The organism is Williamsia limnetica, from assembly GCF_003217475.1.
GTDB classification, from domain to species: domain Bacteria; phylum Actinomycetota; class Actinomycetes; order Mycobacteriales; family Mycobacteriaceae; genus Williamsia; species Williamsia limnetica.
Genome location: NZ_QJSP01000017.1, coordinates 1 through 57,671, shown reverse-complemented (window position 1 = coordinate 57,671; position 57,671 = coordinate 1). Strand labels below are relative to the sequence as shown.

At 64.7% G+C, this 57,671-nt stretch carries 53 protein-coding genes (1 of these 53 running past the window's edge); 40 read left to right on the top strand and 13 right to left on the bottom strand.

Translation table 11 applies throughout. From position 1 onward, the window contains the following. The 3 genes in view from DFR67_RS23990 to DFR67_RS23980 are tightly spaced (at most 55 nt apart) and all read left to right on the top strand, a layout consistent with a single transcriptional unit that may run on beyond the window. Window positions 1-617 carry the final stretch of a polyribonucleotide nucleotidyltransferase gene (locus DFR67_RS23990; RefSeq protein WP_110472060.1) on the top strand. It extends 1,669 nt beyond the left edge of the window, so the window shows 617 of its 2,286 coding nt (coding positions 1,670-2,286); its start codon lies beyond the left edge, outside the window; its stop codon occupies window positions 615-617. After that, window positions 614-1,951: a M16 family metallopeptidase gene (locus DFR67_RS23985; protein WP_211325153.1), complete on the top strand. Its 1,338-nt coding sequence runs from the start codon at window positions 614-616 to the stop codon at window positions 1,949-1,951. The genes DFR67_RS23990 and DFR67_RS23985 overlap by 4 nt, the downstream gene beginning before the upstream one ends. Before the next feature lie 55 nt (window positions 1,952-2,006). After that, a complete protein-coding gene (locus DFR67_RS23980; protein ID WP_425451333.1) occupies window positions 2,007-3,860 on the top strand; it encodes a putative nucleotidyltransferase substrate binding domain-containing protein in 1,854 nt (617 codons plus the stop codon). 75 nt (window positions 3,861-3,935) lie between these two features. On the opposite strand, the gene ald is transcribed toward DFR67_RS23980, so the two are convergent. Beyond that, complete coding sequence (ald, locus tag DFR67_RS23975) at window positions 3,936-5,048, bottom strand: alanine dehydrogenase (RefSeq protein WP_110471999.1); 1,113 nt, start codon at window positions 5,046-5,048, stop codon at window positions 3,936-3,938. A gap of 149 nt (window positions 5,049-5,197) precedes the next feature. Between ald and DFR67_RS23970 the strand changes: the two genes are divergently transcribed. Then, a complete protein-coding gene (locus DFR67_RS23970) occupies window positions 5,198-5,686 on the top strand; it encodes an Lrp/AsnC family transcriptional regulator (RefSeq protein ID WP_110471998.1) in 489 nt (162 codons plus the stop codon). Here DFR67_RS23970 and DFR67_RS23965 read toward each other — a convergent pair. Next, window positions 5,642-6,862 (bottom strand): NAD(P)/FAD-dependent oxidoreductase, encoded by a 1,221-nt coding sequence (locus tag DFR67_RS23965; RefSeq protein ID WP_110471997.1) that lies wholly within the window; start codon window positions 6,860-6,862, stop codon window positions 5,642-5,644. The genes DFR67_RS23970 and DFR67_RS23965 overlap by 45 nt on opposite strands. Continuing rightward, complete coding sequence (locus tag DFR67_RS23960) at window positions 6,859-7,209, bottom strand: bifunctional 3-phenylpropionate/cinnamic acid dioxygenase ferredoxin subunit (RefSeq protein ID WP_110471996.1); 351 nt, start codon at window positions 7,207-7,209, stop codon at window positions 6,859-6,861. The genes DFR67_RS23965 and DFR67_RS23960 overlap by 4 nt, the downstream gene beginning before the upstream one ends. A 194-nt stretch (window positions 7,210-7,403) precedes the next feature. Between DFR67_RS23960 and DFR67_RS23955 the strand changes: the two genes are divergently transcribed. From DFR67_RS23955 to DFR67_RS23875, 17 genes are all read left to right on the top strand, one after another. Further along, window positions 7,404-8,183, top strand: a complete 780-nt coding sequence (locus tag DFR67_RS23955) for an IclR family transcriptional regulator (RefSeq protein ID WP_110471995.1) — start codon at window positions 7,404-7,406, stop codon at window positions 8,181-8,183. Window positions 8,184-8,327: 144 nt separating this feature from the next. Next, window positions 8,328-10,799 carry a GcvT family protein gene (locus DFR67_RS23950; RefSeq protein WP_211325148.1) on the top strand — a complete coding sequence of 824 codons (2,472 nt, stop codon included), beginning with the start codon at window positions 8,328-8,330 and terminating at the stop codon, window positions 10,797-10,799. After that, window positions 10,796-11,938 carry an N-methyl-L-tryptophan oxidase gene (gene solA / locus DFR67_RS23945; protein WP_110471994.1) on the top strand — a complete coding sequence of 381 codons (1,143 nt, stop codon included), beginning with the start codon at window positions 10,796-10,798 and terminating at the stop codon, window positions 11,936-11,938. The genes DFR67_RS23950 and solA overlap by 4 nt, the downstream gene beginning before the upstream one ends. After that, the gene (locus DFR67_RS23940) at window positions 11,935-13,107 is read left to right on the top strand and encodes an aromatic ring-hydroxylating oxygenase subunit alpha (RefSeq protein ID WP_110471993.1); all 1,173 of its coding nucleotides are present in this window, start codon (window positions 11,935-11,937) and stop codon (window positions 13,105-13,107) included. Before solA ends, DFR67_RS23940 begins: the two co-directional genes overlap by 4 nt. 114 nt (window positions 13,108-13,221) lie before the next feature. Next, entirely contained in the window at window positions 13,222-14,721 is a 1,500-nt protein-coding gene (locus DFR67_RS23935) for an APC family permease (protein WP_245938135.1), read from the top strand. A gap of 10 nt (window positions 14,722-14,731) precedes the next feature. Next, the gene (dapB, locus tag DFR67_RS23930; RefSeq protein ID WP_245938123.1) at window positions 14,732-15,484 is read left to right on the top strand and encodes a 4-hydroxy-tetrahydrodipicolinate reductase; all 753 of its coding nucleotides are present in this window, start codon (window positions 14,732-14,734) and stop codon (window positions 15,482-15,484) included. Window positions 15,485-15,497: 13 nt separating this feature from the next. Further along, the gene (locus DFR67_RS23925) at window positions 15,498-15,977 is read left to right on the top strand and encodes a tetratricopeptide repeat protein (protein ID WP_110471990.1); all 480 of its coding nucleotides are present in this window, start codon (window positions 15,498-15,500) and stop codon (window positions 15,975-15,977) included. Window positions 15,978-15,987: 10 nt separating this feature from the next. After that, complete coding sequence (locus DFR67_RS23920; RefSeq protein ID WP_211325152.1) at window positions 15,988-16,434, top strand: flavodoxin family protein; 447 nt, start codon at window positions 15,988-15,990, stop codon at window positions 16,432-16,434. A 78-nt stretch (window positions 16,435-16,512) separates the two neighbouring features. Beyond that, on the top strand, window positions 16,513-18,663 hold the full coding sequence (helR, locus tag DFR67_RS23915; protein WP_245938122.1) for an RNA polymerase recycling motor ATPase HelR: 2,151 nt from the start codon (window positions 16,513-16,515) through the stop codon (window positions 18,661-18,663). Between the two features lie 99 nt (window positions 18,664-18,762). After that, complete coding sequence (locus DFR67_RS23910; RefSeq protein WP_110471988.1) at window positions 18,763-19,575, top strand: thymidylate synthase; 813 nt, start codon at window positions 18,763-18,765, stop codon at window positions 19,573-19,575. Window positions 19,576-19,585: 10 nt separating this feature from the next. Then, window positions 19,586-20,086, top strand: a complete 501-nt coding sequence (locus tag DFR67_RS23905) for a dihydrofolate reductase (RefSeq protein WP_110471987.1) — start codon at window positions 19,586-19,588, stop codon at window positions 20,084-20,086. Then, entirely contained in the window at window positions 20,086-21,339 is a 1,254-nt protein-coding gene (locus tag DFR67_RS23900; RefSeq protein ID WP_110471986.1) for a winged helix-turn-helix domain-containing protein, read from the top strand. The genes DFR67_RS23905 and DFR67_RS23900 overlap by 1 nt, the downstream gene beginning before the upstream one ends. A gap of 102 nt (window positions 21,340-21,441) precedes the next feature. After that, on the top strand, window positions 21,442-22,194 hold the full coding sequence (gene thyX, locus DFR67_RS23895; protein ID WP_110471985.1) for an FAD-dependent thymidylate synthase: 753 nt from the start codon (window positions 21,442-21,444) through the stop codon (window positions 22,192-22,194). An 81-nt stretch (window positions 22,195-22,275) separates the two neighbouring features. Further along, a complete protein-coding gene (gene dapA, locus DFR67_RS23890) occupies window positions 22,276-23,181 on the top strand; it encodes a 4-hydroxy-tetrahydrodipicolinate synthase (RefSeq protein WP_110471984.1) in 906 nt (301 codons plus the stop codon). After that, the gene (locus DFR67_RS23885) at window positions 23,178-25,136 is read left to right on the top strand and encodes a ribonuclease J (protein ID WP_110471983.1); all 1,959 of its coding nucleotides are present in this window, start codon (window positions 23,178-23,180) and stop codon (window positions 25,134-25,136) included. Before dapA ends, DFR67_RS23885 begins: the two co-directional genes overlap by 4 nt. A 38-nt stretch (window positions 25,137-25,174) precedes the next feature. Further along, window positions 25,175-25,795, top strand: a complete 621-nt coding sequence (locus DFR67_RS23880; RefSeq protein WP_110471982.1) for a TIGR03085 family metal-binding protein — start codon at window positions 25,175-25,177, stop codon at window positions 25,793-25,795. Between the two features lie 118 nt (window positions 25,796-25,913). Further along, window positions 25,914-28,757, top strand: coding sequence for an FtsK/SpoIIIE family DNA translocase (locus DFR67_RS23875; protein WP_245938121.1), 2,844 nt, complete (start codon window positions 25,914-25,916; stop codon window positions 28,755-28,757). Between the two features lie 53 nt (window positions 28,758-28,810). Here the strand turns inward: DFR67_RS23875 and DFR67_RS23870 are convergent, their stop codons facing one another. Then, complete coding sequence (locus DFR67_RS23870) at window positions 28,811-29,527, bottom strand: alpha/beta fold hydrolase (protein ID WP_110471981.1); 717 nt, start codon at window positions 29,525-29,527, stop codon at window positions 28,811-28,813. 71 nt (window positions 29,528-29,598) lie between these two features. Here DFR67_RS23870 and DFR67_RS23865 point away from each other — a divergent pair, with 71 nt between their 5' ends. Then, window positions 29,599-30,603 (top strand): TerC family protein, encoded by a 1,005-nt coding sequence (locus DFR67_RS23865; RefSeq protein ID WP_110471980.1) that lies wholly within the window; start codon window positions 29,599-29,601, stop codon window positions 30,601-30,603. A 12-nt stretch (window positions 30,604-30,615) separates the two neighbouring features. Here DFR67_RS23865 and DFR67_RS23860 read toward each other — a convergent pair whose 3' ends face one another. Next, entirely contained in the window at window positions 30,616-30,900 is a 285-nt protein-coding gene (locus DFR67_RS23860; RefSeq protein WP_110471979.1) for a YciI family protein, read from the bottom strand. A gap of 23 nt (window positions 30,901-30,923) precedes the next feature. Then, window positions 30,924-31,466, bottom strand: a complete 543-nt coding sequence (locus DFR67_RS23855) for an amino-acid N-acetyltransferase (protein ID WP_110471978.1) — start codon at window positions 31,464-31,466, stop codon at window positions 30,924-30,926. 113 nt (window positions 31,467-31,579) lie between these two features. On the opposite strand from DFR67_RS23855, the gene pgsA reads away from it, so the two are divergent. The 8 genes from pgsA (at window position 31,580) to DFR67_RS23815 (ending at window position 37,417) form a co-directional block, all read left to right on the top strand. Then, window positions 31,580-32,245: a CDP-diacylglycerol--glycerol-3-phosphate 3-phosphatidyltransferase gene (gene pgsA, locus DFR67_RS23850; RefSeq protein ID WP_110472055.1), complete on the top strand. Its 666-nt coding sequence runs from the start codon at window positions 31,580-31,582 to the stop codon at window positions 32,243-32,245. Window positions 32,246-32,441: 196 nt separating this feature from the next. After that, the gene (locus DFR67_RS23845) at window positions 32,442-32,768 is read left to right on the top strand and encodes a helix-turn-helix domain-containing protein (RefSeq protein WP_110471977.1); all 327 of its coding nucleotides are present in this window, start codon (window positions 32,442-32,444) and stop codon (window positions 32,766-32,768) included. A gap of 107 nt (window positions 32,769-32,875) precedes the next feature. Further along, window positions 32,876-33,688 (top strand): PspA/IM30 family protein, encoded by an 813-nt coding sequence (locus tag DFR67_RS23840; RefSeq protein ID WP_110471976.1) that lies wholly within the window; start codon window positions 32,876-32,878, stop codon window positions 33,686-33,688. Between the two features lie 67 nt (window positions 33,689-33,755). Further along, window positions 33,756-33,998, top strand: coding sequence for a hypothetical protein (locus DFR67_RS23835; protein WP_146240524.1), 243 nt, complete (start codon window positions 33,756-33,758; stop codon window positions 33,996-33,998). Between the two features lie 24 nt (window positions 33,999-34,022). After that, entirely contained in the window at window positions 34,023-35,198 is a 1,176-nt protein-coding gene (locus DFR67_RS23830; RefSeq protein WP_110472054.1) for a glycosyltransferase, read from the top strand. Between the two features lie 10 nt (window positions 35,199-35,208). Beyond that, on the top strand, window positions 35,209-35,403 hold the full coding sequence (locus DFR67_RS23825) for a DUF3046 domain-containing protein (RefSeq protein ID WP_110472053.1): 195 nt from the start codon (window positions 35,209-35,211) through the stop codon (window positions 35,401-35,403). A 275-nt stretch (window positions 35,404-35,678) separates the two neighbouring features. Beyond that, window positions 35,679-36,722 (top strand): recombinase RecA, encoded by a 1,044-nt coding sequence (gene recA / locus DFR67_RS23820; RefSeq protein WP_110471974.1) that lies wholly within the window; start codon window positions 35,679-35,681, stop codon window positions 36,720-36,722. 47 nt (window positions 36,723-36,769) lie between these two features. Further along, on the top strand, window positions 36,770-37,417 hold the full coding sequence (locus tag DFR67_RS23815) for a regulatory protein RecX (RefSeq protein ID WP_110471973.1): 648 nt from the start codon (window positions 36,770-36,772) through the stop codon (window positions 37,415-37,417). A 23-nt stretch (window positions 37,418-37,440) separates the two neighbouring features. On the opposite strand, the gene DFR67_RS23810 is transcribed toward DFR67_RS23815, so the two are convergent. Genes DFR67_RS23810 through gluA form a run of 4 tightly spaced genes read right to left on the bottom strand, consistent with a single transcriptional unit; the run spans window position 37,441 to window position 40,785 of the window. Beyond that, window positions 37,441-38,313, bottom strand: a complete 873-nt coding sequence (locus tag DFR67_RS23810; RefSeq protein WP_110471972.1) for an amino acid ABC transporter permease — start codon at window positions 38,311-38,313, stop codon at window positions 37,441-37,443. Further along, window positions 38,310-38,993 (bottom strand): amino acid ABC transporter permease, encoded by a 684-nt coding sequence (locus tag DFR67_RS23805; RefSeq protein WP_110471971.1) that lies wholly within the window; start codon window positions 38,991-38,993, stop codon window positions 38,310-38,312. Before DFR67_RS23805 ends, DFR67_RS23810 begins: the two co-directional genes overlap by 4 nt. Next, complete coding sequence (locus tag DFR67_RS23800) at window positions 38,990-40,030, bottom strand: glutamate ABC transporter substrate-binding protein (RefSeq protein WP_245938120.1); 1,041 nt, start codon at window positions 40,028-40,030, stop codon at window positions 38,990-38,992. The genes DFR67_RS23805 and DFR67_RS23800 overlap by 4 nt, the downstream gene beginning before the upstream one ends. A gap of 26 nt (window positions 40,031-40,056) precedes the next feature. After that, window positions 40,057-40,785 (bottom strand): glutamate ABC transporter ATP-binding protein GluA, encoded by a 729-nt coding sequence (gene gluA / locus DFR67_RS23795; protein ID WP_110472052.1) that lies wholly within the window; start codon window positions 40,783-40,785, stop codon window positions 40,057-40,059. Window positions 40,786-41,017: 232 nt separating this feature from the next. Here gluA and miaB point away from each other — a divergent pair, with 232 nt between their 5' ends. Together miaB and DFR67_RS23785 are read left to right on the top strand one after the other, a co-directional pair. Continuing rightward, window positions 41,018-42,541, top strand: coding sequence for a tRNA (N6-isopentenyl adenosine(37)-C2)-methylthiotransferase MiaB (gene miaB, locus DFR67_RS23790; RefSeq protein ID WP_110471969.1), 1,524 nt, complete (start codon window positions 41,018-41,020; stop codon window positions 42,539-42,541). Further along, window positions 42,541-43,137 (top strand): Rv2732c family membrane protein, encoded by a 597-nt coding sequence (locus DFR67_RS23785; protein ID WP_110471968.1) that lies wholly within the window; start codon window positions 42,541-42,543, stop codon window positions 43,135-43,137. Before miaB ends, DFR67_RS23785 begins: the two co-directional genes overlap by 1 nt. 79 nt (window positions 43,138-43,216) lie before the next feature. Here DFR67_RS23785 and DFR67_RS23780 read toward each other — a convergent pair whose 3' ends face one another. After that, complete coding sequence (locus DFR67_RS23780; RefSeq protein WP_110471967.1) at window positions 43,217-44,581, bottom strand: DUF349 domain-containing protein; 1,365 nt, start codon at window positions 44,579-44,581, stop codon at window positions 43,217-43,219. Window positions 44,582-44,763: 182 nt separating this feature from the next. On the opposite strand from DFR67_RS23780, the gene DFR67_RS23775 reads away from it, so the two are divergent. The 5 genes from DFR67_RS23775 (at window position 44,764) to DFR67_RS23755 (ending at window position 50,235) form a co-directional block, all read left to right on the top strand. Continuing rightward, window positions 44,764-45,504 carry a class III extradiol ring-cleavage dioxygenase family protein gene (locus DFR67_RS23775; protein ID WP_245938119.1) on the top strand — a complete coding sequence of 247 codons (741 nt, stop codon included), beginning with the start codon at window positions 44,764-44,766 and terminating at the stop codon, window positions 45,502-45,504. Then, window positions 45,486-46,409, top strand: coding sequence for a tRNA (adenosine(37)-N6)-dimethylallyltransferase MiaA (gene miaA / locus DFR67_RS23770; protein WP_110471966.1), 924 nt, complete (start codon window positions 45,486-45,488; stop codon window positions 46,407-46,409). The genes DFR67_RS23775 and miaA overlap by 19 nt, the downstream gene beginning before the upstream one ends. A 134-nt stretch (window positions 46,410-46,543) precedes the next feature. Further along, complete coding sequence (gene dapF / locus DFR67_RS23765; RefSeq protein WP_110471965.1) at window positions 46,544-47,467, top strand: diaminopimelate epimerase; 924 nt, start codon at window positions 46,544-46,546, stop codon at window positions 47,465-47,467. A gap of 45 nt (window positions 47,468-47,512) precedes the next feature. Continuing rightward, a complete protein-coding gene (hflX, locus tag DFR67_RS23760) occupies window positions 47,513-48,988 on the top strand; it encodes a GTPase HflX (RefSeq protein ID WP_110471964.1) in 1,476 nt (491 codons plus the stop codon). 104 nt (window positions 48,989-49,092) lie between these two features. Next, the gene (locus tag DFR67_RS23755) at window positions 49,093-50,235 is read left to right on the top strand and encodes an acyl-CoA dehydrogenase family protein (RefSeq protein ID WP_110471963.1); all 1,143 of its coding nucleotides are present in this window, start codon (window positions 49,093-49,095) and stop codon (window positions 50,233-50,235) included. A gap of 78 nt (window positions 50,236-50,313) precedes the next feature. On the opposite strand, the gene lexA is transcribed toward DFR67_RS23755, so the two are convergent. Continuing rightward, window positions 50,314-51,051: a transcriptional repressor LexA gene (gene lexA, locus DFR67_RS23750; protein WP_170135274.1), complete on the bottom strand. Its 738-nt coding sequence runs from the start codon at window positions 51,049-51,051 to the stop codon at window positions 50,314-50,316. A 229-nt stretch (window positions 51,052-51,280) separates the two neighbouring features. On the opposite strand from lexA, the gene DFR67_RS23745 reads away from it, so the two are divergent. Both DFR67_RS23745 and nrdR read left to right on the top strand, forming a co-directional pair. Continuing rightward, on the top strand, window positions 51,281-51,790 hold the full coding sequence (locus DFR67_RS23745; protein ID WP_110471962.1) for a LysM peptidoglycan-binding domain-containing protein: 510 nt from the start codon (window positions 51,281-51,283) through the stop codon (window positions 51,788-51,790). Between the two features lie 95 nt (window positions 51,791-51,885). Further along, window positions 51,886-52,335: a transcriptional regulator NrdR gene (gene nrdR / locus DFR67_RS23740; protein WP_110472049.1), complete on the top strand. Its 450-nt coding sequence runs from the start codon at window positions 51,886-51,888 to the stop codon at window positions 52,333-52,335. A gap of 22 nt (window positions 52,336-52,357) precedes the next feature. On the opposite strand, the gene hrpA is transcribed toward nrdR, so the two are convergent. After that, a complete protein-coding gene (gene hrpA / locus DFR67_RS23735) occupies window positions 52,358-56,215 on the bottom strand; it encodes an ATP-dependent RNA helicase HrpA (protein WP_110471961.1) in 3,858 nt (1,285 codons plus the stop codon). 81 nt (window positions 56,216-56,296) lie between these two features. On the opposite strand from hrpA, the gene DFR67_RS23730 reads away from it, so the two are divergent. Next, window positions 56,297-57,535: an aminotransferase family protein gene (locus tag DFR67_RS23730; RefSeq protein WP_110471960.1), complete on the top strand. Its 1,239-nt coding sequence runs from the start codon at window positions 56,297-56,299 to the stop codon at window positions 57,533-57,535. Window positions 57,536-57,671 lie beyond the last annotated feature (136 nt).

Below are 57,671 nucleotides of genomic sequence, written 5' to 3'. Positions count from 1 at the left end.
TCGACACCAAGCTCGACGGAATCCCGTCGCCGGTGCTCGCCTCTGCGCTCTCGCAGGCAAAGGATGCGCGGATCACGATCCTCGAGGTCATGGCCGAGGCCATCGACGAGCCCGACGAGATGAGCCCCTACGCGCCGCGCGTGACCACGGTCAAGGTCCCTGTCGACAAGATCGGTGAGGTCATCGGGCCCAAGGGCAAGATGATCAACTCGATCACCGAGCAGACCGGTGCGAACATCTCCATCGAGGACGACGGCACCGTGTTCGTCGGTGCCACGGATGGTCCGTCTGCCCAGGCCGCGATCGACATGATCAACGCCATCGCCAACCCGCAGTTGCCCAAGGTCGGCGAGCGATTCCTCGGAACCGTCGTCAAGACGACCACGTTCGGTGCGTTCGTGTCGCTGCTCCCGGGCCGCGACGGTCTGGTGCACATCTCGAAGCTCGGTAAGGGTAAGCGGATCGGCAAGGTCGAAGACGTGGTCAACGTCGGCGAGAAGCTTCGTGTCGAGATCGCCGACATCGACGATCGCGGCAAGATCAGCCTCGTCCCGGTCGACGACGACGCAGACGCCGATGCGCCTGCTGACGCGGTTGCTACCGAGGCGCAGGCCTGAGTAACACAGTCGGTTTGACGGAGGCGCAGCGTTCCGCGCCGCCGAACACCCACCGGGCAGTACGGAGATCCGTACTGCCCGGTGGGCTGCGTGTGGTGACCGAGTATCTGCCGGGCGTGCGGTCGGCGTCTGTCGGGCTGTGGGTCGCGGTCGGCTCACGTGACGAAAAACCCTCGGTCGCGGGCGCGGCGCACTTTCTCGAGCATCTGTTGTTCAAATCGACACCGACGCGGTCGGCGGCGAGTACCGCGCAGCAGATCGACGCGATCGGCGGCGAACTCAACGCGTTCACCGGCAAAGAGCAAACCTGCTACTACGCGCATGTGCTCGACGAGCACCTCGCTACCGCCATCGACATCGTCGGTGACGTGGTCCTGCGTGGGCAGTGTCGTTCGGACGACGTCGACATCGAGCGGGCAGTGGTTCTCGAAGAGATCTCGATGCGGGACGACGACCCGGAAGATCTGCTCGCCGACCTGTTCATGACAGCCATGTACGGCGATCACCCCATCGGCAGGCCGGTGATCGGTTCGATCGAGTCGGTCACGGGCATGAGCCGGGGACAGATCCGTTCGTTCCACCAGCGCCGGTACACACCCGACAAGATGGTGCTCTCCGTGGCAGGCAACGTCGACCATGCATCGGTCCTCGCCGCCGTCCGGACCACGTTCGCCGGTCATCTCTCGGGAAAGGTGCCCCCGGCACCGGTCCGGGTGGGAGCCAAGGCCATCGGCGGCAGGCCGGCGCTCGAGGTCTCGTATCGGGACACCGAGCAGGCGCATCTGCTCCTCGGCGTCCGTGGGCCCGGCCGCGGTGATCCCGACCGCTGGGCGCTCTCGGTACTGAACACCGCGCTGGGCGGGGGATTGAGTTCGCGGCTGTTCCAGGAGGTGAGGGAAATCCGAGGGCTCGCGTATTCGGTGTACTCCTCGGTTGACTCCTTCGCCGACATCGGGGCTTTCTCGGTCTATGCCGGTTGTTCGCCCGACCACTTGTCCGAGGTCGTTGTCGTGATCGATGAGATCTTGACCCAGGTGGCGGCAGACGGCATCACCGAAGAGGAACTCGCGCGCGCAAAAGGATCTTTGCGCGGCGCGATGGTGCTCGGTCTCGAGGACTCGCAGTCGCGGATGCACCGTAACGGGCGCGGCGAGATCAACTACGGCAAACAGATGTCGGTCGAACAGACCCTGCGCAAGATCGATCGGGTCTCGGTCGCCGACACCCATCGGGTGGCGCGAGAGTTGCTCTCGCGTCCGTTCGGGGCAGCGGTGGTCGGACCGTATCGCAGCCGCAGGCAACTGCCCAAGTCGCTGACGTCACTCGTGAACTGACCACCGACGTCTCGGTGACCGCGCTCTCGCGACGATGAGCTGGCACGATGAGCGGATGGTGTCGATCGCAGAGTTCCTGTCCGGGTACCCACCTTTCGATTCGCTGGCTGCAGACGAGCTCGCGCGGATCGCTGCGGCGTCTCGCCTGGAGGATCATGCGTCCGGCAGCCAGATCATGGACGGGTTCACCGATCAGGTCGAAGAACTGGCCGTGGTGGTCGCCGGACAGGTCGAGCTGTGGAACTCGCCGGATCACAAGCCTGACGGTCCCGACGAGATCCTCGGCCCCGGAGGCGTTTTCGGCTATTCTGCGATGCTGACCGGATCGTCCATCGGACCGCTTGCCATCGCCGCCGGGCCGGTCCAGGCCTGCCGGATCCCGGGCCCGATCGTCCGTCCGGTGTTCTCCTCGCTGGCGGGTGCGGAGTTCTTGGCCCGCAAGTTGACCGTGGCGCAACGCACCGATTCGTTGTCGATCAACGACTACGGCACCGTCGACGAATTGATCCGTACGGCACCGGTCGTCGGTCGCGGCGACATGACGGTGCAACAGGCCGCCCAGAAGATCTCCGAACACCACAGTGGCTACATCGTGATCCCCTGCGCGGACGGCCGTTTCGGGGTGCTCACCGACCGGGACATCAGGGCCCGAGTGGTCGCAGCGGGCGGTGACCTGCAACAGCCGGTCGAGCAGGTGATGACGTTCCCGGCGATCACCGCCGCCACCAGTGCACCTGCCTCCGATGTCCTCGTCGACATCCTGGAACAGGATCTGACGTGCGTTCCCGTGGTGGACCCGGGCGGTCGGCTCAAGGGTGTGGTGTTGCCAGGTGACTTCGTCAACGCCCCGGCCGGCGTCAGCGTGACTCTGCGCGAACAGATCTCCCGGTCGGATTCGATCGAGACGCTGCAGGAGCGGGGGCGGCGGATGCGTTACCTCGTGGCAGATCTGCTGCGTCGCGGGCGGCCGTCGTTCGAGGTGACTGCAGTGCTCTCGGTGGTCACCGACGCCGTGGTGCGCCGCGCGCTGGAAATGGTGCTGGCCGAGCATCCCGAGCTGGATCCGGCCGCGTTGACCTGGTTGTCGCTCGGAAGCAACGCGCGGCGCGAGCCGGTGCTCAGTTCAGACGTGGACAGTGCGGTGTCGTTCGACGAATCGGTGTCGAGTCCCGACGAGATGGCCCGGTATCGCGCCGCCTTCGGGGAGGTGGGTGAGGTGCTGCGTGGATGCGGGCTGGCCGGCGACAGGAACGGCGCCACCGCTGCCATGCCGTTGTTCGCGCGAACGCACGGGCAGTGGCGGGAGGCCGCACAGCAGTGGCTGGTGTCGCCACTGGACAACAAGGGCATGATCCTCGCGTCGCTACTGCTCGACGGTAGGCCCATCTGGGGTGACCCGGGCGCGACGGCGGTGTCGGAAGTCTTCGGCGAACTGCGCAAACACCCTGGCACCATGCGGCTACTGCTCGCCGAATCCCTGTCGTATCGCGCAAAAGTCCGTTCGATGCGCGACGTCCTGTCGCGGCGCGGGGGGACGTTCGACATCAAGGGTCACGCACTCATCCCCGTCATCAACATCGCCAGGTGGGCTGCGCTCAGTGTGCAGAGCCCGGAGTTGGGCACCCGCGCGCGACTCGCGGCGGCGGCGGGCAGTCCGATGTTGACCGACGACAACGCGCACACGCTCATCGAGGTGTTCGAGGTACTGCAGAAGATTCGACTCACCTACCAGGTGGCGCAGGTCGACCGTGGTGAGGTCGCAACAGATGTGCTGACCATGCAACGTCTTTCGCCGCTGGACCGCAGCCTCGTCGGCCAGGCTGTCCGGGAGGTTTCTGCGGTTCAGCGACGCATGGAGAACATGTCGCACTATCTGTCGGTCAAGGAGTGGGCCGAGCCGGACACGTGACCGGGCGACCCGATTTTGGTGGGTTGTGGCGCCGCCGAGCTGCGCGAACGGTCGCCAGAACCCACCACGATCGGGTCAGGCCGTCAGTGGTGAAGTTCCAAGCGGGATGTCCAGGGCCTCGGAGACGTGCGGGCACAGCAGTTCCCCCTGGTGGGTGCTCAGTCCCTTGGCCAGGGCGGGGTCGCGGCGCAGGGCATCGACCCAATCGAGATCGGCGAGGCGCAGCACATGGGGCAACGTCGCGCCCGTGAGCGCCATCGTCGAGGTACGGGCAACGGAACCGGGCATATTGGCGACACAGTAGAAGACCGAGTCGTGGACCATGAAGGTCGGATCGTCATGGGTGGTGGGCCGCGAGTCCTCGAAGCAACCACCCTGGTCTATGGCGATGTCGACGAGAACCGATCCCGGCTTCATCTGTGCCACCAGGGAGTTCGGGACCAGGACCGGTGCCTTGGCGCCGGGGACCAGCACGGCGCCGATCACGAGATCGGCTTTCTTGATGGCCTCGTCGAGGTCGAGTTTGGTGCTGTAGCGGGTGTGGACGCGCCCGCCCCAGCGTGCATCGATGGCGCGGAGTTTACTGATGTCGAGATCGAACACGGTGACTTCGGCGCCCATACCGACTGCGATGGTGGCGGCGTTGACGCCGCTGACGCCGCCTCCGATCACCACGACCTCGGCGGGTGCGGTGCCGGGGACGCCGCCCATGAGCACGCCGCGGCCGCCTGCTGAACGCATGAGGTGATACGCACCCACCTGGGGTGCCAGGCGTCCGGCGACCTCGCTCATCGGGGCGAGCAACGGCAACGACCCATCGGCGGCCTGAACGGTTTCGTAGGCGATGGCGGTCGTACCCGAGGTCAGCAACGCGTCGGTGCAGGGCCGGCTGGCAGCGAGGTGGAGGTAGGTGAAGATGGTCTGACCCTCACGCATGAGCTGGTACTCGGGTGCGATCGGCTCTTTGACCTTGAGCAGTAGGTCGGCCTGCTCCCACACCTCATGAGCGGTGCCCAGGATCTGCGCACCGGCCTCTTTGAAATCGGTGTCGGCGATCGCCGAACCGGTGCCGGCCTCGTGCTCGATGACCACGTCGTGGCCACGCCGCGTGAGTTCGGCGACCCCTGCCGGGGTGATCGCAACGCGGTACTCGTTGTTCTTGATCTCGCGTGGGATGCCGACGCGCATGGCTGACTCTCCTTGACTGGACGGGCCTCGACTGGACGGGCTCGGTGTGTGTTCCAGCGTGAACAAACGTCGGGAAAGCCGCAATACATCTGAATATAATTCTCCGCAGTCGTAGTATTGGGGAGAATTCTTCATGGAAAGGCGCCGTCATGGCACTCGAGCCGAATAATATTCGGGCCCGGACGCCGGGCCTCGACGACATCGACCGACGCCTGTTGACCCTGCTCCAGGCCGACGCCCGTGCGTCGAACAGCGCACTGGCTGCCGAGGTGGGAATCGCAGCGTCGACGTGCCACGGTCGGATCCGCCGACTGATCGAGCTCGGCGTCGTGCGCGGATTTTTCGCCGACATCGATCCGGCCGCGGTGGGCAGGCCCCTGCGGGCGATGGTGGCGGTCACCCTGCAATCCGATGCGCGTGGGCAGATCCGCCGCTTCGTCGCAGAGATCGGTCAGAAGGACGACGTGATCGACGTGTTCTTCCTGGCGGGCGCCGACGACTACCTACTGCACGTCGCCACCGCGGACACCGAGAGCCTGCGTCAATTCGTCGAGATGCTCAACTCTCGGCCCGAGGTGTCGGGAACCACGACGTCATTGGTGTTCGACCATCTGCGCGGCTCGGCGCCGGTCTTCTGAACGGTCGAGTTCTTTGCGCAGCCGCGTGAACAGACGTCCACCGTCCAATGCCACCACTGCCGAGGGTTCGGGGTCTGCGCCGAACGTCGCGACGAAGGAGTCCGTATCCGGTCCGCCGTCGAGGTAGACGGGAGCCGTGCCAGTCGGTACTGCGCCGCTGACCTGCAGTCTGGCGCCGTACTGATCCGACCAGAAGTATGGGGCGACAGTTTTCGGCGCAGGCAGGCCGAGCAGTCGGCGAGCTGCACGACGCGAGTGGTCGAGTGCGCCCGACCAGTGTTCTTGGCGCAGGTGCAGCCCGGTCTTGGGATCGTGGACACGGGCGCAGTCGCCCACCGCGTAGACCCCGGCCACCGCGGTGGCGCAGTCGGCGTCCGTCAAGATCCCGGCGTCGAGGGCCACGCCGGACGCCGTCAGCCATTCGGTGTTCGGAACGGCGCCGATCCCGATGACTACCACGTCGGCGGGCAACTCGCTGCCATCCGCGAGGGTCACCGATTCGACGCGTTCGGATCCGTTGATGGTGTCGATCGCGGCGCCGGTGAGCAGACGCACGCCGTGCGCGGCGTGCCTGCGATGTAGGCGGGCCGCCAGTTCCGGCCCCAGAATCGCAGCGCCGGGCGTCGTCGATGCCTCGACTATGGTCACGTTCTTGCCCAGGGCAACCGAGCTGGACGCCACTTCGCATCCGATGAATCCGGCGCCGATGACCACGACATTCGTGCCGTGGCGCAAGGACTCTGCCAGTGCGGCGGCGTCGTCCAGGGTCCGTAGCGTGTGCACCCCGGCAAGGTCCGCTCCGATCAGGGTGCGTGCGCGGGCACCGGTGGCTGCGATCACGGCGTGGGCTTCCACCGTGCCTCCGTCTGCGAGTTCGACCTCGTGTCCGGTGTCTGTGTGGCGGAGGCCGGCGGCCCGGGCGCCGAGCCGCCAGGTGAAAGCGCTCTGGTCATCGGAATCGGCGAGCATCAGCGATTCGGTCGACTCAGTCTGTTGCAGAATGCTTTTCGACAGTGGAGGGCGATCGTACGCGTAGTGGTTCTCGGCGCCGATCAAGGTGACCGGTCCGGTGTGGCCGAGCGTCCTGAGTTCGCGCGCGGTGGACAAGCCGGCCAGCGAAGCCCCGACGATCGCGACCGATGCGGCAAGAGGTGGTGGTACGCCCTCACCACTCATGCGGCGTCGGGCCTGCTCAGACGCAGATAGATGCTCCCGCCGTCGACGACGGTCTGATGCGTGCGGACCGGCAGCTTGGCGGGTGGGCCGGACGGCATCCCCGTCCTCAGGTCGAAACAGGCCTCGTGAAGAGGGCACTCCACAGCGCAGTCCTCGACCCAACCGTCGGCGAGGGAGGTGTCTTGATGGGTGCAGGTGTCGTCGATGGCGAATACGCCGTCGCTGGTGTGGAACACCGCGATGGGTGCCCGGCCCGGCGGTGTCACCCGTATGACCTCACCCGCGGGGAGGGCGTCGGTGGTCGCGACCAGGAAGTGGGTGAGGTCTTGCTGGGGGAGAAGAGTCATGGCGGCCTCGCGAAGTCAGGGTTATCTGCGATGACAAGTTGCGTAGGTTGCAACAAAAATCGTCATGCGCAACAGATTGGCAGCCATGGGCTCCGTCGTCAAGCGCCGGGGCGCGTGTTTTGCATTACCCGTGCGCATGGGTGCGGAACGGGTCGTCGTGGGGGGCTACAGGCGTCCGATTAGGGTGAACGGTGATGACTGATGCCGAGAACGAAACCCGACCCGCGTCGATCCAGTCGGTCGACCGCGCGCTCCAGGTCCTCGAGATCCTGGCCCGGGAGGGGCAGGGCGGAGTCTCCGACATCGCCGACACCCTGGGTGTCCACAAGTCGACGGTGTCCCGATTGGTTTCCGTCCTCGAGGCCAGGGGCTTCGTCGAGCAATTGGCCGACCGGGGGAAGTACCGGCTCGGGTTCACGCTGGTACGACTCGCCGGAGCGACGATGGCGACCCGGGACCTCGGGAAAGAAAGCCGTGACGTCTGCGAGCCGCTGGCGGCAGAAGTGGGCGAGACGGTGAACCTGGCAATTCTCGAGGGCGACCGCGCCATCAATATCACCGAATCCAGCGGCCCCTCGGGTATTGCCCTGCGCACGTGGGTAGGGCAGAGTTCGCCTGCCCATGCCACCTCCAGCGGAAAAGTGTTGCTGTCCGCGCTGACCGATTCGGAACTCGGAGTTGCGCTTGACGAAACGCTCGAGCGTTTCACCGATCGGACGATCGTCGGACGAGACGCCTTGCGCGACGAACTGCTCGTCATCGCTGCACGAGGTTGGTCGGCTGCGGTGGAGGAACTCGAGGAGGGCCTCAACGCGATTGCCGCACCGGTGCGTGATCACACGCGGGATGTTGTTGCTGCGCTCAGTATTTCGGGCCCGAGTTTCCGTCTGACACCGGACGCCATGGAGCTGCTGGCTCCCCGGGTCAGGGAAGCGGCGCTCGAGGTCAGCCGGCGGATCGGCTTTCCCGGTTGATCGAGGTCTCGGTCTCGGTTCGAGCTTGTCGGCTTGACACCGGGGCACACCCGGGCTCACCATTTGTTGCGTAGGGAACAACGTGTTGCATATAGCGCAACAAGTGGTCCTGCTTCGATGGTCAGCAAGATTGGGAGACTTCTGGTGGGACAACCGCGATACCTCATCATCGGCGCAGGAGTGGTCGGTTCGTCTCTTGCCGACGAGCTGACGGCACTGGGCCACTGCGACGTGACAGTCCTCGACCGCGGGCCTCTGGTGCCCGGGACGACAGCGATGACAGGAGGCTCGAGTTCGCATGCGCCCGGACTCGTGTTCCAGACCAACGTCTCCCGGACGATGTCCGGCTTCGCGCAATACACCGCAAAGAAGTTCGGATCACTCAACCAGCCGGGTGGCTTGTCGTACAACGCCGTCGGGGGTCTGGAGGTCGCGACCACGCCCCAGCGTCTGGCCGAGCTGGCCCGCAAAGAAGGTTGGGCCAAGGCGGCTGGGATTCCTGCCGAACTGATCTCACCCGACGAGTGTGCCGCTCTGCACCCCTTGCTCGATCCCACAGTGATCCTCGGTGGTCTGCACACGCCGACCGATGGGCTGGCCGGAGCTCCCGCGGCGATCACCGCGCAGATGAATCGTGCCATCGACCGTGGCGCGGTCTTCGTCGGTGATCAGGTGGTCGTCGAGGTACTGCAACGCGGCGGTTCGGTGACGGGGGTCAGGACGGCCGACCGTGTCTTCGACGCTGACGTCGTCGTATCCTGTGCCGGGTTCTGGGGAGCGCAACTCGGCGACCTCGTCGGTCTGGTGGTACCCCTGGTACCGATGGGTCACCAGTATGCGAAAACCTCTGTCGTGGAGTCACTTGCGGCCTATCCGGACGCCGGCCGGGGCCACGCCGACGCCACGCTGCCGATACTGCGGCATCAGGATGCAGATCTCTACTACCGTCAGCACGGTGATCAGATCGGCATCGGCTATTACGGCCACCGACCGATGCCGGTCGACATGGACCGGCTCTACGAGGCCACCGCCGCCGAATCCATGCCATCGATGTTGCCCTTCACCGCAAAGGATTTCGACCCGGCGTGGGCAGAGACCGTGCGCATCTTGCCGGGCGTCGCCTCCGCCGAAGTCGTCGACGGCTTCAACGGCATCTTTTCTTTCACCCCCGACGGCGGACCGATGATGGGCGAACATCCCGGCCTCGAGGGCTTCTGGGTCGCCGAGGCGGTGTGGGTCACCCACTCGGCGGGAGTGGCGAAGACCATGGCGCAGTGGATCACCCACGGCACCCCCGACGTCGACGTGCACGGCTGCGACCTCGCCCGGTTCACCGACGCGCAGGTGCAGCCCGATTATGTGGCGGACACGAGCGCGCAAGCGTTTGTGGAGGTGTACGACATCATTCATCCACGGGAACCGCGCTCGGTACAACGCGGCGTCGCCGTCAGCCCTTTCCATGCCCGCCAGGTTGCTGCCGGCGCCGTCTTCCATGTAGGTCGGCAGTGGGAACGACCCGCCTGGTACGAGTCGAACGCCAACCTCGTCGATGCTCGACAGCCCTACCCGGCCGACGCCTGGGCGCAACGGCATTGGTCACCGACAGTTCTCGCGGAAGCCGCGGCAACCAGGGCGCGCGTGGGGTTGTTCGACATGACTTCGCTCATGAGGATCGAGGTGAGGGGACCGGACGCGGCGACCTTCCTCAGTGGACTGCTGACCCGCACCGTCGATCGCCCGGTCGGAACCGTGGTCTACGCGCTATTGCTCGACGACCGCGGTGGCGTACGCAGCGACGTGACCGTCGCGCGGTTGGGGGATGATCATTTCCAACTCGGGATCAACGGCCCGATGGACATCGACTGGTTGGGTCGGCGCCGCGGCTCGGAAGAGGTCACGATCACCGACATCACGGCGTCGACCTGCTGCATCGGTGTCTGGGGGCCGCGATCCCGGGATCTGGTGGCACCGTTGTGCTCGATCGAATTGCGCGACAACACGCTCGGCTACTACAAGGCTGCCCAGGCCACCATCGCCGGTGTTGCCGTCACCCTGATGCGCATCTCGTACGTAGGGGAGCTGGGATGGGAGATATACGCCGACAACGCCGACGGACTTCGCTTGTGGGACCGCCTCGCGGAGGCCGGGGAGCCGGTCGGTGCCGTCCTGGCCGGACGTAGTGCCCTCGACGTGCTCCGCATCGAAAAGGGTTATCGCTCATGGGGACATGACATGAGTGCCGAGATGACCCCGGACGAGGCGGGAATAGGATTCGCAGTCGGCCGCAAGCACGCGTTTCTCGGTCGGGAAGCCCTCGCGCAACGTCCGATCCGGTGTCGGTTACAGACGGTGGTGGCCCTCGACCCGGATGCCATCGTCCTCGGTGGCGAGCCCGTTCTCCTGGACGGTGCAGTGGTCGGTCACGTCACCTCGGCCGCGTTCTCGCCCACGGTCGGAAGAACCGTCGCGTACGCCAAGGTGGCACCGGGGATCGACGTCGGCGACCGGGTGAGCATCGAGTACTTCGGGCGCCCCCTCGCCTTCGTCGTCTCAGAACCGGTGCTCGTCGATCCGGCAGGCGATCGGGTCAAAGGACTGATCGGAGTGAACGGTTGAACAACACGACCTATGACGTCATCGTGCTGGGCCTCGGCGGGATGGGATCCGCGGCTGCCTACCACCTGGCGTCCCGTGGCGCGCGAGTCTTGGGTCTCGAGCGATTCACCCCGGCCCATGATCAGGGTTCCAGCCACGGCGGATCCCGCATCATCAGGCAGTCGTATTTCGAGGATCCAGCTTATGTTCCGCTGCTCCTCCGCTCATACGAACTGTGGGAGAAGCTGAAGCAGGACAGCGAAATCGATGTCTACTCGATCACCGGCGGCCTCTTCATGGGACCCGAGGAGTCCATGACATTCTCGGGCTCCCGCCGGGCCTCGGAGCAGTGGGGTCTGGCACACGAGGTGCTGACCGACCGTGAGGTGCATCGGCGCTTTCCTGCCTTCGACCCGGCTCCAGGACACATGGCTGTGTATGAACGCATGGCCGGCTTCGCCCGCCCCGAGTCCACCGTGCAGGCGCACATCGGCCTCGCGCAGCAGGCCGGCGCCGAACTGCACTTCGGCGAACCGGTCACGTTGTGGTCGGACACCGGCGACGGTGTACTCGTGACCACGGAGGCGGGGACGTATCGTGCCGCCCAGTTGGTGGTGTGCCCCGGTGCCTGGGCGCCGAAGCTGCTCGCTGACATAGGAATTCCCATCCGAATCGAGCGGCAGGTGATGTATTGGATCGCTCCCGTGGCGGAATCGGCGCCGATGGACGGGGGCCCGATCTACATTCACGAGACGGACGGGTTCGAACAGATCTACGGGTTCCCGCCCATCGATGGACCCGGCGGGGGTGCCAAGGTCGCATTCTTCCGCAAAGGCGAGGATTGCACGCCGGAGACAATCGACCGAACGGTGCATCGACACGAGATCGAGGCGATGGTCGAACGGGTGGGTCGGTTGCTGCCCGGATTGACAGGGTCGGTATTGGATACCGCGACCTGCATGTACTCGACCACCCCTGATGAGAACTTCGTCATCGCACGGCACCCCGGTCACCGCAATGTCACCGTCGCCTGCGGATTCTCCGGACACGGGTTCAAGTTCGTCCCGGTGGTGGGCGAGATTCTCGCGGATCTCGCAATCGATGGCGTCACCGACCATCCCATCGACCTCTTCGACCCGAACAGGCTGGCCGACGTATGACGATTTCGGGATCTCAACAGGATCAACACGACTCGGGTACGGCGGTGGCGGCCTCCGGTGACCGCGCGCTGCTGCCGACCCTGGGAGGGCAGGCGTACACCGATCCGAATTACTTTGCCGCCGAACAGGCGACCATCTTCGAGCAGATGTGGTTCTGTGCGGTGCTCGCCGCCGACCTGCCGAACACCGGCAGTTTCAAGACGGTGATGGTGGGGCGGGAAAGTGTGATGATCGTACGCGGTCGCGATGGCCGATTGCGTGCCTTCCTCAACAGCTGCCGTCATCGCGGGGCATTGGTGTGTACCGAATCCGAGGGGCAGGTGCGCCGCAACCTGCAGTGCTCCTACCACGCGTGGACCTACGGACTCGACGGCGCATTGGTGGCAGCGCCCAACCTCGCCGACCTGGGGGAGATCGACCGTACGGCATACGGTCTCATCGCCGTCGCGACACAGGAGTGGCTCGGGTACGTGTGGGTCTGCTTGGCCGACGACCCAGCCTCGTTCGCCGAGTCCGTCGAAGGTGCTGTGACCGAGCGTTTGGGCGACGCGGAGTCGATCGAGCGATACGAGGTCGATCAGCTGGTACTGGGCAGGCGAGAGCGCTATGAGGTGGCGTCGAACTGGAAACTGATCATCGAGAACTTCATGGAGTGTTATCACTGCGCCACCATCCATCCCGAGCTGACCGAGGTGCTTCCCGAGTTCGCCGACGGACTCGCTGCCCAGTACTACGTCGGCCATGGCGCGGCGTTCGGTGAGGGCATCGACGGCTTCACCATCGACGGCTCAACCGGATTGGGCGTTTTGCCGGAATTGTCGGAATCGCAGGATCGCAAGTACTACGCGATCACCGTCCGCCCGCAGGTCTTCATCAACCTGGTTCCCGACCACGTCATCATCCACCGGATGTACCCGACGGCCGTCGACAAGACAGTCGTGGAATGTGATTGGCTATATCACCCAGACGTTTTGGCCTCCGGCGCCGATCTGGACAAATCGGTCGAGCTTTTTCATCGCGTGAATCTGCAGGACTTCCAAGCGTGTGAGCGAACGCAACCGGGTATGAGTTCGCGCGCCTATCGACGTGGCGGCGCACTCGTTCCCGCCGAACACCATATCGCCGAATTTCACGATTGGGTGCGCGCGATTGCCGGTCCGGCCGCATAGTTGACCCGTCGCCGTGCACTGGTTCGGCGACCGGAAGGACGTGCGGCAATGACCACCACGCAACCAGAGGGCCCGCCCTCGCCACGTTCTGCACCTGCCGTCGCCGATGACGGAATGGAGCACTTCGGCTACAAACCGAGCCTCAACCGCAGCATCGGCAAGTTCGCGAGCTTCGCCGCAGGGGTCAGCTATATCTCCATCCTCACCGGAACGTTCCAGCTGTTCTACTTCGGCTTCGGCACAGCCGGGGCCGCGTATCTGTGGTCGTGGCCGATCGTCTTCGTCGGCCAGTTGGCGGTCGCACTCTGCTTCATGGAGTTGGCGGCGAAGTATCCGATCGCCGGCTCGGTCTACAACTGGGCAAAGATCTTGGGCAGCAAGTTCGTCGGCTGGTTCTCGGGGTGGATGATGCTGACGGCTTCCATCGTCACCATCGCAGCGGTGGTGCTCGCCCTCGACTCGACACTGCCCCGGATCTGGCCCGGCTTCCGCGTGATCGGGAGCGACGACCTGTCCGTCACGTCGCCGGAAAATGCAGTCCTGCTCGGAACGGTCCTGGTCATCTGCACCACTGTCATCAATGCCTTCGGGGTGAAGTTGATGTCGATGATCAACAGCACCGGTGTGTTCATCGAATTGATCGCCGCAGTGCTCATCGCGATCATCCTGGCGTTCAACATCGAACGTGGACCCGACGTGTTCTTCTCCACGAACGGGTACGGAGACGGCGTCAGTGGCGGCTATCTGGGGGCATTCCTGATCGCCTCACTGGCGTCGGGTTACGTGATGTACGGCTTCGACACCGCGAGTTCACTGGGTGAGGAGACCAATGAACCGAGGAGGACAGCGCCCAAGGCGATCCTGCGCGCAATCCTGGCCTCGTTCGTCATCGGCGGCGCGATTCTCGTCTTCGCCATCCTTGCCGCGCCCGACCTGAACGACCCACTGCTGGCCGAAAAATCAGGCGGCCTGCAATACCTGGTCGAACAGGTGATGGTCAGTCCACTCGGCACGATCTTCCTGATCTGCATCGTGATCGCGGTCTTCGTGTGCACCCTGGCGGTGCACACGGCGGCCATCCGGATGAGTTTCGCGATGGCCCGCGACAATGCGCTGCCGTTCGGAGAGTCCTTGGCCAAGGTGCATCCCAGGTACCAGACGCCCGTCGTACCTGCCGTGACGATCGGCGTGCTGGCGATCGCGATCCTGGTGATCAACATCAATCAGCCGCAGATCTTCACGGTGCTCACCTCGATCGCGATCATCATGATCTACATTGCCTACCTGTTGGTCACCGGCCCGCTGTTGATCCAGCGTTTCAAGGGGAACTGGCCGCCGCCTGATCTGAAGCAGGGCGGATTCTTCACCATGGGCAGGTGGGGGCTGATCGTGAACCTCTTCGCAGTGGTCTGGGGATTCCTGATGGCGCTGAACCTGGCGTGGCCGAGGGAAGCTGTGTACGGCGTCGGCTGGTACAACGCCTGGGGCGCGTTCATCTACATCGGGATCATCGCTGCTGTGGGTCTCCTCTGGTACTTCACCGTGGGTAGCCGAAGTATGGGAGTCCTCAAATCGCATGCAGCCGAGTCGAGAGCGACACCGACCGCTGACTAGACTCTGCGGGGTGAGCGACCAGATCAAAGTAGGCGTACTCGGTTCCGGCGGAAAAGTGGGCCAGGCCATCGTCGCGGCAGTGGAGGCCGCCGACGACCTCGACTTCAGTGCTGGGGTCGATCAGGGCGATCCGCTCTCGCGGTTCATCGAGTCCGGCACCACTGTGGTCGTCGATTTCACCCATCCCGATGTGGTGATGGACAACCTCAAGTTCTTGGTCGAAAACGGCATTCATGCGGTGGTCGGTACCACCGGGTTCGACGACGAACGACTCGGCATCGTCCGTGGATGGCTGGCAGATCATCCCGGTGTCGGTGTCCTCATCGCGCCCAACTTCGCGATCGGCGCAGTGCTGAGCATGAGGTTCGCCCAACAGGCCGCCAAATTCTTCGATTCCGTCGAGGTGATCGAACTCCATCACCCGCACAAGGCGGACGCGCCGTCGGGCACCGCGTACCGAACAGCTCGGCTGATCGGGGAAGCCCGAGCTGCTGCCGGCGTGCCGAAGAGTCCCGATGCCACCAGCACGGAGCTCGATGGTGCCCGCGGCGCCGAGGTCGACGGCGTGCGGGTTCACTCGGTGCGGTTGGCCGGGCTCGTCGCCCACCAGGAGGTCCTGTTCGGAACCCAGGGCGAGACCCTGACCATCCGTCACGACTCGATCGACCGGACGTCGTTTGTTCCCGGAGTGCTCTTGGGGGTGCGCGACATCGGCGCGCGGCCGGGTCTCACCGTTGGTCTCGAGGAATTGATGGACCTGTGAGCGAGTCCTTCATATGACCCAGAAACCGAAAGATGCCCGACCGATCGTGATCGGGATCGGCGTGCTCGTGCTGGTGCTGGGTTTCTACTTCGTCCTGCTCGGTTCCCGCGCGGTCGATCTGTTGACCAGCGGCGACCCGGTCGGCATCGGCCTGGGGATCGGGGTGCTGATCCTGCCCCTGCTCGGCGTCTGGATGGTGGTCGCAACGCTGCGCGCCGGATTGGCTCATCAGCGACTGGCCCGGCGGATGGACGAAGAGGGCCAGGAACTCGACGTCTCTGAACTGCCCCGTAGACCATCAGGCCGGATCGAGCGCGATGCCGCCGACGAACTGTTCGCCACGGTCAAAGCAGAGTGGGAAGCGGACCCCGGGAACTGGCGCGCGACCTATCGGATCGCCCGTGCCTACGACTACGCCGGCGATCGGTCACGCGCCCGCGAGATGATGAAACGTGCTGTGGCACAGGAACGTGACTCAGGTTCCGATGTCTGACGAGGCGCCGCTGCCGACATTGCTCGTCGTGCACCACACGCCCTCACCGCCGACGCGTGAGCTACTCGAAAAGGTACTCGAAGGCGCCGCCGACCCAGAGATCTCCGGGGTCCGGGTCAAACCCATCGCGGCACTGGCCGCCACCGTGCCGGATGTGCTCTCCGCGGACGGCTTCTTGTTCGGTACACCTGCCAATTTCGGTTACATGTCCGGTGCACTCAAGCACTTCTTCGACACCGTGTACTACCCGGTCCTCGGGTCCGTGACCGGTCGACCGTATGGCCTGTGGGTACACGGGAACAACGACACCGCCGGCGCGATCACTTCGATCCAGAAGTTGGCGACCGGACTCGAATTGGAGGCGGCGGCCGCGCCGCTGGAGATCACAGAGCTGAGCGGGCGAGCACGCGAGGCTTGTTATGAATTGGGTGCGGTTCTCGCCGCGACACTCGCGTAGCGAGTCTTTCCACTTTCAACTTATAGCGCACCCCGGGGCTTGCGGCAAGACCCGGGGGAGGGCGCAGAATCTCTCGCCGTGGCCAACAATGTGCACGTCCCCAGTGTTTTCGACCTTCCACCCCGGCTCGCGGACAAGGCTGACCCCGCGCTGATCGCCGCCGACGAAGAGCACTTCACGGCCATCTCCCGAAGCCTCTACCGCACGATCACAGACCTGGCCGGCCGGCTGGACACCACACGGAAGTCGCCCGGCGGCAGTGGCCGCGAGGCGATGGACCGCGATATGGAAGTTCACCGATTGAGCGCTCGGTTGCGCGCACTGCGCCGGTTCGGCGTGGACCTGTGCCTCGGTCGGATGATCCCGGTCGACGGCGGGGATCCGGTATATGTCGGGCGGCTCGGACTGACGGACAGTGATGGGCGTCAGTTGCTGCTCGATTGGCGGTCGCCGGCCGCAGAGCCCTTCTTCGGTGCGACCCATGCGAACCCCATGGGATTGTCGAGCCGCCGTCGATACCGATGGACGCGCGGGCGGGTCACCGACTACTGGGATGAAGTTCTCACGTCGGCGGGACTGCGGAACCGGGCGGCGCTCGATGACCAGTCAGCGTTCATCGCGAGCCTGGGCACCAACCACTCGCCCCGTATGCGGGACGTCCTCGGCACCATCGCGGCGGATCAGGATGCCGTCATCAGGGCGAGTTCGCGAGGAGCACTCGTCGTCGACGGAGGGCCCGGCACAGGTAAGACCGTCGTCGCGTTGCACCGTACGGCTTACCTGCTCTACTCGGATCCTCGCCTCGGTCATCAGAAGGGTGGGGTGCTGTTCGTCGGTCCGCACCAGCCCTATCTGGCCTACGTGGCGGATGTCCTACCCAGCCTCGGTGAAGAAGGTGTGCAGATCTGCACCGTGCGGGACCTCGTCGCAGAAGGCGCACGCGCCGCAGGAGAACTCGATCCGGAAGTGACACGCCTGAAGTCGTCGGCCGAGCTCGTGCGAGCAATCGAAGCGGCAGTGAAGTTCTACGAACAACCGCCGACCAAGGGCATGATCGTCGAGACCGACTGGTCGGACGTCTGGCTCCGCCCGGAAGACTGGACGGTCGCCTTCGAGGCGCCGACTCCGGGCACCCCACACAACGAAGCGCGCGAGGAGATCTGGTCCGAACTCCTCACCATCCTGTCCGACGGACAGGACGCCGTCGGTGTCCGGCAGATGCGTAGGTCTCTGCAGGAGAACGAGGATCTGCGCGCCGCGCTGAATCGGGCGTGGCCACTTATCGAAGCGACCGACCTCGTCGCCGACCTCTGGTCGGTGCCCGCGTATCTCCGCATGTGTGCCCCCTGGCTCAGCGCCGACGACGTCGCGACACTGCAACGCCCGGATCCGTATGCCTGGACGGTCTCCGATCTGCCCTTCCTCGATGCCGCACGAGCACGGCTCGGTGATCCGGGGGCCTCACGCCGGGAGCGCAATCGCGCAGCCGCCGCGGACGCGGAGTACGAGCGCCGGTCCGCGGTGGTCGACGACCTGATCTCATCCGACGATTCCGAGCTCATGGTCATGTCGATGCTGCGCGGCGACGATCTGAGCCAGGCACTGCTCGATCCGGACGTGGTACATATGCCTGACCCGGATCTCCTTGCCGGGCCGTTCGCGCACATTGTCGTGGACGAGGCGCAGGAACTCTCCGACGCGCAGTGGCAGATGTTGCTCTGCAGGTGCCCGTCCCGGAGTTTCACCATCGTCGGCGACCGCGCCCAGGCCAGAGGCGGATTCACCGAGTCCTGGCGACAGCGCCTCGAGCGGGTGGGCTTCGACCGGATCGAGCTGTCGACACTGACGATCAACTACCGAACCCCGGAAGAAGTGATGGCCCGTGCCGAGCCCGTCATCAAGGCTGCGATCCCGGATGCCAATGTGCCCACGTCGGTCCGCAGCAGCGGGAACCCGGTCGAACGCGGCCTGCCAACAGACCTTCGTACGATCCTTGATTCCTGGGTGTCGTCGAACCCTGACGGGACTGCCTGCGTGATAGGTGATCCCACGTTCGCGGGTACCGAACGGGTCCGGTCGCTGACTCCCCAACTGGCGAAAGGCCTCGAGTTCGATCTCGTTGTTCTCGTCGAACCGAGTGCGTTCGGGGAAGGTGTCGCGGGTGCGGTCGACCGCTACGTAGCGATGACGCGAGCGACCCAGCGACTGGTTATCCTGGCCCGCGACTGACCGTGCTACAAACCCAGGTAGTGCAGGCAAAACCAGCTGCTGCGGCACCTGGGTTTGCCTGCACGGGCTGGGTTTGTGCGAGGGATTAGACTCGACCGCGTGACGGATGCGGCGAAGATTCCGACCCCCTATGAGGACCTGTTGCGGCTGGTCCTGGACACGGGCACTCCGAAAGCGGACCGAACCGGGACCGGGACCAGAAGCGTATTCGGCCATCAACTCCGGTACGACCTGTCCGAAGGGTTTCCGCTGATCACCACGAAGCGGGTGCACCTGAAGTCGATCGTCTATGAATTGCTGTGGTTTCTTCGCGGGGAATCCAATGTGCGCTGGCTCCAGGACAAGGGCGTGACGATCTGGGACGAGTGGGCAGATCCCGACGGCGAACTCGGTCCCGTCTACGGCGTGCAATGGCGGAGCTGGCCGACGCCGTCGGGTGAGCACATCGACCAGATCAGCGCTGCACTCGAGTTGCTCAAGACCAATCCCGATTCACGTCGGAACATCGTGTCCGCGTGGAATGTGGGGGAGATCCCGCAGATGGCGCTTCCCCCGTGCCACGCGTTCTTCCAGTTCTACGTCGCTGATGGCAAGCTCTCGTGCCAGTTGTATCAACGCAGCGCCGACCTGTTTCTCGGCGTCCCGTTCAACATCGCCTCCTATGCGCTCCTGACCCACATGATGGCCGCTCAGGCGGGACTCGAGGTCGGGGATTTCGTGTGGACCGGCGGTGACTGCCACATCTACGACAACCACGTGGAGCAGGTCACCACCCAACTGGCGCGCGACCCGTATCCATATCCGAAACTGGCCCTGGCTCAGCGTGATTCCATCTTCGACTACGAGTTCGACGACATCGAGGTGCTCGATTACCGCTACCACCCGGGGATCAAGGCGCCGGTGGCGGTCTAGGATCGCTCCGATGACCATCGCACTGATCTGGGCGCAAGCCAACGGTGGCGTGATCGGTCGCGACGGCGACATGCCCTGGCACCTTCCCGAAGACCAGAAGTACTTTCGCGCGACCACCGGCCACCACCCCGTCGTGATGGGCAGGCGCACCTGGGATTCACTTCCGGAACGATTTCGTCCCCTGCCGAACCGGGCCAATCTGGTGATCACGAGGCAGCACGACTGGCAGGGCGTCGGCGCGCAGCGCTTTCCCGACGTGGCGTCGGCGCTGGCGTCGGCCCAACAGCTCGACGACACCGTCTTCGTCATGGGTGGAGGCGAGATCTATCGCGGCGCAATCGACCTCGCACACGTCGCCTACGTCACCGAGATCGACATCGACGTCGCGGATGGCGACACAATTGCCCCGGAACTCGATTCGAGTCGCTGGTATCTCGACGCGGACGAGGATTGGCTGACCTCGGCTTCAGGCCTTCGGTACCGCTTTCTTCGCTACTCGGCACAGCGCTGATGGTGGAGAAGGTCGTAGTCGCGACTTCTGCAGGCGCACAAGATCTCTCGGCGACGCAGGCTCGTCGTCTGGCTTTGGCGGCGCAGGGATTTGCAGATCGACAACCCACCGCGGCGGTCAACCGCCGGCACCTACAGCGCATGATGTCCAGAACGAGGCTCATCCAGATGGACTCGGTCAGTGTGGCGGTCAGAGCCCACTACATGCCGATGTTCAGTCGGCTCGGTCCGTACGACCGGACGCTCCTCGAGCAGGCGGCATGGGAACCCACCACGCGCCGCCCGGCCCTGCTGGTCGAGTACTGGGCTCATGAGGCCGCGCTGATCCCGATCGAGCACTGGCCGCTGTTCCGCTGGCGCATGGAGGATTACGCACACGGGCGGTACCGCGAGGCCGTCGGCGACAAGAAGGCCGCCGAGTTGCGGACGCGCATCCGAGACGCTGTCGCAGAGATCGGCCCCAGCACCAGTGGGATGCTCGAAGATCACCTGGGTCATGAGAAACGGCCGAAGAAAGGGGCCTGGTGGGACCGCAGTCACGTCAAGTATCTGTGTGAGGTGATGTTTGCGGCGGGTGAGCTGTCGGCGACGCGCCGAAGCGGTTTCACCCGTTACTACGATCTCACCGAGAACGTCGTCGGCGACTACGCCGACGTGTACATCCCCCGCGAGGACGCGGTCAGGTCGCTGGTGGCAGGCGCGGTCGGGGCACTCGGGGTGGGTACCGAAGCGGACATCCGTGACTATTACCGGTTGAAACCCGCGCCGGCGCGGGCCGCGCTGGCGGACCTGTTGTCGATGGGGGAGATCGAGCAGGTCCGCGTCGAGGGCTGGGACAAGCCCGGTTATCTGCACCCCGGCGCCAAGATCCCGCGAACCGTGAGTCGGTCGACTCTGCTGAGCCCCTTCGACCCGCTGGTGTTCTTCAGGCCGCGGACCGAGCGCGTCTTCGACTTCCACTACCGCATCGAGATCTATGTTCCCGAGGCCAAACGAGTCCACGGCTACTACGTCCTGCCGTATCTGATGGGAGATCAACTCGTCGCCAGGGTGGACCTGAAGACGGACCGGCCTGGCAATCGTCTGCTCGTCCTCGGTGCGTTCGCCGAACCCGGCACAAATGCGGCGCTGGTCGCGGACTCGCTGGCAACAGATCTGTTGGACATGGCGAACTGGCTCGGCGTCGAAGAAATCGTGGTGGGCGATCGCGGCGGCCTCTGCGTGCACTTGCACAAGGCGACCCGGCGGCGCTGAACCGGCCGGCGCAATGCACCGTCGCGAGGTCGCGTGTGGCCGACGTCGGCGGGTAGGAGACAATCGGCACTGCTCACCCGTGGCGAGAAAAGAGGAACTGCAGTGTCGGAAATGGTGCCGTTGAAGGTGCAACTGGTGGCGAAATCGTCTTTCGAGGCGCCCGCCGATGTGCCCTGGAGCACCGACGTCGACGGCAGCGAGGCGCTCGTGGAGTTTGCCGGCCGGGCCTGCTACCAGAGCTGGGACAAACCGAATCCGCGGACAGCGACGAACGCCGGATACCTGCGGCACATCCTCGAGGTCGGTCATCTGTCACTGCTCGAGCACGCGACGGTGACGTTCTACATCTCGGGGATCTCCCGGTCGTGCACCCACGAACTCATCAGACATCGTCACTTCTCGTATTCGCAGCTTTCGCAACGTTTTGTACCAGAGCACGATTCGAACGTGGTACCGCCTCCGGCGATCCGTGGCGACAAAGAACTCGAGGCGCTGTTCGTGGCCGCCACCGACGCCAGCCGACAGGCCTACTCCGAGCTGCTGACCGCGCTCGAGGAGAAGTTCTCCGACGTACCGAACAACATCCTCCGTCGCAAGCAGGCGCGGCAGGCAGCCCGCTCGGTGCTGCCGAACGCCACCGAGACGAAGATCGTCGTCACAGGTAACTACCGCGCATGGCGTCACTTCATCGGGATGCGGGCAACCGAGCACGCAGACGTCGAGATCCGGCAGTTGGCCATCGAATGCCTGCGTCAGCTGATCGAGGTCGCGCCGACGGTGTTCGGTGATTTCGAGATCGGGAGGCTTTCCGACGGTACCGAGGTGGCTACATCCCCGTTCGTCTTCGAAGGCTGAGCCGGTCATCGCGAGTGCATTGAGAGCGATGGACGCCGCGGCGTCACTCGGTGCCCTATGGCTCCGGTAACCTTACCGACCATGACCACCGGTGAGATGCAACCGCAGAGCTTCCCTTTCGGGACAGTCAGTGTTGCCATGGTGACGCCGTTCACCGTTGACGGAAAGCTTGACCTCGACCGAGCCGCAGAGCTCGCAGACAAGTTGGTGACAGGCGGCTGCGATGGACTCGTCGTCTCCGGGACCACCGGCGAGTCCCCGACGACGTCGCCGACCGAAAAGCTCGATCTGCTGCGCGTGGTTCTCGACACCGTCGGCGACAGGGCCCGGATCGTGCAGGGTGCGGGTAGTTACGACACCCGCGAGAGTGTCTGGTTCGCCAAGGAGTCCGCTGCGCTCGGCGCGCATGGGCTGTTGGTGGTGACGCCGTACTACTCCAGGCCGCCGCAGACGGGTCTGTTGGCCCATTTCACCGCCGTCGCCGACGCCACCGACCTGCCGGTCCTGCTCTACGACATCCCGCCGCGCTCGGTGGTCCCCATCGAACACCGCACGCTGCTGGAGTTGTCGCGCCACCCGAACATCGTCGGTGTCAAAGACGCCAAGGGTGATCTCAACTCGGCGGCGGCACTCATGGCTGACACCGGGCTGCAGTATCTGTCCGGTGAAGACGCACTGAACCTGCCCTGGCTGTCGATCGGGGCTGCGGGATTCGTCAGCGTCATCGGACACCTGGTCCCGGATCGGTTGCGCGACATGCTCGAAGCCGTCAACAAAGGAGATCTGGTGCGCGCCCGCGAACTGAACGTTTCGATGATCCCGCTCGTCAATGCGATGGGTCGCCTCGGCGGTGTCACCATGGTCAAGGCGGCGCTCCGCATCGTCGGGATGGACGTCGGTGACCCCCGGCTTCCGCAGGTGCCGGCCAGCGGCCCCCAGATCGAATCGCTGATCGCTGATCTGCGTGCAGCCAAGGTGCTTTCATGACCACCGCAGACGGCGGCGGACGTCGGCGCGGCAGGGTGGTCCGGCAAGCCGGACCGCCGTCGGACCCGCCACCGGTCAACGCAGCGCCGCCGGTGAACGTCGAGCCCGTGTCCCAGCCACCGGCAGAGCCTGTGGCCGAGGCCCCCGCGGCCAAGGCCCCTCGAGCCGCGAAACCTGCTGCTGCCAAACGGACCTCGCGTGAGCGCAAGGGTGGCAAGTCGGCTCCGCAGAAACGCAACGAGCCAAAGGTGGTCGAGGGAACCGACAGACTCGGACTCCCGCCGAAACTGCCCAAGGGCGGCATGCGGATCGTGGCGCTCGGTGGCATCGGTGAAATCGGCCGGAACATGACCGTGTTCGAGTACGACGGTCGCCTGCTGATCGTCGACTGTGGCGTGCTCTTCCCTGAAGATGCCCAGCCCGGCGTCGACCTGATCCTGCCCGATTTCCGCTACATCGAGGATCGCATCGACGACGTCGAGGCGATCGTGTTGACCCATGGTCACGAAGACCACATCGGCGCGGTTCCGTTCCTGCTCCGCCTACGTCAGCAGATACCGGTCATCGGCTCCAAATTCACGCTGGCACTGCTGGCCGCGAAATGTAAAGAACATCGCCTGCGACCGAAGTTGATCGAGGTCATCGAAGGTGAGCACACCACACACGGGCCGTTCGACTGCGAGTACTTCGCGGTCAACCACTCGATTCCTGATGCGCTGGCGGTCGCGATCCGTACCGGTGCGGGCGTGGTGCTCCACACCGGTGACATCAAGCTGGATCAGCTGCCGCTCGACGGCAGGCTCACCGACCTGGCCGGTTTTTCCCGGCTCGGTGACGAGGGCGTCGACCTCTTCCTGGTCGACTCGACCAACGCCGAGGTCCCAGGGTTTGTGATGCCCGAACGTCAGATCGGCGGTGTGCTCGATCAGGTCATCGGCAAGGCGAAGCAGCGGGTCATCGTCGCGTCGTTTGCCTCACACGTCCATCGCATCCAGCAGGTCGTCGACGTCGCGCACACCCACGGCAGGCGAGTCACATTCGTGGGTCGCTCGATGGTCCGCAACATGCAGATCGCCCAGGAGCTCGGTTACCTGCGCGTTCCCGATGGCGTGGTCGTCGACCTCGACACAGCGGCGAGTCTGCCGGATCACAAGCTCGTGCTGATCTCGACAGGCTCGCAGGGCGAGCCGCTTTCGGCGCTCTCGAGAATGGCTCGTGGCGAGCACCGTCAGATCAACATCCGCGCCGACGATCTCGTGGTGCTGGCCTCCTCGCTCATCCCGGGTAACGAGAACTCCGTCTTCGCCGTCGTCAACGGACTCGCCCGTCGCGGAGCGACCGTGGTCACCCAGCAGAGTGCGAAGGTCCATGTGTCGGGCCATGCGTCTGCGGGTGAACTGCTGTATCTCTACAACGCGGTGCGTCCATCGAATGTCATGCCTGTGCACGGCGAATGGCGCCATCTGCGTGCGAACGCCGCGTTGGCCGAGGCAACAGGCGTGCCTGCCGACGCGGTCGTTTTGGCCGAAGACGGGGTCGTCGTCGACCTTGTCGACGGCAAGGCCCGAATCACCGGCCGGGTTCCGGTCGGCTACGTCTATGTCGACGGCCTGTCGGTCGGCGATGTGGGGGAGTCGACCTTGTCCGAGCGGCTCGTTCTCGGTGAGGGTGGCTTCATCGCGATCGCGATCGTCATCGATGCGGCCACGGGCAGGGCGATCAGTCCTCCCGAGGTGTCCGGACGCGGATTCTCCGACGATCCGACAGCACTCAAAGAAGCTGCGGACCTGGTCGAGCAGGCATTGACGCAGATGGCGACCGAGCGGGTGACCGACACCCACCGCATCGCGCAGACGATTCGCCGGATCGTCGGTCGCTGGGTTGCCGACAAGTACCGGCGCCGTCCGATGATCATCCCCACGGTGCTCACGGTGCGCGACGGATCTGGCGACTGAGGCCGGGAAACAAGCAGTCTGGCAACTAGGGTGGTCACATGACCATTGCCCAAGATGAACGCGCCGCCCTCGCAACCACCCTGCGAGCGGTGGGCCCAGATGCGCCGACACTGTGTGACGGTTGGACCGCGCGAGATTTGACCGCGCACATGATCGTGCGCGAATACCGGCTGGACGCGTCGCCCGGCATTCTGATCTCCGCGTTCGCCGGGCACACCGAAAAGGTCCAGAACGAGGTCGCGGCGGGGGACTGGGACTCGATGGTCAGGAAATTCGCCGCAGGTCCGCCCCTGTTCTCCCCTCTGAAGCTGGTTGATCGATTTGTGAACATCACCGAGATGTTCGTCCATCACGAAGACGTTCGACGCGGTGGTGCCGAGTGGGAGCCACGCACTCTGGACACCGCCAGCACAAAGGCGATACTGGGTCCGTTGAAGGCGATGGGCAAGCGGGCGATCGCGAAGTCGCCCGCGACGGTCGAGCTGGTGACCCCTGCGGGCGAACAGATCGGTGTCGGAGGTCGCGGACCGGTGGTCCGGGTCACCGGCGAACCTCTGGAACTGCTCTTGTTCGTCTTCGGACGCTCTAAGACCGTGCTCGACTTTTCCGGCGATGTGGACGCGATCGCAGCCGTGAAGGCGGCCAAACGCGGCTTCTGAGCGAAGTCTGGAGGTGCCCCGACGGACGTGGTGCTCTTCCATCACGAATCTGACACGGCCCGCGATACGCGTGTTGTTGATGAGGTAGGTGTGACTGATGCCGACTAGGCTGTCAGCCATGGCAACCAAGTCCACCGCCCGTCGTTCTGGCGCGTCGGCTCGAAGTTCTGCGCCGGCGACCAAGGCCGGCGCCAAGAAGGCTGCGCCGCGCAAGGCCGCACCGAAGAAGGCCTCACCGGCCACCGGGCCGAAGAAGAGCGCTGCGAAGAAGCCCACCACAGCAAAAAAGGCCGCGGCGAAGAAGTCTTCTCCGAAGCGTGCCGCGACAAAGAGAACGGCAGCGACCTCGGCGCGGCCGCAGCGTGAGCGCCGATCCGTCGCCAAGACCATGGGCAGCGGTGTCGGGGCCGGCTGGGGAATGCTGGCCAAGGGTGTCGGCGCGGTCGCCCGGGTGGGTTCGCGAGGCGGTGACCCGAACTACGACGAACGCATCTACGACACCGATGACGGCTGGGACGAGGCCGCCGGCGATTTCGGCGACGGCTGGGACGCGCAAGCCGACGGCGATCAGGGGCCGGAGCACACCCAGGGCAGAGACGGGATCGCACTGGTGCTGATCGCGACCGCGATCGTCATGATCGCTGCGATCTGGTTCGACGCAGGTGGTCCCGTCGGTGCGTTCGTGGACTCCGCCACCCGTGCGGTGCTCGGATCCGTCGCCGCAGTGGTCCCGGTCGTGTTGATCGTCATCGGGTTCCTGCTGATGCGACATGCGCCGAACCCGCGCGGTCGCGGTCGCTTTTTCGGTGCGGCACTGCTCATCGGATTACCGCTGCCCGGACTGTTCCATATCTTCTCGGGTGCGCCGAGTGACTTCGACGGCAGGCAAGGCGCCGGGGGCTTCATCGGTTTCGCGGTGGGCGGCCCACTCACCGATGGTCTCACCGCGTGGCTGTCTGTCCCGATACTGCTGCTGTGCATGGCCTTCGGGCTGTTGCTGCTCTCGGGTCTGACGGTGCGCGAACTCACCGCGGTCATCGGTTCCTACCTCGGAATCGGTGTCGATCGTGAATGGGACGAGGAAGAGCCGGACGATGATGACGTCGACGGCGGCTACGCGGACACCGCGTTCGGCAACCCGTACGACAACTATCCTCCCGACGACCACCCGACTGCCGCCGGATCAGAGGCGTTGCGTAGGCCGCCACGCCGCCGCCAGGCGTCCGCTGTGCCGCCGGCGACCGCCGTGACTGCGTCGGAAGCGATGACCGAGCCGATCATCGATGACGACGGCAGTCCGACCGCGGTGACGTCCGCAATCACGAATCCACCTGCCGGAGCGAAGCCGGTGCGCAAGCGTCCGGTGCCCAAGCCGACGCCGAAGGCCGCGCCGATCGATGATGACGACGACGATGACCTCGGTGGCGATCACGACGCGCTGGTGGTCGACCGAGCGGTCGAGGGCGATTACAAGCTGCCGCCGGCAAGTCTGTTGATCGACGGCGACCCACCGAAGTTGGGGAGCGCCGCCAACGACGAGATGATCGATCGCATTTCGGCCGTGCTCGAGCAGTTCAAAATCGATGCCGCCGTCACGGGCTTCACGCGTGGACCGACGGTGACCCGCTACGAGGTGGAACTCGGTCCCGGGGTGAAGGTCGAGAAGATAACCGCGCTGCAGCGCAACATCTCTTACGCGGCAGCCACCGACAACGTCCGTCTGCTGGCACCGATCCCCGGCAAGTCCGCGGTGGGCATCGAAGTACCCAACAGCGACCGGGAGATGGTCCGGCTCGCGGACGTGCTGACCGCGAGTTCAACCCGCAAGGACAAGCATCCGCTGGTCATCGGTCTCGGTAAGGACATCGAAGGTGACTTCGTGACCGCGAACCTCGCAAAGATGCCGCATCTCCTGGTCGCCGGCTCCACCGGTTCGGGTAAGTCCAGCTTCGTCAACTCGATGCTGGTGTCTCTGCTGACCCGCGCCACCCCGGATGAGGTCAGGATGATCCTGATCGATCCGAAGATGGTCGAACTGACCCCGTACGAAGGTATTCCGCACCTGATCACGCCGATCATCACGCAGCCGAAAAAGGCCGCTGCTGCCCTCGCGTGGCTGGTCGAGGAGATGGAACAGCGCTACCAGGACATGAAGTCCTCCCGTGTCCGCCACATCGACGACTTCAATTCCAAGGTGCGTTCGGGCGAGATCACGACGCCGCTCGGATCCGAGCGCGTGTACAAGCCGTATCCGTACATCCTGGCGATCGTCGATGAGCTCGCCGACCTGATGATGACCGCGCCGCGCGACGTGGAGGACGCGATCGTCCGGATCACCCAGAAGGCCCGAGCGGCGGGTATCCACCTGGTGCTGGCGACGCAGCGTCCCTCGGTCGATGTGGTGACCGGTCTGATCAAGACCAACGTCCCCTCGCGCCTCGCGTTCGCGACGTCGTCGCTGACCGACTCGAGGGTCATCTTGGATCAGCCCGGCGCGGAGAAGCTGATCGGTATGGGCGACGGGTTGTTCCTGCCGATGGGTGCGAGCAAGCCCGTCCGCATGCAGGGCGCCTTCATCACGGACGAGGAGATCCAGGCGGTCGTCGACTTCGCCAAGGACCAGAGCGAGCCCGATTACACCGAGGGCGTGACGGCCAAGAAGGTGTCGGACAAGAAAGACATCGACTCCGACATCGGTAACGACCTCGATGACCTCCTACAGGCGATCGAACTCGTGGTGTCGAGTCAGTTCGGTTCGACGTCGATGCTGCAGCGCAAGCTTCGGGTCGGTTTCGCGAAAGCCGGCCGCCTGATGGACCTGATGGAGACCAGGGGTGTTGTCGGACCGTCCGAGGGTTCCAAGGCGCGCGACGTGCTCGTCAAACCGGAGGACCTCGCCGGAGTCATCGCCTCCATCACCGGCGGTGGCGGATCCGACACCGATGACGAGACAGGCGACTGAACTCCAGGCCCGCCGTATTCCGGGCTCGTCGCACTTGCGGGGCTCGCCGCACTTCAGGCTCGTCCGGCGCTCTCGAGCACCAGGTGAGCGAGACGGTTCGGATCACTGAACGGTGACATGTGTCCGGCGTCGGCCAGCACCGTCATCCGGGCGCCGGCGATCCGGCCGCACATCCCGCGCATCGCGGTGACGGTGGCCACGGGGTCGTGCTCGGCTGCGATCAGCGTGGTCGGTGCGCTGATCGCGGCGGTACGCGCCGAGCAGTCGAAACGGGAGATCGCAGTCAGCGCGATGGCCCATTCCGCGCGGTCGGCCTGGTCGAGTGTGTCCCGGGCGTAGCGCACGGCAGGCCCGTCCGCCGCGATCTCAGCGGCGCTGAACCAGCGTCGGACCGACGCCGAGGCGTCGACCGGCGCTCCGCGCACGGTCTCGGCCAGTTGCGCGAAAGCCGGGAATGGGGTGTCGCGGGTGCACATCAGAGTCAGTGATGCCACCGATTCAGGAGCACCGAGGGCGAACTCGAGCGCGACCTGACCACCGAATGAATGCCCCACAACATGCACAGGGCGGGGACCCTGCCGGGCTTCGTTTATCAGGTTGCGGGCCAGTTCTGCCTGAACATCGGGTGAACTCTCGGTGGCCACGAGGGTTGGAGTTGCGACGTCGCCTGCCGTCGCTGCGGGCAATCGCTGCACTAGGGGCGCCCAAACCGCCGGTGAGAGGGGGACTCCGTGTAGCAAGAGCCAGCCGGGGGTCGTGCTCGCTGACATTCAGATCTCCCAAACATTCGGTAAAGTGACCTTTACTGTTCGACTGGAACTGCTGCTTGGAGGCAACGACTGTGCACGTGTCATCGACCGTGTGGATCATCACCATCCTGGTGATCCTGGGCTTGTTCGTTTTCGACTTCTTCGCCCATGTGCGAGTGCCGCACGCCCCCTCGATCAAGGAGTCGGGCTTCTGGTCTGCCTTCTACATCACGGTCGCCCTCATCTTCGGCGGATTCGTGTGGTGGAAGTGGGGGTCGACGTCGGGTACCGAGTATTACGCAGGCTTCGTCACCGAGAAGGCCCTTTCGGTGGACAACCTGTTCGTGTTCGTCATCATCATGGCCAAGTTCGCGGTGCCGCGTGAGTATCAGCAGAAGGTGCTGCTGTTCGGCATCTTGATGGCGCTGGTCATGCGTGGAGCCTTCATCGCTGTCGGTGCCGCGGCCATCAACGCGTACTCCTGGGTGTTCTATCTGTTCGGCGCGTTCCTCATCTACACCGCGATCAAGCTCGTTCGCGAGTCCGGTCACGAAGAAGAAGCCGAAGAAGAGCGCGACAGTCGCATTCAGGTGTTCGTGAAGAAGGCGCTGCGCACCACGGACAACTACGACCGCGACAAGCTGTTCACCAAAGAGAACGGCAAGCGTCTCGCCACTCCGATGCTGATGGTGCTCATCGTCATCGGCTTCACGGATGTCCTGTTCGCGCTCGACTCGATTCCGGCCATCTACGGACTGACCTCCGAGCCCTACATCGTGTTCACGGCCAACGCATTCGCTCTCATGGGTCTGCGTCAGCTCTTCTTCTTGCTGGGCGGCCTGCTCGACAAACTCGTGTACCTGTCCTTCGGCCTCTCGTTCATCCTCGGGTTCATCGGTATCAAGCTGGTCCTGCACGCCTTGCACGAGAACACGCTGAGCTTCATCAACGGGGGCGAACACGTGAAGGTCCCGGAGATCTCGACCCCGCTGTCGCTGTCGGTCATCGTCGGCACACTGGTGATCACGACGGTGGCCAGCCTGCTGAAGTCGAGATCCGTCGCCCGCAAGGAAGAAAAGACCGAGCTCAGTCCGTAACCGGCTCCGGAATCAGTCGGTGATGGGCCCGAACACCGGTGTCCACTCCGTGATGGTCGTTGCGTCGATTGCAGCGACCGGCACATAGGGATCACCGGCGAGGATCGACGACAGGGCATCGGCGTCGGGCGCGGCAAAGATCAACAGCGCGCCCGAGGAGTCGGTGTACGGCCCCGACGCCTTGAGCACGCCCGTGTCGAGGAGCGAGGCGAGCCAGGCGCGATGGGTGGCCCGGGTGTCATCCCGGACCGACGCGGTGGCGGGCGAGAAGGTGTAGGTGACGAGGAATGTGGCCATGGTTCTACTTTCGTCGTGTCGGCTTACAGGCTTGCGATCATCCTGGTGTTTCCAAGGGTGTTCGGTTTGACGTAGCTGAGGTCGAGGAACTCGGCGACGCCGGCATCGTAGGAACGGCACATCTCCTCGTACACCTCTGACGTGACAGGGGTGCCGGCGATCTCGGTGAAACCGTGTCGTGCGAAGAAACTGGTCTCGAATGTCAGGACGAAGACCCGACTCAACTGCAGCTCCCGTGCCATGTCCATCAGGCGGGCAACGAGTTGATGTCCGACACCGTGTCCGGCGTGCGCCTTGTCGACGGCCACCGTGCGCACCTCGCCGAGATCGGCCCACAGGACGTGCAGGGCACCGCAGCCGACGACGGTGCCACCGAACTCCGCAACCCAGAACTCCTGGACGGCCTCGTAGAGGGTGACGAGGTTCTTCTCCAACAGGATCCGGCCCGCGTACTGGTCGATCAGCTCTTTGATGCGCGGCACATCGGAGGTGCGGGCGCGTCGGACCGTCACCGCGGTCACGGGTGCGGCGGCAGCCTGCTGTGTGGAGCGCTCGTCAGATGCCATGGATGAACAGTAATACGAACGCCGTGTACCCCTGCCGGTGACCGCAGGGGGCGCCGCCTATCCTGTGCGTGTGGCTATTGGGCATCGTGTATCACCGGAACCAGGTGTTGCTCATGGCTGATCGATTGCGGCGCGAGGTCAACGACCCCGAAGCCGACCCCATCTCAGACCCGGTCAGCACTGATGTTCCGGTTCTCAATCTCGCGAACATCCTCACGATGTTCCGCATCGCATTGGTGCCGGTGTTCGTCGTGGTGTTGTTCGTCGACGGTGGCGACGATCCCCGGTGGCGAACGCTGGCCTGGGGAATCTTCGCTCTGGCCGCTGTCACCGACCACTACGACGGCCGAATAGCACGCCAGCGCGGACTGATCACGGACTTCGGCAAGCTGGCAGATCCGATCGCGGACAAAGCTCTGATCGGCTCGGCGTTGATCGGTCTGTCGCTACTCGGTGAGCTCCCGTGGTGGGTGACGGGAGTGATCCTCGCGCGGGAACTCGGAATCACCGTGCTGCGGTTCTGGGTACTGCGCCACGGGGTGATCCCGGCGAGTCGCGGTGGCAAGCTCAAGACCCTATTGCAGGCCGTCGCGATCGGGCTCTACATCTTGCCGCTGCCGGGCCTGCTGCATTGGCTCGCGGTGATCATCATGGCCGCTGCGCTCATCGCGACGGTTGTCACCGGCTTCGACTACGTCTGGCAGGCCTTTGCCAAGCGGGCGCAACGACGCCGGGATGCGGCCGCCGCCCGGCAGATGGACGGCCGCAGCCACCGTTGATGGTGGATCGACTCACCGGTGTCTGAACGCATGTCGCTGTCCGGCGATCGATAGAATAGTCGTCTAGTCTCGTGCACACGGTCGATCGCCGAACCACTCGACCGGCCCGAGTGCGTGCATGGCGCGCTCGTAGGGACCCGGGAACGGAATCGAGCCGTGTGGCGTTGGACAGACTGACGTGTTGAGGAGGACTCAAATGGCACTGCTTTTGCGGGAAGCGCTCGGTGGCAGCCTGCGGCGGGTCCGCATGGATCAGGGTCGGACGCTGCGCGAGGTCTCGACAAGTGCGCGGGTGAGTCTCGGGTATCTGTCGGAGGTCGAACGCGGCCAAAAGGAAGCGTCGAGCGAATTGCTCGCGGCGATCTGCGATGCGCTGGCAGTGGAGATCGCGGACGTGCTGCTCGATGTGCGGGACACGCTGCGCACCGATCCGGAACACGCGGCGCCCCAGGGCGGGCACGCAACCATCGCCACGGAAACCAAGGTCGTCATCCCGGCGCCGGCTGCGCTCGCGGCCGCTTGATTCGTGTGTGACACCCCCGTCTTGCGACCTCTGCTGTTTCAGGTGGGACCAGACGATAGATTAGACATCGAACTGCTCGGAAACGGACTTCAAGACAAGGCAGGGCAATGGCTAACCCATTCGTGAAGGCGTGGAGATACTTGATGGCGTTCGGCAACGCCAAGATCGATGAGAATGCCGACCCGAAGATTCAGATTCAGCAGGCGATCGAGGACGCGCAGCGTCAGCATCAGGCGCTGTCACAGCAAGCGGCAGCGGTCATCGGCAATCAGCGCCAGCTCGAGATGAAGCTGAACCGACAACTCGAGGACATCGAGCGGCTGCAGGCGAACACCCGTCAGGCACTCACCCTCGCCGACAAATCTGCTTCGGCAGGTGACACGGCCAAGGCGACCGAGTACACCAATGCCGCGGAGGCCTTCGCGGCGCAGCTGGTGACCGCGGAGCAGAGCGTCGAGGACCTGAAGAATCTGCACGATCAGTCCTTGCAGGCGGCGGAGCAGGCCAAGCGCGCTGTCGAGCAGAACTCGATGCAGCTCCAGCAGAAGCTTTCCGAGCGGACCAAGCTTCTCAGTCAGCTGGAACAAGCGAAGATGCAGGAGCAGGTGTCTGCGTCGCTCAATCAGATGAGTGAGCTCTCGGCGCCCGGCAACACCCCGAATCTCGAGCAGGTGCGCGACAAGATCGAGCGTCGGTACGCCAATGCCCTCGGTTCTGCCGAGCTGTCCCGCAACTCGGTCCAGGGTCGGATGATGGAAGTGCAGCAGGCCAGTGTGCAGATGGCAGGCCACTCGCGCCTGGAGCAGATCCGCGCCTCCATGGCCGGCGAGTCGCTGCCCGCCGGCGAGTCCAGTGCGACTGCGGCGAGCGATCCTGCGGCGGCCGTCAAACCCAACATCGAGAAGCCGCAAGCGAACTGAGCGGTCTCGACCGGTCGGCAGATCTCGGGGTAGTCCCTGATCTTCCACCCATCTTGACGGTGTGACCGTGACATCGACGTCCGCCCCTGGCAACGTGGTGGTCACCGGAGACGAACGCCGGAATGAGGAGAGCATCATGTGGTGGAAAGTATTGCTGGCGGTTCTGGTGGTGTGGTTGGCCTTCGGCCTGATCATGGCGCTGGTCAAGGGGTTGCTCTACATCTTGGTGATCGGCCTTGTCGTCCTCGGCGTCGTGTCCGTCGTCAAGTGGGCGAGTTCGGACAAGCAATCCACCCGTTCCGGCCTGTAGTTGACCCGTTCTGGAGTCGACCCACTGCGGGTCGCACTCGTGGCAGGCTCGGATGCGGGACATGCGCTGCCGGTACTCGCCTTGGCGGAGCTGTTGCAAGGCAACGGTTTTGATCCCGTTGTTTATACCGGTTCAGGCTGGATCGAGATTGCGGGGGCCCGCGGTCTACAGGTGAGGGAACTGCCGGGTCTCGTTGCGGACTTCGGCGACGACGATTCAGACGCGGGCGCAAAACTCGGCGTCCGTGCTGCACGTATGTGTCAGCTCCTGGTCCCGCTGTTCCGCAACGATCCGCCCGATCTCGTGGTGTGCGATGTCATCACGGTGTGCGGGGGCTGGGCCGCCGAAACGCTCGACATCCCGTGGGTGGAGTTGTCGCCCCATCCGCTCTACATTCCTTCGCGCGCGCTGCCACCTATCGGCAGTGGCCTCGCGCCCGGAACCGGTGTCGGCGGACGACTGCGGGACACCCTGATGCGGGCCGCCACCGATCGATCGATCAAAGTCGGGCGGCGACAGCGACAGACTGCCCGTCGTCAGATCGGTCTGCCGGCACGTGAACAATCGCCCAGGGCCAGACTGATCGCCACGTTGCCCGCCCTGGAGGTCCCGCGACCGGACTGGCCGCACGAGGCCGAGATCGTCGGTCCGCTGCTCTGGGAGCCGACCGGCGTGGAGTTCACGCCGCCGCCGGGCGATGCGCCTTTGGTGGTGATTGCCCCGTCCACGGCCACGACAGGTGCGGTCGGTCTCGCCGAGACTGCTCTGCAGGCACTTGCTCCCGATCTGCTGGGCAGGCAGGTGCGCGCAGTGGTCTCCGGCCTGGCGCCTGCGGTGACCGATCTGCCGTCGTGGGCGATCGCCGGGCACGGCAGACAGGACTTGCTGCTGGCGGAGGCTGATCTGGTGATCTGCGGTGGTGGCCACGGGATGCTCGCCAAGTCACTGATTGCCGGGGTTCCCCAGGTGCTTGTCCCCGGCGGCGGCGACCAGTGGGAACTCGCCCAGCGAGCCCGCCGATGGGGGAGTGCGGAGGTCGTACGGCCCGCGGGTGCGCAGGCGTTGAGTGCTGCGTGCCGAAAGGTGTTGGACAGCAAATCGTTTGCTGAGTCCGCCCGACGCGCGGGCGCCACGGCGGCCGATACCGTCGACGCCGTGGCGGTCTGTGCCCGCGCGGCGGGCCGCGGCGCGTTTCGCTAGTCTCGGTGTCGTGCGACTCACCGAATTCTCCGAACTCATCAGCTCTGAGTTCGGCGCCACCACCGCGGATTCGCTGCTCGTCGACCACGTGCTGACCGATCTCGGTGGCCGGACGGCAGCGCAAGCCCTCGAGGCGGGCGTCGATCCGAGGGACGTCTGGGTCGCGCTGTGTCGCGACTTCGACGTGCCTCGCAGCCGCTGGTAGGCCTTCCGATCTTGCGGCGTCATCCCTGATCTTTTCGGCGTGTCATCACCGTATGTCTTTGACTCGAACACGCGTTCGCCTACAGTGGATGGCAGATAGAAGCGACGATGGGAAATGTCGAGACCGGGATTCGCCGGACAAGTGAATTGTCAGAGGGCTGCTCTAGCGTGACGCCAGTGCGCAAAGAGACGCCGAATACGCGAAAACGAGCCCGATCCCGCCAGACCGGCGGCACCACCGCCGACAACTCGGCCCAACCACCACTAGGGGTAACCATGGCAGCTCAACCAGACCGCGAAAAGGCCCTCGATCTGGCCTTGGCTCAGATCGACAAGAACTACGGCAAGGGTTCGGTGATGCGTCTCGGCGAGAACGCTCGCCAGCCGATCGCCACCATCCCGACCGGCTCCATCGCGCTGGATGTCGCGCTGGGAATCGGTGGTCTGCCCCGTGGCCGTGTGGTCGAGATCTACGGCCCGGAGTCGTCAGGTAAGACCACCGTGGCGTTGCACGCGGTCGCCAATGCCCAGGCAGCCGGTGGTATCGCGGCCTTCATCGACGCGGAGCACGCGCTGGATCCGGATTACGCGCAGAAGCTGGGCGTCGACACCGACGCGCTGTTGGTGTCGCAGCCCGACACCGGTGAGCAGGCACTCGAGATCGCCGACATGTTGATCCGATCCGGTGCGCTCGACATCCTGGTCATCGACTCGGTGGCCGCGCTGGTCCCCCGTGCGGAGATCGAGGGCGAGATGGGCGATAGCCACGTCGGCCTGCAGGCACGTCTGATGAGCCAGGCGCTGCGAAAGATGACCGGTGCCATGAGCAACACCGGCACCACCGCGATCTTCATCAACCAGCTGCGCGAGAAGATCGGTGTCATGTTCGGTTCGCCGGAAACGACAACCGGTGGTAAGGCGCTCAAGTTCTACGCCTCGGTACGGCTCGACGTGCGCCGGATCGAAACCCTGAAAGACGGCACGGAGGCAGTGGGCAACCGCACTCGCGTCAAGGTGGTCAAGAACAAGGTCGCGCCGCCGTTCAAGCAGGCGGAGTTCGACATCCTGTACGGCCAGGGCATCAGCAAGGAAGGCTCGCTCATCGACATGGGCGTGCTGCACGGCTTCATTCGCAAATCGGGTTCATGGTTCACCTATGAAGGTGAGCAGTTGGGTCAGGGCAAAGAGAACGCTCGTAAGTTCCTGCTGGAGAACACCGAGATCCGCGATGAGGTCGAGAAGAAGATCAAGGAAAAGCTCGGTATCGGTGCTGTCCTGACCGCTGAGGACGAGGTCGCCCCGGCACCGGTCGAGTTCTAGAACAGACCCAAGCTTGGAACAGATCGAGTTCACGAAAACGTAGAGATATGAACGACTCTGAGGGAGAGGATCCTCTCGCGAGCGCCGCCGAATTGCGGTCGGCGACCGAGGCGATCCTCTCCCGCAGTGCATCTGAGCACCAGGGGGCAGCGGCTCTGGAGAACGCCCCGGGTGGTAGACGTGACACCGGTGTCGGTGTCGGTTTCGGCTCCAGCTCGGCGTCTGCGTACGACGCAGCACTTCGATTGCTCGGGGTGCGGGCACGAAGCCGATCCGAGTTGCAGAAGCGATTGCAGGACAAAGATTTTCCTGAAGAAGAGATCGACGCGGTCATGGACCGCCTGGAGCGGGCACAGCTGCTCGACGACAACGACTTCGCACAGCAATGGGTCCGGTCGAGACACCTGCACAGTGGCAAGGGCCGGACGGCGCTGCGACATGAGTTGAGGAACAAGGGCGTCGATCAGGTGATCATCGAAGACGCCCTCAGCCAAGTCGACGACGAAGCCGAACACGATCGAGCGGCGGAGATGCTGCGTCGTAAGACGAGTCGGCTGACCGCAGACGACCTGTTGGAGCGCGCCGATCGGGACAGGCATACCCGACGTCTCGTCGCAATGCTGGTGCGTCGGGGATACTCGCCGTCGCTGGCGTTGGGTCTGGTCAAAAGCGAGATCGACCGGCTGCGCGACTAGCGCAGCCGGTCGACCGGGCCGTTTCAGCGGTCGGCGGTGATGGCGTCGTCCTTGATCGTGACGTCGCCGACGGTGCCTTTGCGCTTACCTTCCCGAACACGACGCTCGACGACCGTCGCGAAGGACGAGAGCCCGAAGTTCAGCGCGATCATGATCAGCGCGACCACGACCAGCGCCGGCAGATAGTTTCCGTAGAACGATGCGGACTGGATGCCCGATCGCACGACCTCGATGTAGCCGATGGCGTACCCGAGCGCGCTGTCCTTGAGCGCGATGACCATCTGTGAGATCAACGCCGGGAGCATCGCCGTGACCGACTGCGGCAACAGGACCAACCGCATGGTCTGCGACTTCCGCATGCCCAATGAGTTGGCGGCCTCGAGTTGTCCCGAGGGTAGCGAGTTGATACCCGAACGGAGAATCTCCGCGATCACCGACCCGTTGTAGAGCGTGAGTCCCGTGACGACGGCCGCGAACGCAAGTTGTTCGGCCGGGAAGACCGCGTATTCGGCGAACAGGTAGTAGGCGAAGATCATCAGGATCAGCACCGGGATCGCACGGAAGAACTCCACGGTTCCGCCGCTGAGAATGCGGATCGCGCGATGGTCCGACAACCGGCCGATCCCGAGGATCGCCCCCAGCACCAACGCGAAGACGATGGACAGCACGGCCGCCTTGATCGTTCCCCACAGGCCGGGCAGCAGGTACGTCGTCCACGTGTCCAACTGGATGAACGGATCCCATTTCTCGGCGGTCAGCTGACCGTTGTCACCCAGGGCCACCAGCACGTAGACGGCGACAGCGAGCACAATCGCGCCGAAGACGACCGCGATGACACGATTTCGCCTGCGTGCCTTCGGCCCGGGTGCGTCGTACAGAACAGTTGAGCTGCTCATCGTTTGACCGCCAATCGCTTTGCGAGATAACCGAACACGAAGCCCTCGGTGAGTGTCAGCACCATGAAGCCGGCGGCGATGATGGCGAAGATCCAGATGACCTGGTCGGCGTGGTTCTCGATTTGCTCCTTCATGAGCAACGATGCCTCGGCGACACCGATCGCCGACGCGATGGTGGTGTTCTTGGTCAGAGCGATCAGCACACTGCCCATCGGGCCGATCACCGACCTGATCGCTTGAGGCAGCACGATGAGTGCGAAAACCTTGCTGAACGGCAGACCGAGCGATCTCGCCGCCTCGGCTTGTCCGAGCGGAACGGTGTTGAAGCCGGACCGCAACGTCTCGCAGACGAATGTCGAGGTGTAGAACGTGAACCCCAGCACCGCGAGCCAGAAATTGTTGTTGTCGATGAAGTTCTCGTTCTCGGGAGCCAAGGCCAACCCGAGATTCTGGTACAGGCCGACCGAGCAGAAGATGATGATCAGGGTCAGCGGGGTATTTCGGACGATGTTGACGTACCAGGTACCGAAGAAGCGCATGACGGGCACCGGAGAGACCCGCATTCCTGCGAGAACCGTGCCCCACAGGAGCGAGCCGATGGCCGAGAAGAAGGTCAGTTTGATCGTCACCCAGTAGGCGGGCCACAACCCTGGGCCGATATCTGTCCAGAGTTCGTTCATGACAGTCCCTCCGGGCAGGGGGTGGACTTGGACTCGAGGAATTCCAGATTTCCTGGCTCCGGGGTGAAGGCGTACGTCGAGTCGGGTCCCTCCGACCGTTCGATCATCGAATCGACCTGCGTACTACCGATGTTGTCGCGCAACGCGGTCTCCCATGCGGACGGACCCCCTCCTGGCGGTGGCGTCATCATGTTGACCAGCGCCTCGTTCGCCGCCTCGACCGCCTCCGGGTACTCCTTGGCCATTCCGATGCCGTACCGCTCGGTCGAGAACGGTGTCCCCGCCGCCTTCAGCGACTTCTTCCCGCTCGACGTCACGCAGGCGTCCTCGGGATAGGTCATGTCGACGAGCTTGAACTCGTCGGGGTAGAAGTCCGAGAAACCGGCCAGGATCGCCTCATCGGTGGTCAGCGCATCGACCTTGCCGCGGCGCAACGCCTCGACGCACGACGAATACGAGTCGTACTCCTGGAGCTGGATCTTGGGCAACTGGTTCTTGACGTTCTGTGCAGATGTCGAACCGGTGACCGAACACAACTTCTTACCGTTGTTCAGGTCGGTCAGCGTAACGATGCTGTCGTCGTCCTCGCGGACGAGAAGCCCCTGGTAGTTGATGAGGTACGGGCCCGCAAACGCCACCTTCTCCGATCGGGCGGCATTGATCGAGTAGGTGGCCGCGATCATGTCGACCTCACCGTTGGCGATCAGCGTTTCCCGCTGAGCCGAGGGGGTTTCGCGCCAGGTGATGTCGGGCTTGTCCCACCCGTTCGTCTCGGCGATGTTGTTGATCACGTACTCCGACACCGCGACGTCGAAACCGGTGAAGTCCTTGTCGGGATGACGCAGGCCGAGACCGGGCTGATCGAACTTCGTGCCTGCGATGACCGAGCCCTGCTCGATGGACTCGAGCAGGTTTCGCGGGTTGGTGTTGCCGCAGGCGGCGAGCCCGCCCGCGATCAGGACGGCGGCAACAGCGACCCCGAGGATCGAGGTCCATCGCCGTGGTCTTCGCGCAGCGATGGGGGTACGTGTGTTCATGCGTGTGTGTCGGTTCATCACAGTCCTCAGTGGCCCAGGATCTTGCCGAGGAAGTCGCGCGCTCGGTCGGACTTGGGGTTGGTGAAGAAGGTCTCTGGTTCGTCGTCCTCGACGATGGCCCCATCGGCCATGAAGATGACGCGATCGGCTGCCTTCCTGGCGAAACCCATCTCGTGGGTCACCACGAGCATGGTCATGCCCTCCTTGGCCAGCGAGACCATGACGTCGAGGACCTCGTTCACCATCTCGGGATCGAGTGCTGAGGTGGGTTCGTCGAACAGCATGACCTTGGGTTCCATTGCGAGCGACCGTGCGATCGCCACTCGCTGCTGCTGACCGCCTGACAGCTGGGCCGGATACTTGTCGCGCTGACTCGCGATCCCCACGCGTTCGAGCAACTCCATACCGCGCTTTTCCGCATCGGCCTTGCTCTTGCCGCGTACCTTCATCGGGGCGAGGGTCACGTTCTGCAGGATCGTCTTGTGGGCGAAGAGATTGAAGGACTGGAAAACCATCCCGACGTCCGCCCGCAACGCTGCGAGTGTCTTGCCCTCGGCCGGCAGGAGTTTGCCGTCGATACGAATCTCGCCGCTGTCGATCGGTTCGAGACGATTGATGGTGCGGCAGAGCGTCGACTTACCTGAACCCGAGGGGCCCAGGATCACCACAACTTGACCTGCCGGCACCTCGAGGTCGACATCTTTGAGGACGTGCAGATCGCCGAAATGCTTCTGTACGTTCGTCATGCTGATCATCGTCTGGCTGCTGCCGCCGGCCGGTACCTTGCTGACCGGACGGTGAGCGCCCTCAGAGTCCCGAGATGTTGTCATGGACAACGACCCTATTGGGTGGGGTAGAAGGCCGTGAGCGCAACACCCGTCTTTCGCCGGGTGCGCCTTGCTCGGGCGGCTCACCGAAATCGCAGGTCGTCGCGTCCATTTCGCCTGGTCGGGCCGGGCAAGTACCCTGGATCGAGTGACAATATCGATGACAAGTCCGGTGACCGACAGTCCGCTGACCAGCGGGCGTTCCTACCAGGTCACCACGTACGGCTGTCAGATGAATGTCCACGACTCGGAGCGCATCTCCGGGCTTCTCGAAGAGGCCGGCTATGTGCGTGCCGAAGACGGAGCCGAGCCCGACCTCGTGGTGTTCAACACGTGCGCGGTGCGGGAGAACGCCGACAACAAGCTGTACGGAAACCTCTCTCACCTGGCGCCTGTCAAGGAGCGCCGCCCCGGAATGCAGATCGCCGTCGGCGGCTGTCTCGCGCAGAAGGATCGCGCCACCGTCGTGAAGAAGGCGCCCTGGGTCGACGTTGTCTTCGGTACCCACAACCTCGGGTCGTTGCCGGTGCTCCTGGAGCGGGCGCGACACAACGAGCAGGCGCAGGTCGAGATCATCGACGCCCTCGAGGCATTCCCTTCGACGCTGCCTGCCAAGCGCGAGTCGGCATACTCGGGCTGGGTTTCGATCTCGGTCGGTTGCAACAACACCTGCACTTTCTGCATCGTGCCGGCCCTGCGAGGCAAAGAGGTCGACCGGCGTCCCGGCGATGTGTTGGCCGAGGTGCAGGCCTTGGTGAACGAGGGTGTCGGCGAGGTGACCCTGCTCGGGCAGAACGTCAACGCGTATGGGATGTCATTCGCCGACCCAGACCTCGGACGCGATCGCGGTGCCTTTGCCGCGCTACTGCGGGCGTGCGGGGACATCGAGGGTCTCGAACGTGTGCGCTTCACCTCGCCCCACCCCGCCGAATTCACCGACGACGTGATCGACGCGATGGCACAGACCCCCAACGTCTGCCCGCAACTGCACATGCCGTTGCAATCGGGTTCCGACCGGATCCTGAAGGCGATGCGCCGCAGCTACCGCAGCACCAAGTTCCTCGGGATCATCGACCGGGTCCGTGCCGCGATGCCGCATGCGTCGATCACCACCGACATCATCGTGGGGTTCCCCGGTGAGACCGAACAAGACTTCCAGGACACCCTCGACGTGGTGGCCAAGGCCAGATTCACCAGCGCGTACACCTTCCAGTACTCACCGAGACCGGGCACGCCGGCCGCAGACATGGGCGAGCAGGTTCCCAAAGCAGTTGTGTCCGAGCGCTATATGCGGCTGACAGAGCTGCAGGATCGGATCTGCCTCGAAGAGAATCAGAATTTGATCGGTGCGCCGGTCGAGGTTCTGGTCACCGCCGACGGCCGCAAGGATCAAGGCCGCATGACCGGCCGCGCTCGCGATGGGCGACTCGTCCACTTCGCCGCCGCCGACGACGCCATCCGGCCCGGAGATCTCGTGAACGCGGTGGTCACCGGGGCTGCGCCGCATTACCTGCTGGCCGACGATGGCATCACCGCGCACCGGCGAACCCGGGCCGGCGACGCCCACTCCGCAGGCACCACACCGCAGACTCCGCCGATCGGTGTGGGTCTGGGGCTGCCGACAATCGGAAAACCGACGAGCGCACCGGTGGAATCGGCTTGCGGCTCAGGATGTGAGATGTGATGGCCGAACCAGATTTCGATCAGTTCAAAGGTGATCTACGCAAGGCCGAGCGCAAGGTCGCGGGCGAGATCGATCCGGGAGCCCGTGCAGTGGTGGTCGCCGTCGCGGTCCTCGCCGTGTTGCTCTCATTCGTGTTGCCCCACACCGGGTCGGTGACCGGCATCGACGTCTTGACCTTCAATGCGGACGCCGCTGCAGAAAACGTCACCATCACCTCACGCATCTTCGTCTGGCTGCAGTTGGTGTTCGGTGTCGGGTTCTCGGTGCTCGCCCTGATCACCCGCCGCTGGTTCTTCGCCTGGGTCGCACTCTGCGGCAGCGCGGTGTCGTGTGTCGCCGGAATGCTCGCCTGGTGGTCTCGCAACACTCCCGGAGTCTCGGGATTCACACCGCCGAGCGGCGTCGGTGTCGGACTCGTCGTCGGCTGGATCGCGATGTTCGTGATCGTCTTCCACTGGTCTCGCGTCGTGTGGACCCGCACCAACTACCAGCTCACCCTCGAGGCCCAGCGTCGCGACGAGGCGGCCGCCGAGGAGCAAAGGGCCCTCGCCCTGCAGCGACGACCGCGGCCCACCGACCCCGACAACGAGGACTGACTCGCGCTCAATCGCGCTGATCGAGCTCCGCCTCCGGCTTCGTCTCAGTCCATGGTCGAGCTCCGCCTCCGGCTTCGTCTCAGTCGCTGATGGCACCCTCGGCCGCACGAGCCCACTCACGCCACTGCTCGGCCTGCTCGCGTAGCTTGCGGGCATCCTTCGCCTTACCACCGGCCTCGGCCTTCGCAGCCTGATCCTCGAGTTGCGAGACCCTGTCGGCGAACTGCTGCGCCCGGGCCTTGACCTCGGGATCGGTCCGCTGCCACTGTGCGGACTCGGCATCGCGGATACGCTTCTCCACGGCCTTGATACGGGCCTCGAGCGAGTGCATCTGTTCCCGGGGGACCTTGCCGATCTCGTCCCACTGATCGCGGATCAACCTGAACTCGCGACGGGCGGCGTCCAGATCGGCTGCCGGATCGATCGACTTCTCGGCCCGGGTCAACAACTCGGCCTTGGCTGCGGCGTTCGTCTCGAACTCGGCGTCCCGTTCGGAGGACGCAGCGTTGCGGGCGCCGAAGAAGACGTCCTGCGCCGCTTTGAAGCGGGCCCATAGCGCGTCGTCCTGATCGCGCGGTGCCCGACCGGCCGCCTTCCACTGGGTGAGCAGCTCACGGAACTTGGCGGCGGTATCAGCCCAATCCGTGGACGCGGACAGTGCCTCGGCCTCGGTGATGAGCTCTTCTTTGCGTGAACGTGCCCCAGCGCGCTCACGGTCCATCTCGGCGAAGTGCGCGCCCCGCCTGCGATTGAAGGTGTCGCGTGCTTTCGAGTAGCGCTTCCAGAGCTGGTCGTCGGTCTTGCGGTCGACGCCCTTGATGGTCTTCCACTCTTCGAGGATCACCCGCATGCGATCGCCGGCGACCTTCCACTGGGTCGACTCCGAACCGATTTCCTCGGCTTCGGCGGCGAGCTCCTCTTTCCGCGCGATCGCGGCGGTGCGCGCTTCGTCGCGGTCGTGCTTGACCTTTTCGGCGGCTCCATCGGCTCCGTCGATGATCGTCTGCAGGCGTTTCGCGACCGCGTCCACATCACCGATCACCGCGGCCGTCGGGAGAGACTCCACCAACGCGGCGGCTGCGATCTTCGTCTTCCGGGGATCTCCGGTGCCCGCTTCGAGGCGTTCCTCGAGCAGCTCGACCTCGACGACGAGATCGTCGAAGCGGCGTCCGAAGTGGGCGAGGCCCTCAGCCGCGGTTCCTGCCTGCCAGGAGGCGATCTGATGTTCGCCTTCGGAGTTCTTGAGCCACACGGCGCCGTCGTCATCGATACGGCCGAACTCGGACGGATCCGATGCGGGTCGGATGACGTCGGCGGGGGCGTGCACTTTCGGCGGGGCGTGCTGGCCCGGGCGTGGTCCGGGCCGGGGGCCGGGCCGAGGCCCCGGCCGGGGGCCGGGCGCCGGGGTGGCGTCTGCAGCAGGTTCAGGGGTGTGCTCGGTCATGTTTTTCCTTGTCCTGCCGCGCGACACGGCTGCCAGTTGCGTTCGTCTGCCGGCGCTGATGCCGGTGTGGCGCCCATCGCCCCTCTCATTGAAGCAGGTCACGGCCGTGGGTGTGGACACTCATCGACAATGGGGTGGTTCGGATTGCGCAGCGCGGTACCCCGAGACGAGAGTCGGCTACCGTGGCGCAAGTGTTGGTCGCCGCTGCATTCGTCCCCAGCGCACCGGTTTTGGTGCCCGAGCTGTCAGGTCCCGGCGTTGCCGAGATACTCCCCATCCGCGATGCCGCCCATGCGGTTTGTGATCAGTTGGCCGCGCAGGCGTCCCGCTGGGTCGTCGTCGGAATCGGCGATCCGGCTGTTCCGGTGGCGGCGCGGGGCACCTTTGTGGGTTTCGGTGCCGGACTCGAGGTCGAGATCGATCCGCAGACGCCGGGCGATCCCGATCCGTCGATGCCGACCTCCGTTCTGTTGGCCGGCTGGCTGGTCGGTGCGGTCGACCCGCGGCCGCAGTTGACGGTGACCCTGGTCGATGCCCAGACCTCGGCTGCCGACAGTGCCGAACTCGGTCGTGTCCTGGGGGCGGCGCTGGCGTCAACAGACGAACCGGTCGGGTTGCTGGTGGTCGCCGATGGGGCGACCACTCTCGGGCCGAAGGCCCCGGGAGGCGAGCAGGCCGGCGCGGCCGCGTTGCAAACGGTGATCGACAACGCGCTGGGGTCGGCTGATCTCGCGGCGCTCGCGGCCCTCGACGAACAGGCATGTACGGCTCTGGGAGTCTCCGGTCGCGCGGTATGGCAACTGGTGGCCGGCGCAGTGGCAGGTGCCGGAGTGGACAGGGCTGCGCTGGACGGTCGCTTACTGGTCGCCGCGGCGCCGTTCGGTGTCGGCTATGTGGTCGCCCGATGGGACGTGCGGTGCTGAAGCCGATTGCTGTCATCGGGCCCACGGCCAGTGGGAAGTCAGACCTGGCACTGGAGTTGGCGAGCGACCTCGGGGGCGACATCGTGAACGTGGACGCGATGCAGCAGTACCGAGGCATGGACATCGGGACGGCGAAGACGCCGGTCGGCGAGCGACGTGAAGTCCGCCATCACCAGATCGATGTGCTCGAGGTGACCGAGACGGCAACTGTCGCGCGATACCAGGAGGCGGCGCGCGCTGATGTCGAGAGCATCCTGGCCGCAGGCCGCACCCCGGTGATCGTCGGTGGATCGATGATGTACATCCAGGCATTGCTCGACGACTGGCAGTTCCCTGCAACCGACCCCGAGGTCAGGGCCCGATACGAGGAGCAGCTCGCGCACGTCGGGCCGGCGGCATTGCACCGACTCCTCGCCGAGGTCGATCGCGAGGCCGCGCTCCACATCCTCGACACCGACGGTCGCCGCATCGTCCGAGCGCTCGAGGTCGTCGAGATCACCGGTAGGCCCTTTGCCGCGTCGGCACCGACGATCGGCGAACCGCGGTGGGATACGACGATCATTGCGCTGGACCGGGACACCGTCGATCTCGACGATCGGATTGCTCGCCGTACCTCGGCCATGTTCTCGCAAGGTCTGGTGGACGAGGTCCGGGCCTTGCTCGACATCGGGTTGCGAGACGGGGTCACCGCCGCCCGAGCGATCGGCTATGCCCAGGCGATCGCCGTGGTGGACGGTGATTACGATCTCGCGCGCGCCGAGGAACTGACCTTCATCGGAACTCGCAGGTATGTGCGCAGGCAGCGCTCCTGGTTTCGCCGCGACCCGCGAGTTCGGTGGCTCGACGCCTCGGCTCCCGATGTGGTCCGTCAGGCTTTGCTCGCGGCGGGCCGAGCGCCCGGGTAGTGCCCGGTAGAGGGCGTATTGTTTGTCTGATGTCGGAGACGGAGCGTAGCGGAGCTCGACCTGTGGTGGGGGAGACGGAGCGTAGCGGAGCTCGACCTGTGGTGGGGGAGACGGAGCGTAGCGGAGCTCGACCTATGGTGGGGGAGACGGGCGGGGTTCGGGTGCAGGAAGGTGCGCATGTCGATTTCGTGAAGGGTCATGGAACCCAGAACGACTTCGTGTTGCTGCCCGACCCCGGTGTGGCGTTGGACCTGACTCCCGAGTTCGTCTCCGCGCTCTGCGACCGGCAACGCGGGATCGGCGCCGATGGGGTGTTGCGGGTGGCCACAGCGGGCGCACTCCGCGACGCGGGGGTGCTCGCGACGGTGCCCGACGGCATCGACGACAACGATTGGTTCATGGACTACCGCAACGGTGACGGTTCCATCGCGGAGATGTGCGGCAACGGGGTTCGGGTGTTCGCCCACTACCTCGCAGCCCACGATCTGGTCGCCGGCAACGATTTCGTCGTCGGATCGCGCGCGGGTGCGCGGCCGGTGGTGGTGCACGCGCGCAACGGGACACACGCGGAGGTCAGTGTGTCGATGGGCAAGGTGGTGTTCGGTTCTGACAGCAAGGCGACCATCGGCGGCACCACCTATGCGGGGGTCGCGGTGGACGTCGGGAATCCGCACCTGGCCTGCGTTGTTGAAAGTATGACCGCGGAAACCTTGGACGACATCGATCTCACGGCGCCGATCACCTACGACACCGGCGATTTTCCGGCGGGCGTCAACATCGAGTTGATCACCGCACCGACACCGTCCACCGTCGATGGGGTCACGGGCGAGGTGCAGATGCGGGTGCACGAGCGCGGTGTGGGGGAGACGCGCAGCTGTGGAACCGGAACCGTCGCGGCCGCTGCGGCCGCGCTGCGCTCGATCGGCCGAAACACCGGGGCCATCATCGTCGCGGTTCCCGGGGGCCGGATCACGGTGACGATAAGAGACAACGACAGTGAACTACGCGGCCCGTCCATTCTGGTCGGCGCGGGCATGCTCAACGAAGGGTGGCTTTAAAACCGGTATGCAGCAAGTACATCGCAATGTCACGATGGTCATCTCATGACCGAAGACAACAACCCGCAGAGCGGGACTCAAGAAAATACCGACGAGGCGCGTGTCGAACGCGAACAGCACATCCCGACAACCGGTGAGCTGCAACTCGACGAACGTAGTTCTCTGCAGCGTGTCGGTGGGCTGTCGACAGAGCTGACCGACGTCACCGAGGTCGAGTACCGGCAGTTGCGGCTCGAACGGGTCGTATTGGTCGGTGTTTGGACTCAGGGCAGCACCACCGCGCAAGCCGACTCCAGCATGGCGGAGCTCGCCGCACTGGCCGAGACCGCCGGCTCAGAGGTACTCGAGGGCCTGATCCAACGCCGCGACAAACCCGACCCGGCGACCTATATCGGCTCCGGCAAGGCCCACGAGCTTCGTGAGATCGTCCTGGCCACGGGCGCCGATACCGTGATCTGCGATGGTGAACTGACCCCCGCGCAGCTCACCGCGCTGGAGAAGGTCGTGAAGGTGAAGGTCATCGACCGCACGGCCTTGATCTTGGACATCTTTGCCCAGCACGCCACGTCGCGCGAGGGCAAGGCCCAGGTGGCATTGGCACAGATGGAGTACATGTTGCCGCGACTGCGCGGCTGGGGTGAGTCGATGTCGCGGCAGGCAGGCGGCCGGGCGGGCAGCAACGGCGGTGTCGGACTGCGCGGACCTGGTGAGACGAAGATCGAGACCGACCGCCGTCGGATTCGCGAACGTACCGCCAAATTGCGGCGCGAGATCCGGGAGATGAAGACCTCCCGGAACACCAAGCGCAGCAAGCGCAAACAGGCGATCGCCCAATCGGTGACCATCGTGGGATATACCAACGCGGGTAAATCGAGTCTCATCAACAGGATGACCGGCTCGGGTGTCCTTGTGCACAACGCACTGTTCGCGACGCTCGATCCGACCACACGTCGGATGACTCTCGAGGACGGCAGAGAACTCGTCATCACCGACACGGTCGGCTTCGTTCGGCATCTGCCGACACAGCTCGTCGAAGCTTTCCGGTCCACGCTGGAAGAGGTTGCCGACGCGGATCTGCTGCTGCACATCGTCGATGGGTCCGATCCGATTCCCACCGACCAGATCTCGGCCGTGCGGACCGTGATCGAGCAGGTGGTCTCAGAGGAGAAGGCGGCGGCGCCGCCCGAGATCCTGGTCATCAACAAGATCGATGTGGCCGACCCGCTGGTGCTCGCTCAGCTTCGGGGTCTGTTCCCCAACGCGGTGTTCATCTCGACGGTGACGGGGGAGGGTATCGAAGAGTTGTTCGTCGCCATCCGCGAGGCGATCGCCCGTCATGATGTCCATGTCAGCGTGCGGGTGCCGTACTCCCGGGGCGACCTCGTGTCACGGATCCACGCCGAAGGCGATGTGCTGACCGAGCGACACGGTGCACACGGCACGGCCATCACCGCGACCGTCCCCTCGGGTCTGGCGCGACAGTTGGCGACCCTGGCGATCCCGGAGGCCGCCGAACAGTGACGCCCGCCCGCGTTTGGGCAAGATGTAGAATCCAGTTACAGTTAATGGGAACCGAGGCGTTGTCTTTTCGCCTGTAATGCCCCCTTAGTAACGGAGATCTGCTGATGGAACGCACGTTGTTCGAGCCCGAACACCTACTTTTCCGCGATTCGTACCGCAGCTTCCTCGACCAGCACGTGGCCCCGAACCACGATCGCTGGGAGGAGCAGAACATCGTCGACCGCGATGTGTGGATCGAAGCCGGCAAAAACGGCTTCTTGGCCGTCGATGCCCCGGAAGAGTTCGGCGGCGGCGGAGTGCAGGACTTCCGTTACAACGCCATCGTTGCCGAGGAGTCCGCCCGCGGTGGCTACAGCGGACTCGGCTTTCCGCTGCACAACGATGTGATCGCGCCGTACCTGCTCGAACTGACCAACGACGAGCAGAAGGCTCGCTGGCTGCCGGGCTTCACCTCCGGTGAGCTGATCACCGCGATCGCCATGACCGAGCCGGGCACCGGTTCCGACCTGCAGGGCATCAAGACCAACGCCAAGAAGGACGGGGATCACTGGGTCCTCAACGGGTCGAAGACCTTCATCACCAACGGCATCAATGCCGACCTCGTGATCGTTGTCGCGCGCACCGATCCCGAAGCCGGCGCGAAGGGCTTCAGCCTGCTCGTCGTCGAGCGTGGAATGGAAGGCTTCGAACGCGGTCGTAACCTCGACAAGCTCGGGATGAAGGCGCAGGACACCGCGGAGTTGAGCTTCGACAATGTCCGCGTCCCGGCAGAGAACCTGCTCGGTGAAGAGGGCCTCGGCTTCATCTATCTGATGCAGAACCTACCCCGCGAGCGCTTGTCGATCGCGGTCGTTGCTGCCGCTGCGATGGAAGCTGTCCTCGAGACCACGGTGCAGTACGCGAAGGACCGGAAGGCGTTCGGTCGGTCGATCGGCAACTTCCAGAACTCGCGCTTTCTGCTGGCCGAGCTCGCGACGTCGACCGCCACCACTCGCGTGTTCGTCGATCACTGCATCGGCCTGCTCAACGAGAAGAAGCTGACGGTTCCGGACGCGGCGATGGCCAAGTATTACGCCACCGAGAATCAGGTGCAGCTGATCGATCGCTGCCTACAGCTCCACGGCGGCTACGGATACATGCGTGAGTACTCGGTCGCGAAGGCATTCGTCGATTCGCGGGTGCAGACGATCTACGGTGGCACCACCGAGATCATGAAGGAAGTGATCGGTCGCAGCCTGGGCATCTGACCCTTCGGACGAGACCAACACCAAGCGGGGTGTACCGGATCACCGGTACACCCCGCTTGTTTGTGTCGAGCAGACGTTTCAGAGCCGCCGCATCACTGTGACGACTTTGCCGAGAATCACGGCGTCGTTGCCGGGAATGGGATCGAACACCGGGTTGTGGGGCATCAGCCAGACGGCGTCCTTGGTGCGTTTGAACGTCTTGACCGTCGCTTCGCCCTCGATCATGGCGGCGACGATGTCTCCGTTGTCCGCGACGTTCTGTTGCCGGACGACAACCCAGTCACCGTCGCAGATGGCGGCATCGATCATGGACTCACCCACGACCTTGAGAAGGAACAGCGAGCCCTCACCGACGAGTTCCTTGGGTAGCGGGAACACGTCCTCGACGGCTTCCTCCGCGAGGATGGGTCCGCCGGCGGCGATCCGACCGAGTACGGGGACGAATGTGGGGGTCGGTAGGGACTCGTCCGGAATCTGGACCTGACCTGCGGCAGTTGCCGGATTGAGGTCGGTGTCCTGCACGTTGACCGCGCGCGGTCGGTTGTTCTCGCGCTGTAGGAAGCCCTTGCGTTCGAGGGTGCGCAGCTGATGGGCGACCGACGACGTCGAGGTGAGACCGACGGCATCGCCGATCTCGCGGATGCTCGGCGGGTAGCCCCGCTCGCGTACCGAAGCCCTGATGACTTCGAGCACGGCTTTCTGGCGCGGCGTCAGCGAACCCTCTGCGAGAGGTTCTGTGCTGACCACGGCGGTCGCACCAGAATCTTGCAGGGTGTCGGACTCTTGCGAATCAGGGGAATCTGTTGCTTCGGCCATCAGGGCCTCCATTTCGTGGTGCGCGGCCTGGTCGGGGTGGGTACGTCCTTGGCTTATGCGCCTCACGGTAATGGAAAATGTCACAAGTCTCAAACATTTGTTCGAGCGGGCGTGGCGCGTGTCGGACCTCCGTGATACAACTCGAACATTCGTTCAATCGAACGAGTGATCGAAACCGAGCGGTCGTCCGCCCTGGCTTCGGTCTCCGAGTGAACTGAGGATCGAACCCATGACTGCAGCCACCACCATCAGCCGGCCGGCGATGTCTCGGCCCGTTCGTCGACTCGACAACTCCGGTGTCGGTACGCGCACCGTTCGCCCGATCCGGCCTGCTGACACGAGCCGCCCGGCGGATCGCCGGCACGGCGTGGACCGTCGTACTGCGGTCTCATGCGGTGAGTCGGACAACGCCGCCCAGCGGATGGCCCCCGCTCGGGGGAGTGTGTACGCGCGCCGCCGTGCATGGGCGGCGGCCGCGGTTGCGGGTGTGGGCTTGATGCTGCTGGTGGTCTTCATGATGTTTTTCGGTGGCGTGATGGAGCAATCCGCGAACCCGGTCGACACCGGAACTGCAGTGGTTCACGTGCAGTCCGGAGAGTCGCTGGGCGACATCGCATCTCGGGTCGCACCCGAGATGCCCACTGCGGCGGTGGTCGACAAGATCATGGAGCTGAACGGGATGAACAACTCGGCGCTGTCCGTCGGGCAGTCGTTGCTCACCCCGGTGTACGCGCGGTAGCCGCAGTGCTGCCGCAGCCAGTCGCCTGGGCGGTATCCTCGACGGCAGAGTGCCCGGTCACCATGCCTGGGCCGCTGACAGTCGAGGAACCCCGCATGCATTGCCCGTTTTGCAAGAACGACGACACCCGCGTGGTCGATTCGCGGGTGGCGGACGAGGGGCAGGCCATCAGGCGCCGTCGCTCGTGTTCGCAGTGCGGCCGCCGGTTCACGACAGTCGAAAGTGCAGTTCTGGCCGTCGTGAAACGCACCGGGGTCACCGAACCCTTCAGTCGCGAGAAGGTGATGCGAGGAGTGCGCCGGGCGTGTCAGGGTCGTGCCGTCGACGATGCGAAGCTACAGCAGCTCGCGCAACAGGTAGAGGAAGCCGTACGAGCCACCGGTTCGGCGGAGGTTCCGAGCAACGAGGTCGGCCTGGCCATTCTCGGTCCGCTGCGCGACCTCGACGAAGTTGCCTATCTGCGATTTGCCTCGGTGTACCGGTCGTTCGATTCGGTCGACGATTTCCAGAAAGAGATCGACGACCTGCGGGCCGCCAAACCCTGACGGGCTTGGCCGCCGCCCGAAATCACTTGAGGGCTTTGATTGCCTTCGTCACGCGCTTTTCTGACACGGGGTAGGCAGTTCCGAGTTGCTGTGCGAACAGCCCTACCCGGAGTTCCTCCACCATCCAGCCTGCCTGCTCGTTGACGGCGTCGCGTCGAGCCTGAGGGACGGTACGCACGTGGGCGGCCCACGCTGCGATCACCCTGTCGATCGCGTCCATGGCCTGTGCATCACGTGCAGCGCTGGCCGGCAGCTGCTCGAGTCGTGAGATGGCGGCGTCGAGATAGCGAGGAATCTCATGCAGCGCACTCGCGCTGGTCGCTGAGATGAAGCCGTCGAACACCAATTCACCGAGCTGTTCGCGGACGTCGTCCGCGGCGGACGTCACGGGGGTCGTATCGATGACGCGCCGCAGCGGGGCCACGCGCGAGAGGATCTCCGCGGCCTGATTGAGTTTCTCGATGGAGCGACGGTTCACCTGGCCGGTGACACGTGTTCTGAGCGCTGCGAACTCAGCGGCGGTCCACACGTTCGGCTGCTGGGGCACGAGATCGACGACGGCACCGCGCACGCAGTCGGCGAGCAGTGCAGCGGTGGTGGGGTAGGGACTCTGACTGAGGGCGAGTCGGTGGGCGGTACTCAGGGCGGTGGTCGCGGATTGCCGGAGGGTGGGCAGACCGGCGATGAGCAGATCGACGATCGCGAGGTACATGTTCGCTGCTTGCTCGGATTCCGTCGGGGCCGCTACCACGGTGAAACCCTTGCCGCGGCGAACCAGTGCGGGATAGCTGGTGATCTCCTGGCCCGCGACCACGGCGCTGACAGTGCGTTGAATGTCACCGAAGGTGTCTGCGGTCCACGTGGTCGCCACCGGAACGGCCGCGGCGGCCGCTTCGCTTTCGAGCGCCGCCCGAGCTCGTGCGGCGAGCTGATCTTGCAACTCCCGGAGCGACTTCGACGTCGCCAGGACGTTTCCGCCGGCGTCGGTGGCTGCGAAGGTCATACGGAGATGGGCAGGTAGCGCGGATACGCGTAAGTCTGCCGCGGCGACGGGCACCCCGGTGCGGTCACGTACTTGCTCCGCGACCGACTCGGTCAGCGGCCGAGCCCGCGGGGTCACGGACGCCAAGATCGTCGCTGCGAGGTCAGGCGCCGGACCGACCTGCCGCCGTAGCGTTTTCGGCAGCGTCCGCAGGAGTTCGGTGATCAGCTCCAAGCGCATCCCTGGCACCAGCCAGTCGAAACCCGACGGACGGGCGCGAACGAGAAGTGACAGCGGTATCAGAACGGTGACACCGTCATCGGCCGTACCGGGTTCGAAGCGATAACGCAGGTCGTAGCTGGTGTCGCCCTGGCGCCACCGGTCAGGGAATCCGGTGGGATCGCTTCCGGCGTCGGCGGCGACCAGGTCGGCGGGATTCAGATCGAGCAGGTTGGGAGTGCGTTTGCGGACAGTCTTCCACCAGGTGTCGAAATGCCTACCCGACACCACATCGGGTCCCACGTGTTGATCGTAGAAGGCGAAGAGTGTGTCGTCGTCGACGATGACATCGGTACGGCGCACCCGGTGCACCGACTCCTCCGCGTCCTCGAGCAGCGCGCGGTTGCGATGAAAGAACGGGTGCTGCGTGCGCCAATCGCCTTCGACAAGCGCGTGGCGGATGAACAGTTCCCTTGCGGCTTCGGGGTCGATTGAGCCGTAGTTGACTCGACGCTGCGTGACCAACGGCACCCCGTAGAGCGTCACCCGCTCGTATGCCATTGCAGCCGAGTGTTTTCCAGACCAGTGTGGCTCGCTGTACTGGCGTTTGACGAGATCGGAGGCGAGTCGTTCGGCCCATTCGGGTTCGATCCGGGCGACGGTGCGCGCCCACAGCCGCGAGGTCTCGACGATCTCGGCCGCCATCACGAAGCGTGGTGGTTTGTTGGACATGTGAGACCCGGGGAAGATCATGAACTTGGTCCCGCGCGACCCCAGGAACTCCTTGGTGTCGCCCTCCCGGACGCCGATCTGACTGAGCAGGCCCGAGAGCACCGATTGGTGTATTGCGACCGCTGCAGGCGTTTCTGCCTCTGGTGCGGTGACGGCGCCGGGCACCGTCCACCCGAGATCACGCGCGATCCGAACGAGCTGTGAATGCAGATCCCGCCATTCCCGGATGCGGAGGCCGTGGAGGAACTCGCGGCTGCATCGTTTGCGGAATTGATTGGAGGAGAGTTCTTTACGTAGGTCTTCCAGGTACACCCAGAGATTGAGCAGGGTCAGGAACTCCGACCCCGGCACGGCAAAGCGTTTGTGCGACTCGTCGGCGGTCTGGCGGTGGTCGGCCGGGCGTTCGCGGACGTCAGGCAGTGACAACGCGGCGGTGATCACCAGCATCGGCCCGAGGGCGCCCTGTGTCTCGGCCTCGACGAGCATACGGGCGAGTCGTGGATCAACAGGAATGCGCGACAACGACTTCCCGATCGGCGTCAGTCGCCGAACCGGGGTGTCGGGCGTAGGGGCGGCGAGTGCGCCCAGTTCCTCGAGCAGTTGCTGCCCGTCTCGTATTGCCTTGGGATCGGGTGGCTGTACGAACGGAAAGCGTCCGACGTCGCCGAGCCCGAGCGAGGTCATGGTCAGGATCACCGCGGCGAGATTGGTTCGCAGGATCTCGGGTTCGGTGTACTCCGGACGCGCATTGAAGTCGTCCTCGCTGTAGAGGCGGATGCACACACCTGCCGCCACTCGCCCACAGCGTCCGGCCCGTTGCCGCGCGCTGGCCTGAGAGATCGGTTCGATCGGCAGCCGTTGCACTTTGGTGCGCGTCGAATAGCGCGAGATCCGGGCGGTGCCGGCATCGATCACGTAGTGGATGCCTGGGACCGTCAGTGACGTCTCCGCCACGTTCGTGGACAGGACGATTCTGCGGCCGCGGTGCGCTGAGAACACCCGATGCTGGTCGGCGGCGGACAGTCGCGCGAACAGAGGTATGACCTCGACACCGCGGGCTTCGAGATGTTTCAGTGAGGCAGCGGTGTCGGTGATCTCACGCTCGGTGGGAAGGAAGACCAGGATATCGCCGGGGCCTTGTCGGAACAGTTCGTCGACTGCGGAGCCGATCGCCTGCAGTTGGTCCAGATCCGCCTCGTCCTCGTCCTCCACTGTCAACGGCCGGTAACGAACTTCGACCGGATAGGTCCGGCCCGACACCTCGATGATCGGAACCGGGGCGCCGTCGGTGGCAAAGTGCTCCGCGAACCGCCCGGGTTCGATGGTGGCCGAGGTGATTATCACCTTCAGATCCGGACGCCTCGGGAGAAGCTGCTTGAGGTAGCCGAGGATGAAGTCGATGTTGAGGCTGCGCTCATGTGCCTCGTCGATGATGAGGGTGTCGTACTCGAGGAGCTGGCGATCGCGAGACAACTCGCGCAGCAGGATGCCGTCGGTCATGACCTTGACAAGCGTGTCGTCGCCGGCCTTGTCCGTGAATCGCACCGAGTAGCCGATCAATTCACCGAGCTCGGTGCCGGTTTCCTCGGCAATCCTCTCGGCCACCGACCGGGCCGCGAGTCGCCGCGGCTGGGTGTGGCCGATACGTCCGGATACACCCCGGCCGAGTTCGAGACAGATCTTCGGGAGCTGGGTCGTCTTACCGGACCCGGTCTCGCCCGCGACCACGATCACCTGGTGCTCCGAGATCGCTGCGGCGATCTCCTCGCGGGCGGCAGAGACCGGCAGTTCGGGAGGATAGGTGACGGTGGGGACCAGGGCGCGGCGGCGCCCGATCTCCGCCGGGGACAGCCGTGGCCGGTTTCCGCGACGTTGATCGGGGCGGCGCCTGCGTCGTCCGGGCGCCTGGTCGGCTGTCTTGTTGGACTCGTTCGGCGCGGTCGACATATCGATTCCATGATAGTCCTGCGGCGCAGGGCCTGCGCCCGGGCTGGTGCGCCGCGGAGTGCTGCAGGCATGATGTAGCGCATGACTGCATCGACTTCCGCCGGTCTCTGGCACGGTTTCGCCGACATGGGTGCGGTGAGCGCCACCGGACCATTCGTGGTCGCCAAGGGTGAGGGCGTACACATCTGGGACACCGCGGGCAACAAGTACCTCGATGCCACCGCGGGACTGTGGTTCACGAACGTGGGCCACGGTCGCACCCAGATCGCCGACGCGGTCGCCCGGCAGCTGAGCACTCTCGCCCATTACTCGGGCTTCGGCGATATCACCTCGGACGTGACGGCGGCGCTCGCAGACCGTCTCTCGGGCCTTGCTCCCATCCCGGGAAGCAAGGTCTTCTTCACATCCGGTGGCAGCGATTCGATCGACTCCGCGGTGAAACTGGCGCGGCGCTACTGGCACGAGCAGGGCAAACCCGACAAGAAGATAGTCGTCGGGCGTACGAAGGCTTACCACGGCATGCACGTGGGCGGCACGGCCCTGTCGGGTCTGCCACCCAACCGCGAGAACTACGGCGAGCTGATGACCGACGCGGCGACGGTCGATTGGGACGATGCGAAGAGCCTGCTCGGCTTGATCGAACGGATCGGCGCCGACAACATCGCCGCGTTCTTCTGTGAACCGATCATCGGGGCGGGCGGCATCTATCTGCCACCGAAGGGATACCTGGCAGAGGTTCGTCAGATCTGTCGCGACAACGACGTGCTCTTCGTCGCCGACGAGGTGGTCACCGGATTCGGACGCATCGGTGGATCGTGGTTCGCCTCCACGCGTTTCGATCTGCAGCCGGACATGATCGCCACCGCGAAAGGTCTGACGTCGGGTTACGTGCCGATGGGCGCGGTGTTCATCGCGCCCCACATCGCAGAGCCGTTCTATGCGGGCGGGGTGTGGTGGCGGCACGGGTACACCTATGGCGGGCACGCGGGCGCTGCGGCTGCAGCCATGGCGAACCTGGACATCATCGAGTCCGAAGGGCTGCTCGAGGAGGCCGCGCGTCTGGAATCAGACCTGCATGTGGCACTGGCGCCACTGACGGATCTACCTGCGGTCAGCGAAGTGCGCAGTGGTCTCGGTGCGGTGAGTGCAGTTCAGCTCGCGGACCCGGCCACGGCGCCGGCGACGATCGCGGCACTGCGCCGTCACGGGGTCAGTGGGAGGGCAGCAGGTCAAGGCGCGCTGCAGATCTCGCCGGCATTCGTGATGACTGCGGTTCAGGTGGCCGAACTCGCCGAGCGCATTTCTGACGCCTTGAGCTAGCCCGAACAAACCCACCCGTAACAGTCAAACCCACCTGTTGGAGAGGCTGTTGCCGAATCGCGGGCGGTAACGCCCGCGATTCGGCGGGTTTGATGCAAGAATTCTGGTGTGGCCAAGTCGTACATCCATGCTGATC

Excerpts from the sequence above, each read along its gene's own strand:
- DFR67_RS23980 (WP_425451333.1), top strand. The coding sequence starts at position 2,007 with ATGGTGTCGATCGCAGAGTTCCTGTCCGGGTACCCACCTTTCGATTCG.
- ald (WP_110471999.1), bottom strand. The coding sequence starts at position 5,048 with ATGCGCGTCGGCATCCCACGCGAGATCAAGAACAACGAGTACCGCGTT.
- DFR67_RS23970 (WP_110471998.1), top strand. The coding sequence starts at position 5,198 with ATGGCACTCGAGCCGAATAATATTCGGGCCCGGACGCCGGGCCTCGAC.
- DFR67_RS23965 (WP_110471997.1), bottom strand. The coding sequence starts at position 6,862 with ATGAGTGGTGAGGGCGTACCACCACCTCTTGCCGCATCGGTCGCGATC.
- DFR67_RS23960 (WP_110471996.1), bottom strand. The coding sequence starts at position 7,209 with ATGACTCTTCTCCCCCAGCAAGACCTCACCCACTTCCTGGTCGCGACC.
- DFR67_RS23955 (WP_110471995.1), top strand. The coding sequence starts at position 7,404 with ATGACTGATGCCGAGAACGAAACCCGACCCGCGTCGATCCAGTCGGTC.
- DFR67_RS23940 (WP_110471993.1), top strand. The coding sequence starts at position 11,935 with ATGACGATTTCGGGATCTCAACAGGATCAACACGACTCGGGTACGGCG.
- DFR67_RS23935 (WP_245938135.1), top strand. The coding sequence starts at position 13,222 with ATGGAGCACTTCGGCTACAAACCGAGCCTCAACCGCAGCATCGGCAAG.
- DFR67_RS23925 (WP_110471990.1), top strand. The coding sequence starts at position 15,498 with ATGACCCAGAAACCGAAAGATGCCCGACCGATCGTGATCGGGATCGGC.
- DFR67_RS23905 (WP_110471987.1), top strand. The coding sequence starts at position 19,586 with ATGACCATCGCACTGATCTGGGCGCAAGCCAACGGTGGCGTGATCGGT.
- DFR67_RS23900 (WP_110471986.1), top strand. The coding sequence starts at position 20,086 with ATGGTGGAGAAGGTCGTAGTCGCGACTTCTGCAGGCGCACAAGATCTC.
- dapA (WP_110471984.1), top strand. The coding sequence starts at position 22,276 with ATGACCACCGGTGAGATGCAACCGCAGAGCTTCCCTTTCGGGACAGTC.
- DFR67_RS23885 (WP_110471983.1), top strand. The coding sequence starts at position 23,178 with ATGACCACCGCAGACGGCGGCGGACGTCGGCGCGGCAGGGTGGTCCGG.
- DFR67_RS23880 (WP_110471982.1), top strand. The coding sequence starts at position 25,175 with ATGACCATTGCCCAAGATGAACGCGCCGCCCTCGCAACCACCCTGCGA.
- DFR67_RS23875 (WP_245938121.1), top strand. The coding sequence starts at position 25,914 with ATGGCAACCAAGTCCACCGCCCGTCGTTCTGGCGCGTCGGCTCGAAGT.
- DFR67_RS23870 (WP_110471981.1), bottom strand. The coding sequence starts at position 29,527 with ATGTCAGCGAGCACGACCCCCGGCTGGCTCTTGCTACACGGAGTCCCC.
- DFR67_RS23860 (WP_110471979.1), bottom strand. The coding sequence starts at position 30,900 with ATGGCCACATTCCTCGTCACCTACACCTTCTCGCCCGCCACCGCGTCG.
- DFR67_RS23855 (WP_110471978.1), bottom strand. The coding sequence starts at position 31,466 with ATGGCATCTGACGAGCGCTCCACACAGCAGGCTGCCGCCGCACCCGTG.
- pgsA (WP_110472055.1), top strand. The coding sequence starts at position 31,580 with ATGGCTGATCGATTGCGGCGCGAGGTCAACGACCCCGAAGCCGACCCC.
- DFR67_RS23845 (WP_110471977.1), top strand. The coding sequence starts at position 32,442 with ATGGCACTGCTTTTGCGGGAAGCGCTCGGTGGCAGCCTGCGGCGGGTC.
- DFR67_RS23840 (WP_110471976.1), top strand. The coding sequence starts at position 32,876 with ATGGCTAACCCATTCGTGAAGGCGTGGAGATACTTGATGGCGTTCGGC.
- recA (WP_110471974.1), top strand. The coding sequence starts at position 35,679 with ATGGCAGCTCAACCAGACCGCGAAAAGGCCCTCGATCTGGCCTTGGCT.
- DFR67_RS23815 (WP_110471973.1), top strand. The coding sequence starts at position 36,770 with ATGAACGACTCTGAGGGAGAGGATCCTCTCGCGAGCGCCGCCGAATTG.
- DFR67_RS23810 (WP_110471972.1), bottom strand. The coding sequence starts at position 38,313 with ATGAGCAGCTCAACTGTTCTGTACGACGCACCCGGGCCGAAGGCACGC.
- DFR67_RS23805 (WP_110471971.1), bottom strand. The coding sequence starts at position 38,993 with ATGAACGAACTCTGGACAGATATCGGCCCAGGGTTGTGGCCCGCCTAC.
- DFR67_RS23800 (WP_245938120.1), bottom strand. The coding sequence starts at position 40,030 with ATGAACACACGTACCCCCATCGCTGCGCGAAGACCACGGCGATGGACC.
- gluA (WP_110472052.1), bottom strand. The coding sequence starts at position 40,785 with ATGATCAGCATGACGAACGTACAGAAGCATTTCGGCGATCTGCACGTC.
- miaB (WP_110471969.1), top strand. The coding sequence starts at position 41,018 with ATGACAAGTCCGGTGACCGACAGTCCGCTGACCAGCGGGCGTTCCTAC.
- DFR67_RS23785 (WP_110471968.1), top strand. The coding sequence starts at position 42,541 with ATGGCCGAACCAGATTTCGATCAGTTCAAAGGTGATCTACGCAAGGCC.
- DFR67_RS23780 (WP_110471967.1), bottom strand. The coding sequence starts at position 44,581 with ATGACCGAGCACACCCCTGAACCTGCTGCAGACGCCACCCCGGCGCCC.
- miaA (WP_110471966.1), top strand. The coding sequence starts at position 45,486 with ATGGGACGTGCGGTGCTGAAGCCGATTGCTGTCATCGGGCCCACGGCC.
- dapF (WP_110471965.1), top strand. The coding sequence starts at position 46,544 with ATGGTGGGGGAGACGGGCGGGGTTCGGGTGCAGGAAGGTGCGCATGTC.
- hflX (WP_110471964.1), top strand. The coding sequence starts at position 47,513 with ATGACCGAAGACAACAACCCGCAGAGCGGGACTCAAGAAAATACCGAC.
- DFR67_RS23755 (WP_110471963.1), top strand. The coding sequence starts at position 49,093 with ATGGAACGCACGTTGTTCGAGCCCGAACACCTACTTTTCCGCGATTCG.
- lexA (WP_170135274.1), bottom strand. The coding sequence starts at position 51,051 with ATGGCCGAAGCAACAGATTCCCCTGATTCGCAAGAGTCCGACACCCTG.
- DFR67_RS23745 (WP_110471962.1), top strand. The coding sequence starts at position 51,281 with ATGACTGCAGCCACCACCATCAGCCGGCCGGCGATGTCTCGGCCCGTT.
- nrdR (WP_110472049.1), top strand. The coding sequence starts at position 51,886 with ATGCATTGCCCGTTTTGCAAGAACGACGACACCCGCGTGGTCGATTCG.
- hrpA (WP_110471961.1), bottom strand. The coding sequence starts at position 56,215 with ATGTCGACCGCGCCGAACGAGTCCAACAAGACAGCCGACCAGGCGCCC.
- DFR67_RS23730 (WP_110471960.1), top strand. The coding sequence starts at position 56,297 with ATGACTGCATCGACTTCCGCCGGTCTCTGGCACGGTTTCGCCGACATG.